The sequence below is a fragment of the Marinobacterium jannaschii DSM 6295 genome, from assembly GCF_000620085.1.
In the GTDB taxonomy this organism is placed as follows: Bacteria; Pseudomonadota; Gammaproteobacteria; order Pseudomonadales; family Balneatricaceae; genus Pontibacterium; species Pontibacterium jannaschii.
In genome coordinates this window covers 1-53,663 of sequence record NZ_JHVJ01000018.1, presented here as the reverse complement: position 1 = coordinate 53,663, position 53,663 = coordinate 1, and the positions used below count along the sequence as shown (strand labels likewise).

46 protein-coding genes, 1 tRNA gene and 1 pseudogene are annotated in these 53,663 nt (G+C 56.7%); 23 read left to right on the top strand and 25 right to left on the bottom strand.

Features of this window, described 5'->3' with window-relative positions:
• The 6 genes and pseudogenes from Q354_RS28555 to nirD form a co-directional block, all read left to right on the top strand.
• Positions 1-363: cellulose binding domain-containing protein (locus Q354_RS28555; RefSeq protein WP_211252241.1), on the top strand; the 363-nt coding region annotated here is incomplete at its 5' end.
• Positions 364-790: 427 nt separating this feature from the next.
• Entirely contained in the window at positions 791-4,027 is a 3,237-nt protein-coding gene (locus Q354_RS27365) for a cellulose binding domain-containing protein (RefSeq protein WP_169828876.1), read from the top strand.
• A gap of 85 nt (positions 4,028-4,112) precedes the next feature.
• Positions 4,113-4,712 (top strand): transglutaminase-like domain-containing protein, encoded by a 600-nt coding sequence (locus tag Q354_RS0110560; RefSeq protein ID WP_027857574.1) that lies wholly within the window; start codon positions 4,113-4,115, stop codon positions 4,710-4,712.
• 325 nt (positions 4,713-5,037) lie between these two features.
• A pseudogene (locus Q354_RS28550) lies at positions 5,038-6,180 on the top strand (NAD(P)/FAD-dependent oxidoreductase); the annotation flags it as partial.
• A gap of 270 nt (positions 6,181-6,450) precedes the next feature.
• Positions 6,451-8,943, top strand: coding sequence for a nitrite reductase large subunit NirB (gene nirB, locus Q354_RS28545; protein WP_036229469.1), 2,493 nt, complete (start codon positions 6,451-6,453; stop codon positions 8,941-8,943).
• Positions 8,944-8,974: 31 nt separating this feature from the next.
• On the top strand, positions 8,975-9,316 hold the full coding sequence (nirD, locus tag Q354_RS0110550; RefSeq protein ID WP_027857573.1) for a nitrite reductase small subunit NirD: 342 nt from the start codon (positions 8,975-8,977) through the stop codon (positions 9,314-9,316).
• 793 nt (positions 9,317-10,109) lie between these two features.
• Here nirD and Q354_RS25370 read toward each other — a convergent pair.
• Positions 10,110-11,450: a sigma-54-dependent transcriptional regulator gene (locus Q354_RS25370; RefSeq protein ID WP_169828875.1), complete on the bottom strand. Its 1,341-nt coding sequence runs from the start codon at positions 11,448-11,450 to the stop codon at positions 10,110-10,112.
• Between the two features lie 72 nt (positions 11,451-11,522).
• Positions 11,523-12,089, bottom strand: a complete 567-nt coding sequence (locus tag Q354_RS0110540) for a DUF1285 domain-containing protein (RefSeq protein ID WP_027857572.1) — start codon at positions 12,087-12,089, stop codon at positions 11,523-11,525.
• 207 nt (positions 12,090-12,296) lie between these two features.
• Here Q354_RS0110540 and Q354_RS0110535 point away from each other — a divergent pair, with 207 nt between their 5' ends.
• From Q354_RS0110535 to Q354_RS0110510, 5 genes are all read left to right on the top strand, one after another.
• Positions 12,297-13,259 carry a methylenetetrahydrofolate reductase gene (locus tag Q354_RS0110535; RefSeq protein WP_027857571.1) on the top strand — a complete coding sequence of 321 codons (963 nt, stop codon included), beginning with the start codon at positions 12,297-12,299 and terminating at the stop codon, positions 13,257-13,259.
• 167 nt (positions 13,260-13,426) lie between these two features.
• Positions 13,427-14,593, top strand: coding sequence for a chromate efflux transporter (gene chrA / locus Q354_RS0110530; protein ID WP_036229420.1), 1,167 nt, complete (start codon positions 13,427-13,429; stop codon positions 14,591-14,593).
• A gap of 2 nt (positions 14,594-14,595) precedes the next feature.
• Complete coding sequence (locus Q354_RS0110525; RefSeq protein ID WP_027857569.1) at positions 14,596-14,817, top strand: hypothetical protein; 222 nt, start codon at positions 14,596-14,598, stop codon at positions 14,815-14,817.
• A 3-nt stretch (positions 14,818-14,820) separates the two neighbouring features.
• Positions 14,821-15,477 carry a glycine-rich domain-containing protein gene (locus Q354_RS0110520; RefSeq protein ID WP_036229417.1) on the top strand — a complete coding sequence of 219 codons (657 nt, stop codon included), beginning with the start codon at positions 14,821-14,823 and terminating at the stop codon, positions 15,475-15,477.
• Between the two features lie 192 nt (positions 15,478-15,669).
• Entirely contained in the window at positions 15,670-16,458 is a 789-nt protein-coding gene (locus tag Q354_RS0110510; RefSeq protein ID WP_027857567.1) for a sulfite exporter TauE/SafE family protein, read from the top strand.
• Between the two features lie 164 nt (positions 16,459-16,622).
• Here Q354_RS0110510 and Q354_RS0110505 read toward each other — a convergent pair whose 3' ends face one another.
• The 3 genes from Q354_RS0110505 to Q354_RS0110490 form a co-directional block, all read right to left on the bottom strand.
• Positions 16,623-17,177, bottom strand: a complete 555-nt coding sequence (locus tag Q354_RS0110505) for an NnrU family protein (RefSeq protein ID WP_027857566.1) — start codon at positions 17,175-17,177, stop codon at positions 16,623-16,625.
• Positions 17,178-17,343: 166 nt separating this feature from the next.
• Positions 17,344-17,718 carry a translation initiation factor Sui1 gene (locus tag Q354_RS0110495; RefSeq protein WP_027857565.1) on the bottom strand — a complete coding sequence of 125 codons (375 nt, stop codon included), beginning with the start codon at positions 17,716-17,718 and terminating at the stop codon, positions 17,344-17,346.
• A gap of 29 nt (positions 17,719-17,747) precedes the next feature.
• On the bottom strand, positions 17,748-19,067 hold the full coding sequence (locus Q354_RS0110490) for a deoxyguanosinetriphosphate triphosphohydrolase (RefSeq protein WP_027857564.1): 1,320 nt from the start codon (positions 19,065-19,067) through the stop codon (positions 17,748-17,750).
• Between the two features lie 377 nt (positions 19,068-19,444).
• On the opposite strand from Q354_RS0110490, the gene Q354_RS0110485 reads away from it, so the two are divergent.
• Both Q354_RS0110485 and Q354_RS0110480 read left to right on the top strand, forming a co-directional pair.
• Positions 19,445-20,317, top strand: a complete 873-nt coding sequence (locus Q354_RS0110485; protein ID WP_051560050.1) for a DUF692 domain-containing protein — start codon at positions 19,445-19,447, stop codon at positions 20,315-20,317.
• The gene (locus Q354_RS0110480) at positions 20,314-21,087 is read left to right on the top strand and encodes an HvfC/BufC N-terminal domain-containing protein (RefSeq protein ID WP_027857562.1); all 774 of its coding nucleotides are present in this window, start codon (positions 20,314-20,316) and stop codon (positions 21,085-21,087) included. Before Q354_RS0110485 ends, Q354_RS0110480 begins: the two co-directional genes overlap by 4 nt.
• 2 nt (positions 21,088-21,089) lie before the next feature.
• Here the strand turns inward: Q354_RS0110480 and Q354_RS0110475 are convergent, their stop codons facing one another.
• Genes Q354_RS0110475 through Q354_RS0110465 form a run of 3 tightly spaced genes read right to left on the bottom strand, consistent with a single transcriptional unit; the run spans position 21,090 to position 24,914 of the window.
• Positions 21,090-22,274 carry an HDOD domain-containing protein gene (locus tag Q354_RS0110475; protein WP_027857561.1) on the bottom strand — a complete coding sequence of 395 codons (1,185 nt, stop codon included), beginning with the start codon at positions 22,272-22,274 and terminating at the stop codon, positions 21,090-21,092.
• A complete protein-coding gene (locus tag Q354_RS27360) occupies positions 22,271-24,286 on the bottom strand; it encodes an EAL domain-containing protein (RefSeq protein ID WP_051560049.1) in 2,016 nt (671 codons plus the stop codon). Before Q354_RS27360 ends, Q354_RS0110475 begins: the two co-directional genes overlap by 4 nt.
• A 58-nt stretch (positions 24,287-24,344) precedes the next feature.
• Complete coding sequence (locus Q354_RS0110465) at positions 24,345-24,914, bottom strand: response regulator (protein WP_027857560.1); 570 nt, start codon at positions 24,912-24,914, stop codon at positions 24,345-24,347.
• A 250-nt stretch (positions 24,915-25,164) separates the two neighbouring features.
• Between Q354_RS0110465 and Q354_RS0110460 the strand changes: the two genes are divergently transcribed.
• Positions 25,165-26,523: an HD domain-containing phosphohydrolase gene (locus tag Q354_RS0110460; protein ID WP_027857559.1), complete on the top strand. Its 1,359-nt coding sequence runs from the start codon at positions 25,165-25,167 to the stop codon at positions 26,521-26,523.
• 67 nt (positions 26,524-26,590) lie between these two features.
• On the opposite strand, the gene Q354_RS0110455 is transcribed toward Q354_RS0110460, so the two are convergent.
• Genes Q354_RS0110455 through Q354_RS0110440 form a run of 4 tightly spaced genes read right to left on the bottom strand, consistent with a single transcriptional unit; the run spans position 26,591 to position 30,233 of the window.
• Positions 26,591-27,973, bottom strand: coding sequence for a cryptochrome/photolyase family protein (locus tag Q354_RS0110455; protein WP_027857558.1), 1,383 nt, complete (start codon positions 27,971-27,973; stop codon positions 26,591-26,593).
• The gene (locus Q354_RS0110450) at positions 27,970-28,926 is read right to left on the bottom strand and encodes a YbgA family protein (protein ID WP_027857557.1); all 957 of its coding nucleotides are present in this window, start codon (positions 28,924-28,926) and stop codon (positions 27,970-27,972) included. Before Q354_RS0110450 ends, Q354_RS0110455 begins: the two co-directional genes overlap by 4 nt.
• 27 nt (positions 28,927-28,953) lie before the next feature.
• The gene (locus Q354_RS0110445; protein WP_027857556.1) at positions 28,954-29,616 is read right to left on the bottom strand and encodes a ChrR family anti-sigma-E factor; all 663 of its coding nucleotides are present in this window, start codon (positions 29,614-29,616) and stop codon (positions 28,954-28,956) included.
• Entirely contained in the window at positions 29,613-30,233 is a 621-nt protein-coding gene (locus Q354_RS0110440; RefSeq protein WP_245601027.1) for a sigma-70 family RNA polymerase sigma factor, read from the bottom strand. The genes Q354_RS0110445 and Q354_RS0110440 overlap by 4 nt, the downstream gene beginning before the upstream one ends.
• 157 nt (positions 30,234-30,390) lie before the next feature.
• Between Q354_RS0110440 and Q354_RS28720 the strand changes: the two genes are divergently transcribed.
• Genes Q354_RS28720 through Q354_RS25345 form a run of 6 tightly spaced genes read left to right on the top strand, consistent with a single transcriptional unit; the run spans position 30,391 to position 35,706 of the window.
• The gene (locus Q354_RS28720) at positions 30,391-31,065 is read left to right on the top strand and encodes an FAD-dependent oxidoreductase (protein WP_245601026.1); all 675 of its coding nucleotides are present in this window, start codon (positions 30,391-30,393) and stop codon (positions 31,063-31,065) included.
• Complete coding sequence (locus Q354_RS28715) at positions 30,947-31,750, top strand: NAD(P)/FAD-dependent oxidoreductase (protein ID WP_245601025.1); 804 nt, start codon at positions 30,947-30,949, stop codon at positions 31,748-31,750. The genes Q354_RS28720 and Q354_RS28715 overlap by 119 nt, the downstream gene beginning before the upstream one ends.
• On the top strand, positions 31,750-32,550 hold the full coding sequence (locus Q354_RS25355) for a DUF1365 domain-containing protein (RefSeq protein WP_051560048.1): 801 nt from the start codon (positions 31,750-31,752) through the stop codon (positions 32,548-32,550). Before Q354_RS28715 ends, Q354_RS25355 begins: the two co-directional genes overlap by 1 nt.
• Entirely contained in the window at positions 32,537-33,781 is a 1,245-nt protein-coding gene (locus tag Q354_RS25350; RefSeq protein WP_036229413.1) for an SAM-dependent methyltransferase, read from the top strand. The genes Q354_RS25355 and Q354_RS25350 overlap by 14 nt, the downstream gene beginning before the upstream one ends.
• Before the next feature lie 26 nt (positions 33,782-33,807).
• Positions 33,808-35,124: an MFS transporter gene (locus Q354_RS0110420; protein ID WP_084332542.1), complete on the top strand. Its 1,317-nt coding sequence runs from the start codon at positions 33,808-33,810 to the stop codon at positions 35,122-35,124.
• Positions 35,125-35,706: a DUF3833 domain-containing protein gene (locus Q354_RS25345; RefSeq protein ID WP_084332541.1), complete on the top strand. Its 582-nt coding sequence runs from the start codon at positions 35,125-35,127 to the stop codon at positions 35,704-35,706. It abuts the gene before it with no gap.
• Here Q354_RS25345 and Q354_RS0110410 read toward each other — a convergent pair.
• Both Q354_RS0110410 and Q354_RS0110405 read right to left on the bottom strand, forming a co-directional pair.
• On the bottom strand, positions 35,672-36,106 hold the full coding sequence (locus tag Q354_RS0110410; protein WP_027857553.1) for a nuclear transport factor 2 family protein: 435 nt from the start codon (positions 36,104-36,106) through the stop codon (positions 35,672-35,674). The genes Q354_RS25345 and Q354_RS0110410 overlap by 35 nt on opposite strands.
• Positions 36,103-36,882, bottom strand: coding sequence for an SDR family NAD(P)-dependent oxidoreductase (locus Q354_RS0110405; protein WP_051560047.1), 780 nt, complete (start codon positions 36,880-36,882; stop codon positions 36,103-36,105). The genes Q354_RS0110410 and Q354_RS0110405 overlap by 4 nt, the downstream gene beginning before the upstream one ends.
• A 362-nt stretch (positions 36,883-37,244) precedes the next feature.
• Here Q354_RS0110405 and Q354_RS25340 point away from each other — a divergent pair, with 362 nt between their 5' ends.
• Positions 37,245-39,458, top strand: coding sequence for a thioredoxin domain-containing protein (locus Q354_RS25340; RefSeq protein ID WP_051560046.1), 2,214 nt, complete (start codon positions 37,245-37,247; stop codon positions 39,456-39,458).
• Positions 39,459-39,526: 68 nt separating this feature from the next.
• Here Q354_RS25340 and Q354_RS0110395 read toward each other — a convergent pair whose 3' ends face one another.
• Positions 39,527-41,206, bottom strand: coding sequence for a methyl-accepting chemotaxis protein (locus tag Q354_RS0110395; RefSeq protein ID WP_245601024.1), 1,680 nt, complete (start codon positions 41,204-41,206; stop codon positions 39,527-39,529).
• Between the two features lie 78 nt (positions 41,207-41,284).
• Positions 41,285-41,698, bottom strand: a complete 414-nt coding sequence (locus Q354_RS0110390; protein ID WP_051560064.1) for a VOC family protein — start codon at positions 41,696-41,698, stop codon at positions 41,285-41,287.
• A gap of 598 nt (positions 41,699-42,296) precedes the next feature.
• Here Q354_RS0110390 and Q354_RS0110385 point away from each other — a divergent pair.
• A complete protein-coding gene (locus Q354_RS0110385) occupies positions 42,297-42,869 on the top strand; it encodes a peptidylprolyl isomerase (RefSeq protein ID WP_027857549.1) in 573 nt (190 codons plus the stop codon).
• Positions 42,870-42,950: 81 nt separating this feature from the next.
• Here Q354_RS0110385 and Q354_RS0110380 read toward each other — a convergent pair whose 3' ends face one another.
• The 6 genes from Q354_RS0110380 to Q354_RS0110355 all read right to left on the bottom strand — a co-directional run bounded on the left by Q354_RS0110380 (position 42,951) and on the right by Q354_RS0110355 (position 48,915).
• Positions 42,951-45,185 (bottom strand): heavy metal translocating P-type ATPase, encoded by a 2,235-nt coding sequence (locus Q354_RS0110380; protein ID WP_027857548.1) that lies wholly within the window; start codon positions 45,183-45,185, stop codon positions 42,951-42,953.
• Between the two features lie 162 nt (positions 45,186-45,347).
• Positions 45,348-45,809 (bottom strand): YiiD C-terminal domain-containing protein, encoded by a 462-nt coding sequence (locus Q354_RS0110375; protein ID WP_036229406.1) that lies wholly within the window; start codon positions 45,807-45,809, stop codon positions 45,348-45,350.
• Between the two features lie 2 nt (positions 45,810-45,811).
• Positions 45,812-46,372 carry a nitroreductase family protein gene (locus tag Q354_RS0110370; RefSeq protein WP_027857546.1) on the bottom strand — a complete coding sequence of 187 codons (561 nt, stop codon included), beginning with the start codon at positions 46,370-46,372 and terminating at the stop codon, positions 45,812-45,814.
• A gap of 16 nt (positions 46,373-46,388) precedes the next feature.
• Positions 46,389-47,213, bottom strand: coding sequence for an NADPH-dependent 7-cyano-7-deazaguanine reductase QueF (queF, locus tag Q354_RS0110365; RefSeq protein WP_027857545.1), 825 nt, complete (start codon positions 47,211-47,213; stop codon positions 46,389-46,391).
• Complete coding sequence (locus tag Q354_RS0110360) at positions 47,213-47,986, bottom strand: ABC transporter permease (protein WP_027857544.1); 774 nt, start codon at positions 47,984-47,986, stop codon at positions 47,213-47,215. Before Q354_RS0110360 ends, queF begins: the two co-directional genes overlap by 1 nt.
• Positions 47,983-48,915 carry an ABC transporter ATP-binding protein gene (locus tag Q354_RS0110355; RefSeq protein WP_027857543.1) on the bottom strand — a complete coding sequence of 311 codons (933 nt, stop codon included), beginning with the start codon at positions 48,913-48,915 and terminating at the stop codon, positions 47,983-47,985. The genes Q354_RS0110360 and Q354_RS0110355 overlap by 4 nt, the downstream gene beginning before the upstream one ends.
• Before the next feature lie 266 nt (positions 48,916-49,181).
• Between Q354_RS0110355 and Q354_RS0110350 the strand changes: the two genes are divergently transcribed.
• The gene (locus tag Q354_RS0110350; protein ID WP_027857542.1) at positions 49,182-49,580 is read left to right on the top strand and encodes a PA2817 family protein; all 399 of its coding nucleotides are present in this window, start codon (positions 49,182-49,184) and stop codon (positions 49,578-49,580) included.
• On the opposite strand, the gene Q354_RS0110345 is transcribed toward Q354_RS0110350, so the two are convergent.
• The 3 genes from Q354_RS0110345 to Q354_RS0110335 all read right to left on the bottom strand — a co-directional run bounded on the left by Q354_RS0110345 (position 49,572) and on the right by Q354_RS0110335 (position 53,647).
• Positions 49,572-52,376 carry a bifunctional diguanylate cyclase/phosphodiesterase gene (locus Q354_RS0110345; protein WP_169828874.1) on the bottom strand — a complete coding sequence of 935 codons (2,805 nt, stop codon included), beginning with the start codon at positions 52,374-52,376 and terminating at the stop codon, positions 49,572-49,574. The genes Q354_RS0110350 and Q354_RS0110345 overlap by 9 nt on opposite strands.
• A gap of 117 nt (positions 52,377-52,493) precedes the next feature.
• A complete protein-coding gene (locus Q354_RS25335) occupies positions 52,494-52,919 on the bottom strand; it encodes a type 2 periplasmic-binding domain-containing protein (protein WP_156948294.1) in 426 nt (141 codons plus the stop codon).
• 652 nt (positions 52,920-53,571) lie between these two features.
• Positions 53,572-53,647: transfer RNA gene (locus Q354_RS0110335), tRNA-Gly, on the bottom strand.
• Between the last annotated feature and the right edge of the window lie 16 nt (positions 53,648-53,663).

Sequence of the window (53,663 nt, the reverse complement as noted above, 5' to 3'; positions counted from 1 at the left end):
TCCGGTACTGATTCCGGTACTGATTCCGGTACTGATTCCGGTAATAGCGGCGAAGGCCTGAGTTGTTCCATGCACGTTCAGACTGACTGGAATGCCGGTTATACGCTGGAAATCACCCTGTCTAATAACGGCAGCGAAACCATCAACGGCTGGGACGTCGCGATGCAGTTTGCTGACAGCAGCCGGATCACCAATATGTGGCTGGCCCAGTGGGGTAAGGGCAACCCGGACACTGCCAGCAGCTATAGCTGGAATGGCACCATTCAACCGGGAAAGAGTAAGTACTTTGGCTTTACCGTAGAGAAAGGAAGCTTTAATCAGCCGCCGGTACTGCCAATCCTGCTGGGAGAGAGCTGCAACTGAGTTTTCTCAGCCAGGGATTTCCTTCATCACAGTCTCCTGTCGGAGAGCTCCTGTTGCCGGGTGGCGAAAGCTGCCCGGCTTTTTTCTTTCTGCACCGCCTTCGAAAACGCCCTTCCGATTTGATCGGTCGAGAAGTGTCAACGTGATTCAGGACGGGACGCTGCTTTAGCAAAAGCCTTCAATAAAAATCCCGCTAGCTGACCGTTAAAAACCGAAAGATCATTAAAGAAAAAAGAAGAATTTAGCCTTAAATAACAATTACTTAAGATGGATAAGCATGATATAAATTCCTCTCCTGCAAGTACCCAAAAAACCGGTTAAGTTGTGTAGGCATCAATCTCTACGCATGAAGTCTGACCTGAACACGAGGATTTATATCGTGAAAGGATTCATGCCTTCCGCAAGATACGTTTTTCCGCTGCTACTCATGCAACCAGCAGTTGCTCTGGCCGCGAATGCGGTCTGTACCATAACCGCTACAGAAGAGTGGCAAAGCGGTTACAACATGGATGTAACCATCACCAATAACGGCACCGCAGCTATCGAAGGCTGGCAGATCGGATTCGCTTTCAGTGATAGCTCAGCGATCAACAAACTCTGGAGTGCCACCCTTTCCGGCCCGGCCAGTGCAACCCCCGCAGCCTGGAATGGCACAATCGCTGCAGGCCAGACCATCTCATTTGGCGGCACTGTCAATAAAGGCGTTACCGGCCAGGCTCCTAACCTGCCTCAACTCACCGGAGCCCTCTGTGGTGATGGCTCAACTGGCAGTGGGGGCGATCCGGTCCCTGCAGCAAATGTCACCATTAGCCTGGCCGGTTCCACAACCGGCCTGCAGGTCGGTGATACAGTGAAGGTGGTTGCCAATGGCGATGCGATTGGTGGCAGCTTCAACGCCATGGACCTCTACGTGAATGACAACTGGATCAACTGGACCAAGGCACCGTATGAATTCGACCTGCTGCTCGATAGCGCCGGAGAAGCCAGGATTAAGGTCTGGGCAGGCCATACCTCAGGTGACGAGTACTGGTCTGATGAACTGGTGCTGCAGGTTGCGGATGCGTCTGGCACCGATACCGGTTCAGGAGACAACGGTGATAGCGGAAACAGTGATAACGGCACCAATGTCGGGCCTCTACAGGCGGAGATGCTGGATATCTTCGGTCATCAGGTACCGAAATGGCAGGCCGGTATAGAGGGAGGTATTCCTGATATTCCTGTACGCGCCAATGCACTGGATTTCGGTGCCAATCCTGACGACGGTAACGATGATGCCGCGGCTATTCAGGCTGCGATTGACAGTATCTCCGGCACCGGTGCAGTCTCTCTTCAGGAAGGTGCCTACCAGTTGAATACACCGCTGTACCTGCCCGGAGGCATCGTATTACGTGGTGCAGGCATGGATAAAACGGTCCTCAACGTAAACCACAATCAGCATGCCCTCCAACTATCGAGACAGTGTAAGCCGCAAGCTGAAAGAGCGGTTACCGCAGCCAACGGCTATCCGAAGGTATTGGAGGGTGCTACGAACGGCTCGCTGCGAATCCGCGTTAATGATCCATCTGCTTTTAGCCTGGGTTCCGGCATAGAACTGGTGCAGGGTTATGACGCTTCAGTGCATGAAACCATGCCAGGTTGGCGTCAGGAAAGCTGGGCCGGCCGTTTGATTGGGCAGTTTAATAAAGTCATCAGCATTGATGGCAACTGGATCACCCTGGCCGATCCGATCCGTATCGATATGGATCAGAATTTCGGAGTCTGGGCAACGCCAGCCAGCCTGGTCGAGAGTGCAGGATTTGAGGATTTCGCAGTTGTTCGTCAGGACATCAGTGAAAGCAATATATTCTGCCTAAACTATGCCAGCAATACCTGGATAAAAGGGATTCACTCTAAACTGGCGCGCAAGAGCCATGTGGGTGTCTGGCGCTCACGTCGGGTGGAGATACGCGACAGCTACTTTGAGGATGCTACCGATCACGGCACTGGCGGCCACGGTTACGGGGTCGAACTCACTTTCCGCAGCTCAGGTACGCTGGTGCTGAACAACGTATTCCGCCACCTGCGCCATTCCATGATGACCCATCTGGGTGCCAACGGTAACGTCTTTGCCTACAACTACTCACTTGAACCACACCAAAGCGAGGGCGGAAACTGGATACCGGCAGATGTTTCACTACACGGCCATTACTCCTATTCCAACCTGTTTGAGTCCAATATCGGCCAGTACTTTATTATCAGCGACTACTGGGGACCAACCGGGCCTGACAACACCTTCCTGCGTAACAGCGTTCGGACTAAATCAATCCTGGCCGGCGATTCCTCCGACTACCAGTACCTCAGTGGTAACCGGGTCAGTAATGGAGAGATCGGTATCGATAAAGTCTGGGGGGTACCAGGCTCCGATGGACAGGACACCATCGATGAATCCACCTGGGTGCTGCACGGCAACTACACCAGCTACTCCGGTACCACTGACCAGCAAACCGGTTATGAGGGTACCTCAATCCCGGCTTCCTACCTGTTTGATAACGCCCCGACCTTTATGCAGGGCTACAGCTGGCCCGCCCTGGGCAGTGATATCGACAGCGAAACCCTGCCCGCCTACGACTGGTTCTACAGTTACACCAGCACCACGCCCGATCCGGATACAGATTCCGGCGATACAACCGATACCAGCGACGGCCGCCCTGCGGCGGAACCGAATAAGATCACCGTCGGTATCCTCGGCGGCACCGATAACCTGAACCCGGGTGATAGCGTCACCATCGTCGCCAATGGCGATGGCTTTGCCGGCCCGTTCTACGCCATGGACCTGTACGTCAACGGCGACTACCAGGCCTGGACTAACGCTCCGTATGAGTTCAGCTACCAGTTCCCACAGGCCGGTGAATACCGCATCAAGGTCTGGGGTAACCACTCCTCCACGAACGAGTACTGGTCTGATGAATTGGTCGTTCAGGTCGGGGCTGGGACTGATACCGGAACTGATACCGGAACTGATACCGGCACCGATACCGGCACTGATACTGGCACCGACACTGGCACCGACACTGATACCGGCACCGACACTGATACCGGCACCGACACTGATACCGGCACCGATACTGGCACTGATACTGGCACTGATACTGGTACCGATACTGGCACCGATACCGGCACTGATACTGGTACCGATACCGGCACTGATACTGGTACCGATACTGGTACCGATACTGGTACCGATACTGGTACCGATACTGGTACCGATACTGGTACCGATACTGGTACCGATACTGGCACCGATACCGGCACTGGTACTGATACCGGCACCGGCACCGACACTGGCACTGGCACTGGCACCGGAACTGATAGCGGCGCCCTGAGCTGCCAGGTTAATGTGGCAGCTGAGTGGCAGGATGGTTATACCATCGAGGTGCTGATGACCAACCATGGTAGCGAAGCGGTCAGTGGCTGGAATGTCGGGCTCGATTTCGGCGACAGCACCACTATCGAAAGCATGTGGCGCGCCCAGATGACCGCCGGTAACCCGGTCACCGCCAGTAACTTCAGCTGGAATGGCAATATCGCCGCCGGTGAGACCTACTCCTTCGGCTTCACCGCCGTGAAGCCGGTCTACAACCAGCCAGCCTCTGTTCCGGTTCTGACAGGCACCAGCTGCCAGTAATGACGATTTAACCGGAACTGAGCTGTACCCCAGAAAGGCCCAGCGCTAAGCTGGGCCTTTGCTTAATTTACGGGGAAGGAGTCTGATGCAAGCTTATTTAGAGGCCAGCGAATTTATCGATTGGCAGCACCCCGATATCCGCGCCAAGGCTGCAGAACTTGCACAGGGGTCAGAGGATAAAACTGAGATCGCCCGCGCCTGCTTTCTGTTTGTCCGCGACCAGATCAAACACAGCTGGGACTACCGACTCAGCCCAACCACCTGCAAAGCCTCCGAGGTACTGCAACGCGGCCATGGCTTCTGCTATGCAAAGAGCCACCTGCTGGCGGCACTGCTGCGCGCCAACGGCATTCCAGCGGCGCTGTGCTACCAGCGCCTGAGCTGTTCCGACGATAGCCGCCAGTTCTGCCTGCACGGCCTTAATGCAGTTTATCTGGAACCCTGGGGCTGGTACCGCATCGATCCGCGCGGCAACAAGGAAGGGGTGAACAGTGCTTTCTGTCCGCCGCAGGAGAAGCTGGCATACATCGCCGAAACTGAAGGTGAAGCAGACCTGCCGCTGCGCCACCCGGCACCACTGCCAGAGGTCACCGATGCCCTGGAGCAACACAGTACCGCTGAAGAGGTTGGCCGGCACCTTCCGGATATACGCCCTGTTCTTCTTACTCGGTCGCATCTCCGATAATCCACCCAACGCCAGACAATGGACGCTACAAACCGGTGCATCCGCTTCCCCTGATGCACCAGCAGCGCTCATTGGGTGCCCCCTACAACATCAGCCACACACTTTACAGAGCAATAAATAAATTATAACCAATTGAAATATAAGTAATTATATTTATTGGCACGTACCCTGCTATAACCCTTGTACCCATTATTGGGGGACACAGCTAAAGAACAAAGGCGTTCATCTTCTACACCACCTCACCGGTGTAGCAGAGGAACGCCTTTTTTATTGGCTGCTGTCCGGTGAACTCGTCCCATCACCCACTACGGATAACGGCAGAGCAATGGCTAAAGAGCACTTAATACTGATAGGCAACGGCATGGCAACCGGTCGGCTGCTGGGAGAGATCCTCAAGCGCGATGCCGGTCGCTATCAGATATCGGTGTTTGGTGCTGAGCCTTATGGAAACTATAACCGCATCATGCTATCGCCGGTGCTGGCCGGTGAGGCGAATGCGGACGAGATTATGCTGAATCCTCTGGACTGGTACGCGGACAACGGTATCAGTCTCTACAGCGGCGACCCAGTGCAGGAGATCGACCGCAATAATAAACGAGTGATCAGCAGCTCCGGCATCGTCCTTCACTATGACAAGCTGGTCATCGCTACCGGTTCCGATCCGGCCCTGCCCGCGGCGGCAGCAGAATCAGAACTGGAGGGCATCCTCAGCTTTCGTACCCTGGATGATGTGGAGGCGATCAGCCGTGGCGCAGCTAACTGCGACCACGCGCTGGTCATTGGCGGTGGCCTGTTGGGATTGGAAGCCGCCTATGGCCTGCGTCAGGCAGGCTGCGATGTGACGGTGTTACATCGCGGTGGCTGGTTACTAAACCGTCAGCTGGATGCCCGTGCAGCAGACCTGCTTAAGCAGGCATTAGAGTCACGCGGCATCCATTTTCTGATGGATAGCGAAGCCAGCCATTTTTCCGGTCAACGACAAGTGGAGGCCGTCACACTTGCTGACGGCAGCACAATGGACGTGCAACTTGTGGTGATTGCCATCGGCATCACTCCGAATTCCGAACTCGCGGCCCGCGCCGGCCTCGAGTGCAACCGCGGCATCCTGGTCGATCAGCATCTGTGCAGCAGCGACCCGGCAATCTATGCGCTGGGCGAATGTTGCGAGTTTAACGGCGAAACCTTTGGTCTGGTGGCGCCGATCTGGGATCAGACCCGGATACTGGCCGATCAGCTTTGTGACTACAGCAACGCCCGCTATGAGGTCGAAACCGTGGCCACCAAGCTGAAGGTTTCCGGTATCGACCTGTTCTCGGCGGGTGAATACCTGGATGCCGAAGGCCTGGAATCACAGCGGTTTGAAGACCGTATCAGCGGCCACTACAAAAAACTGCTGTTCAGGAATGACCGCCTGGTCGGAGCCGTGCTTTATGGCGACGTCACTGACGGCAACTGGTATTTCGACCTGATCCGGCAGCAGCCGGATATCAGCCAGCTGCGTCCGACCCTGATGTTCGGACGTGAGATGGCACTGCACCTGTATGGCAACGATGCCCTCAGTGCTGCACCTAACTCCCCTGAAAACGCTGCGGCAGCCGCCACCCTGGCACGCCCGGCAGATAACACCCGCCCGGTCCCCGCTGACAACAATAACAATGCGGCTGAGCTAAACCCGTCACGTCCCGAACAGGCTCTGGAGAAAGAGCTGCGGGCTGAGATTTCCGACAGGAGCTACCCAATGAACAAATCTAAACTGGTCGTCATCGGTAATGGCATGGTAGGCCACCACTTTCTGGAAAACCTGGTGGAAACCGGACAGAGCGAAGCCTGGGATATCACCGTATTCTGTGAAGAGCCCCGCCTGGCCTACGACCGCGTCCACCTCAGCGCCTACTTCTCAGGCTCGACGGCGGACGACCTGGCCATGGGTAAGCCGGAACTCTATGCCCGCTGGGGGCTGAATGTCCGTCTGGGCGACAAGGCGACCGCTATTGACCGTGACAATAAGCTGATCACCGCCGCCAACGGCGAGCAGATCAGCTATGACAAGTTAGTACTCGCGACCGGCTCATTCCCTTTCGTACCACCGGTACCGGGCCATGACCGTGAGCACTGCCTGGTCTACCGCACCATCGAAGATTTGGAACAGATCACCGCTTCCGCCGCTAAGGGTAAGGTCGGCGTGGTGGTCGGCGGCGGCCTGCTTGGCCTGGAAGCCGCCAAGGCGCTGCGTGATCTGGGACTGGAAACCCATGTGGTGGAGTTTGCCCCGCGTCTGATGGCGGTGCAGCTGGATGAGGATGGCGGCGCCCTGCTACGTCGTAAGATCGAAGACCTGGGCGTAACCGTGCATACCGGCAAGAATACCCAGCTGATCGATGATGGCGAAAACCATGTTCACCGCATGAACTTTGCCGATGGCGAAGTGCTGGAGACCGATGTGATCCTGTTCTCTGCCGGTATCCGGCCGCAGGATGAGCTGGCGCGCCAGAGCGGCCTGGAGATCGGTGAGCGTGGCGGTATCGTGATCGACAGCAACTGCCAGACCTCCGATAAGGATATCTACGCCATCGGCGAATGCGCCCTCTGGAGCGGCCGTATCTTTGGCCTGGTAGCCCCGGGTTACAGCATGGCCAAGGTAGCAGGCACTCACCTCAACGGCGGTGATGATCAGTTCCTCGGTGCCGATATGAGTACCAAGCTGAAGCTGCTCGGCGTCGATGTCGGCTCGATCGGCGACGCCCAGGGCCATACCCCGGGCGCCATCAGCTATCGCTACAGCAACGATGACGAGCAGATCTACCGTCGCATCATCGTCAGTGAAGATAAGAAGACCCTGCTGGGTGCGGTACTGGTGGGCGATAACAGCCTCTACGATACCCTGCTGCAGTACGCCCTTAACGGTATCGAGCTGCCGGCCCAGCCGGAAAGCCTGATCCTGCCGCAGAGCGATGGCGCTTCTCCGGCCCTGGGTCCGGATGCGCTGCCCGATACCGCCACTATCTGCTCCTGCCTCAACGTTTCCAAGGGCCAGGTCTGCTGTTCCATCGACGAAGGGGCAACCGATGTCGCCGGCGTGAAGGCGGCAACCAAGGCCGCCTCTGGCTGCGGCGGCTGTGCCGCCCTGCTGAAGAGCGTGGTGGAATGCGAGCTGGAGAAGCGCGGCGTCGAGGTCTGCACCGATCTGTGTGAACACTTTGCCTATACCCGCGAAGAGCTGTACCACATCGTGCGCGTCGAAGGCATCCGCAGCTTTAAAGAGCTGCTGGCCAGGCACGGTAAGGGGCTGGGTTGCGATATCTGTAAGCCGACGGCCGGTTCTATCCTGGCCTCTTGCTGGAACGAACATGTGATGGATGAGAAGCATGTCGGCCTGCAGGATACCAACGATACCTTTATGGCCAACATGCAGAAGAACGGCACCTACTCCATCGTGCCGCGTATCGCCGGTGGCGAGATCACCCCAGACAAGCTGATCGTGCTGGGTGAGGTAGCGAAGAAGTACGACCTCTACACCAAGATCACCGGCGGCCAGCGTATCGACCTGTTTGGTGCCCAGCTGCATGAACTGCCTGAGATCTGGAAAGCGCTGGTGGATGCCGGTTTCGAGACCGGCCACGCCTACGGCAAATCCCTGCGTACGGTGAAATCCTGTGTCGGCAGCACCTGGTGTCGCTACGGCGTGCAGGACAGTGTCGGCATGGCACTGAACCTGGAGAACCGTTACAAGGGCCTGCGTTCACCGCACAAGATCAAGTTCGCCGTCTCCGGCTGTACCCGTGAATGTGCCGAAGCCCAGAGTAAGGATATCGGCGTTATCGCTACCGAAAACGGCTGGAACCTCTATGTCTGCGGTAACGGCGGTATGAAACCGCGCCATGCCGACCTCTTTGCCACCGACCTGGATGACGAGACGCTGATCAGGTATATCGACCGCCTGCTGATGTTCTACATCAAGACCGCTGACCGCCTGCAGCGTACCTCGGTATGGATGGACAACCTGGAAGGCGGCCTCGACTACCTGCGCGAAGTGGTGATCGACGACAAGCTGGAGATCAGCGCCGAACTGGAACAGCAGATGGCCCAGGTCGTGGGCACTTATCAGTGTGAGTGGAAAGCCACCCTGGAAGATCCGGAAAAACTGAAACGCTTCCGCACCTTCGTCAATGATGACAGCGCCGATAGCCAGATCGTCATGATTCAGGAACGCAGCCAGCCACGTCCGGCATAACTCATCGCACCTTCAGATTGGGAGAGAAAAAATGACAACCAAAGCAAAGCTTGACTGGAAACCCCTCTGCGACCTGAACGATCTGGTACCGGACTCTGGCGTTGCCGCCCTGCATAACGGCGAGCAGATCGCCCTGTTCTACCTGCCGGGGCAGGACAACGAGGTGTTCGCGGTCAGTAACCATGACCCTATCGCCAAAGCCAACGTCATCGCCCGCGGTATCGTCGGCGACCTGCAGGGTAAGTTGGTGGTCGCATCACCACTGTATAAGCAACATTACGACCTGCAGAGCGGTGAGTGCCTGGAAGAGGACATTACACTGCAGACATGGCCGGTACGCCTGAAGGATCAGCAGGTCGAAATCTGCGCCTGAACGCCGCTGAATTGCGTCAATGAAGCAAGCCCTTCCACCGCCTTCGGGCGGTTTTTTATTTTCAGCGGATTGAAACCTGAAGGCTGGAGCAGAGGAATGAAAAAGCGGTGTCACCTCCCTGTGACGACCTGGCACGAAATCCGGCAAGAAAAGAAGAATGGAGACCGTGCCCGGCTGGCCTGAGCCAGCCCAGGCGATGGGCACGGGTTAAGCAAACGACAGATTTAGGTCTGGGCACATCCCTGTGCCGGGCGTGTCCCTCGGCCCGTTATTCACTGAGAATTTCCTTTGCTTTAGCTCCCGATCACAGCATCCCTGCTGAACAGCCGCTCCCTGGCTGACGCCTCCCTGAATCCTCTCCGTAGCAGCAGCTCGTAGCCTTACCAATTCACCTCCCGGTGGCAGCTCAACGGGGCTTCTGTCCCCGGCGAGCATTGCATTCTGGCGCCCCAGACGAAAACAATAGCCGCCGTCTCAGAGGTGGGATGTGGTTGTCTGTGTCGTCCCGACGTGACGTTACGGCAACCGGTGACAGATATCAGATACTCCCGCTTTGCCCTCACTAAGGGTTGTATCCTGACTGCCAGTTTTATTTCCGACTGAGGCATATTACTTAATACAGATTACGTGCCAGTCTGATTAAGATATTAATATTCAATGAGTTACAAAAATATGACAGAAAAAGGAACAGGTGCTGTTACAGCCTTTACCTGTATCAGCTGTTACAGCTGTCACACTACTGTTACAGGTATTTAAAGAAGTGATTCAATGAGGAAACAGGCGGTCACCGGTTTCAGGAAAGCTGCAGTGCTTTCATCCGGCGCCACAGGCTCATACGGCTCACGCCCAGCGTCCGCGCCAGGGCACTGCGGTTATTTTCATGCTCGTTAAGTAACGCCTCCAGCTGTTCTGCTTCCAGCTTCTGCAGATCCAGCTGAATCTTATGTGGCAGCCCGCTGACGGCATCGGCTGCGATAACGTCCTGGCTCCAGTACTCCGGCAGCATATGCCGCTGCAGCAATTCAGAATCCGTCATAGCACAGAGGTATTGAGCCAGATTGTAGAGTTCCCGCACGTTACCGGGCCATCGGTGTTGCAGCAGACAAGCTGCCATCCCTTCGCTGAGGCGGAACTGCCGCTTTGGATCCAGCTGTTGCAGGAAGAGCATCAGTAGGCGTACCGGATCATCTCCGCGCTGACAGAGTGGCGGCAACTGCAGGGGCAAGACCCCCAGGCGATACTGCAGGTCGGAACGAAAGTTTCCCTGCGCCACCGCCTCGGCCAGTGCGGTGGACGAGGCCGAGACGATCTGGGCATCAAAGCTGACAACCCGGTTACTGCCAACCGGACGGAAGTTTCGCTCCTGCAGAACCCGTAGCAGCTTGGCCTGCAGCGGCATCGGCAAGGTTGTTACCTCATCCAGAAACAGGGTACCGCCATCGGCTTCGCTAAGCAGCCCGTCACGATCGGCAGTGGCGCTGGTAAAAGCACCTTTCTTATGGCCAAACAGCTCGGCCTCCATCAGTTGCTCACTGAAGTTGGCGCAATTGACGGCGACAAAGGGCCCTTCAGAACGGGTGCTTTCGGCATGGATCGCCCGTGCCACAAGCTCTTTACCGGTGCCGGTCTCACCGTGGATAAATACCGGGGCATTTGCCAACGCAATCCGGGGAATCTGGCAAAACAGGTTCTGCATCACCGCGTCGCCGCTCAGCATGCCGTTGAACAGCTGAGCCTCTTCCTCGCTGGACGAGGGCAGCCGCTCACTACAAAGTTTATTGAGCAGGCTTATCAGTTGCTGATCATCCCAGGGCTTTTGCAGGAACTGCTGAATGGTGCCCTGATTGAAGGCCGCGATAATCTGGTCGAAATCAGCATAGCCACTGAGGATTAAGCGGGTGCTATCAGGTTGCAGCCTGGCGATCTCCTGCAACAGTTCGGTACCCTGCATCCAGGGCATCCGCTGGTCAGACAGCACCACCTGAAACTGCTGTTGCCGGCATCGGGCCAGGGCCTCACGGGGGTCCGAGAAGCGGGTTATCCGTAATGGCAGGGCACGCAAGACACGTTCCAGCGCATTCAATACGGCAACGTCATCATCCACCAGCAACACTTCAAGCGATCGCTTCGCCATGCCCATCCATCCATAAACCGGTCTCTGCTAAGCATAGACATCAAATTTTTGAATGGGTTTTCTGCCGGCGAATTACAGTGTGCCCAGGCTAAACCACTCGCCCTGACTTTGTAGCATCAGATGGCTGACACCCTCCACTTCCCGCTCCTCAGCCATCTCCACCAGCTGATAGAACAGTGAGCGGCCGATCAGCCCCTCCATCCCAAAGCGCACCATCAGGTAAGGAGAGGGCTCACCACTGTGCGCATCGACCTCAACCCGCAGCGGATGGGCTGGCCCGGCCACCACCACATCATCGGTTTTACTGCGGAACAGCAGTTCGCGGCCCGACTCGCCCTCACGCTGCTCCACACTGATAAACAGGAATGGCGCATCCTCCACTTCGATCCCGACTTTCTCTACCGGTGTCTTAAGGAAAAACCGGCCCTCCTCCTGCCACAGCACCCGGGAGAACATCTTCACCATCGCCGGGCGGCCAATCGGGGTGCCGTTGTAGTACCAGCTGCCATCCCGGGCGATACGCATATCGATATCGCCGCAGAAGTCCGGGTTCCACTTTTCCAGTGGCGGAATGCCCTCGCCACTGCCCTGCTCTATCTGCTTGCTGGCAGCCGCCAGGTCAAAACCACGTTCGGTCACTGTCTCTCTCCCATCTCGTATTTAAAGTTACTTTAGGGCCTGCGTGAGAGCGACTCAACTATCCTGATACAGGGACTGTCGCAGAAGGCTTATTAGAATCACTCACCTTAACTGCAAAAACTTTCAACTTATAACTTAATCACATGAATAGAGTTAATTGTTAGAATGCATAGCAATTAAAACGACAAAACCACATTGCATAGAATCATGAACCAGGATCTGAGAGAAAAATTCGCTGACCCAACCCGGGGTGTTTACTTCATTGGTACTTGTCCACCGAAGAAAAGCACTGAAATGGCGCAGGTTAACGAAATCGCCGACAAGCTGCTGGCCCGCCTGGGACAGCTCGATTATGACGGCCTGATCGTCTATGACATTCAGGATGAGAGCAGCCGTATTGATTCACCACGGCCGTTTCCGTTTGCGCATACTCACGATCCACGAATGTATTCCCGACTGCTGCGTGATAAGTCCAATACGCCGGTTATCACCTATAAGAGCGTCTCACAGCGTAACCGCGAAGACTTCAACGAATGGCTGAGCGAAGCCTGGTATACCTACGGCGTGCGCGACATCGTGATGGTCGGCAGCCCGTCATCGGACGGCGATATCAAGCTGAGCCTGAATGATGCCTACGATGTGCTGGCCGAGCACCAACAGCCCTTCCACCTTGGTGGGGTGACTATCGCTGAGCGCCACGCGGTCAAAGGCGATGAGCATCAGCGCCTGTCACGTAAGGTCGAACAGGGCTGTGACTTCTTCGTTTCCCAGGCGGTATACAACCCGCAGGCGACTATCGACCTGCTGAGCAGCTACGCCCGTGAGTGCCGAGAAAAAGGTGAAGCACCGAAGCGGGTGATCCTTACCTTCACCCCTTGCGGCAGCGCCAAGACGCTGGAGTTTATGGAGTGGCTGGGGATCTCCATCCCGGTCGCCACCCGTTACCGTATCCTGGATGCGCAGGACCCGCTGGCTGAGTCGATCCGGGTCTGCCGTAACAGCCTGGACCAGATTCTGGAAGCCGTTATCTCCCTCGGCATCCCGCTGGGCCTGAACATCGAAAGCCTGACAAACCGCAAGGATGAGATAGATGCCTCTATCCGTCTTTACAAGTTACTGAAAGCGACCCTAGACCTTAAGCTAGCTGAACAGCTGGTCGAATCCGAGTAAAATCGCTGGCAGTTTTCCCTGTTCAACAGAACATTGCGCCGCACCGGGCCCGTCCTGGTGCGGCTTTTTTATAGGCGCATTCCCCGCTATACGAGCTTCATACAGATCTGGTATAAACCTGAAAGCTGATTACTTTTAAAAAGTTGTTTCAGAAGGACCTATCTGCAATGAAAGCGACACCGGCTGCACTGGTCGAAATTTTCCTGCGTTTCTTCAGCCTGGGCTTTGTCAGCTTTGGCGGACCGGCCGCCCATATCGGCTATTTCCGTAAGTACTTTGTTGAAAAACACCGCTGGCTGGACGATTCATCCTATGCCGGTCTGGTCGCCCTGAGTCAGTTCCTGCCCGGGCCCGGCTCCAGCCAGGTTGGCTTTGCCGTCGGTATGCGCCGGGCCGGTGTCCTGGGTGGCATGAGCGCCTTTATCGGCTTTACCCTGCCCTCCTTCCTGCTGATGTATCTGCTGGCCACCAGCCTGTTGCTGCAGCAGCCCTCGGCCGTTACCGACGGTATTATCCACGCCCTGAAGCTACTGGCGGTGGTGGTGGTCGCCGATGCGGCCTACGGCATGTTCAGCAATTTCTGCCAGCAGCGCTGGAGCGCCTGCGTCGCGGTGGTCACCGCCGCGGTACTGCTGCTGATCCCCGGAATCGCCAGCCAGATGATCATCCTGCTGCTGGCCGCACTGATCGGCAGTCAGGCCGGCTATGACCCGGCACCGGCGTCACCCGCCTCGGTGGTCAGGCCGCGCAAGGGCGCGGCGATACTGTTCCTGATCTGCGGCCTGGTTCCGCTGGCCTTCAGCCAGCCGCTGCTTGAGCTGTTTCAGGCCTTCTATACCAGTGGCTCTCTGGTGTTTGGTGGCGGCCATGTGGTGCTGCCCCTGTTGCAGGAACTGGTCGGCGACAGCATTGACACCGACCGCTTCCTGCTGGGCTACTCCGCCGCACAGGCCGTACCGGGGCCGATGTTTACCCTGGCCTCATTCCTGGGGGCCGAGATGTGGCAGCAATCCCCTTTCCTGGGAGCCTTGCTGGCGACACTGGCGATCTTCCTGCCCGGATTCCTGTTGCTGATCGCCTTTCATGACAGCTGGGTCAGCCTGAACCAGAAGCCCCGTATCGCGGCGGCGATTAAAGGGGTGAATGCTGCAGTGGTCGGCCTGCTGATCAGTGCGCTTTACCAGCCGGTATTTGCCACTGCCGTCAGCAGTGCTCAGGACTTCGCTATCGTGTTGCTGGGCCTGCTGTTACTGCGCGGACTGAAACTGAACATTCTTTTGCTGGTAAGCCTGTTTATCGCTTACGGTGCCGGCAACTATTTCTACGGAGTTTAAATATGAGTCAACAAGGTAGTGCCGGTAATGTCATTGCCGCTTTATGTAATGTGTTTATTCCCGGGCTTGGCCAGCTGATTCAGGGACGGCTGCTGGCGGCGATCCTGTTTTTCGTCATTACCGCCGGCGGCTATGCCATGTACTGGCTGATCTTCCCGGCGATTATCGCGGCCGTGGTGCACCTGATCAGCATTATCAGCGCCGCTCGCTATAAGCCGGACTGAGCGATGCTGGCCGAGTACTGGCTTGAGGCAGCCACCACCCTGGTCGCAACCGTTGCACTGGTGGCTGGCTGGCGCAAGCGACAAAACAAGGCACGGCAGGCATTTATTGAGGACTATGCCTTCCGTGCCCGACTGCAGCAACGACTGGCCACCACTTACCCCCACCTGACGCCGGCTCAGCAGGATCTGGTGCTACAGTCCCTGCGCGAGTATTTCCAGATCTGTCGCGAAGCCCGGGGCCGGATGATCGCTATGCCGTCTCAGGCGGTGGATCTGGTCTGGCATGAGTTTATTCTCTTTACCCGCGAATACGATCAGTTCTGCCGCAAGGGACTGGGACGCTTCCTGCACCATACCCCGGCCGAAGCGATGCAGGCCCGCACCTCAGCCCAGCAGGGCATTAAACGCGCCTGGCGCATCGCCTGCCTGAGGGAAGGGATCGATCCCCATAAACCCTCCAGCCTGCCCTTGCTGTTCGCGCTGGATGCCCTGCTGCTGATACCGGACGGCTTTCACTACTCTCTCGATTGCCTCGGCAAACGCAGCGATAACAACTACTGCGCAACCCATATTGGTTGCAGTTCCGGCTGTGGCGGGGGCTGTAGCAGCGATAGCGGCAGTGACAGCGGTTGCGGCGGCGGAGGTTGTGGCGGCGACTGAATCGATCAGCGGGCGGCGATGCCGACGATCAGTCTGAGCATCGGCCCCGGGTATCTGCCCGGCGCTTAATCACACCTGAGAAACTTCGTTCGGCTGTGCCAGCTGTGCGCCACGGATTGCAGCCAGCCGGCAGCGGGAGTAAAGTCCCATGCCCTCCTTCTACATCGTCTAATTCACTTTCAGGGAACTCTCGTGAACGAACTGCTGTGGTCACAATATGCTTTAATCGGCCTGATTTTTATCTGGAGCGGCTTCGTCCGCGCAGGCCTCGGCTTTGGCGGAGCGGTACTGTCACTGCCGTTTTTGCTGCTGATTAATAATGACCCGCTGCTGTTTCTGCCTCTGATCGGCATGCACCTGCTGGTATTTTCGCTGATTATCACCGGGCCGGAACAACTCAAAAACTGGCAGGCCCGGCGACGGAACCAGCCGGGTGTCGAGAGCAGTATCGACTGGGCGTACCTGAAGTACTCACTGGGTGTGATGATTGTCCCGAAACTGGTTGGCGTACTGGGACTGTTAACCCTGCCCGCCGAACTGATGAGCGGCATTATCTTCTGCATTGTGATGGTGTATGCCACCTCCTATATCCTCAATAAGCCGTTTCGCAGTAACAATAAATGGCTGGATACCCTGTTTTTGATGCTCGGCGGCTATGTCAGCGGAACCTCGCTGATCGGGGCGCCGCTGATTGTCGCCGTCTATGCCTCCCATGTGGCCAAGCATCAGCTACGGGATACGCTGTTTGTGCTCTGGTTTATTCTGGTGGTGATCAAGATGGCGTCATTCATCATTGCCGGGGTGGACCTGCAGCTGATCCATCACCTCTGGCTGCTGCCCTGTGCCGCAATCGGCCACCTGATCGGCATGCGCTTCCACGCCCGCATCGTGGCAGCAGAGTCGCCGCTGTTCTACCGGGTGATCGGCTCGGTTCTGGTACTGACCAGTATTATCGGACTTATTCAGAACAGCTTCGCCTGAAACCGTTGCGGTTGCGGGGCGGCCACTACGGCCGGCGATACCGGTCCGGACTGATACTAGCCGGACGGGATACTGAAAGTGTGACGGCGCTAAGGGTAACCCGCGATCAGGCCGTCATCATCGATATGGAGGCTATCGGGCTGACCGTACTATTGGGCTGATGCTCAGAGTGCCGCCACCCCGAACAGCCAGGGGTGTATCTGCAGCATCAGGTAGGTCAGCAGCAGAGCCTGCAGAGCCAGACTCAGGTCGCGCCACAACGGGGCGCGGGCAAACTTCAGCTCAGGCCAGCGTCGACGCAGAACCCACTGCTTGTAGAGGGCGAAACAGCCCAAAGTGCCGAACAGTATCAGCGAGCGCTGCGAACCGTTGCTGATCAGATGGGCCAGTGCCCAGAGGCTGATACCCCACATCATCGGGTGCAGGGTCAGGCGTTTCAGATTACAGCGCTGAAAAGCGGCCAGGATCAGCGCCAGAGAGAACGGCATCAACACCAGTGTCAGCAACGATGTCCATTGCGGTCGCTGCCAGAGCAGCTGGACTTCGGTCTGTGAATAGCCGATCCCCACCAGCATCAGCGCAATCAGGGTGAAAAAACTAAAGAACGCCAGATAGCGTTCGTTGCCGATACGCAGACGCAGCCAATAACGTAATGGCCGCACCTGTGGCAGCATATGGATCAGCAGGAACAGCCCCAGCCCGCCTAACAGTGTCTTCATTCAGCTACCCTCTACAACGGTAACTCCCTTTAACGCTGATCAGATCCTCTGACTTTAATTCAAGAATTCAAATAACCCATTGGCTACGAAAACGGCCACCACCACGCCGAACAGGGCGATAAAACGCAGTATCAGGCAGACCCGGCAGGCCTTCTTTTTAGCCATATCAGCCGCCCGCCAGTTTCACCTTGAAGCCTTCCTTTTCCAGTGCCAGCTTCAGTTTATCCCGGTGATCGCCCTGTATCTCGATCACACCCTCTTTCAGTGCGCCACCGGTACCACAGACCTTTTTCAGCTTCTTCGCCAGTGCTTTCAGTTCCGGCTCAGACAACGGGATACCACTCAGTGTAGTCACACCTTTGCCCTTGCGGCCGGATGTTTCGCGGCGAATGCGCACTATGCCGTCCAGCGTTTCCAGGCGGGCCTGATCCTGCAGCTGGTCACAGATACAGCTGTCTTCCGGTTGCTCGCACTGTGGACAGGTACGGCCATGTTCGGTTGAGTACACCAGTCCCCGTAACTGGTCTTTCATTGAAGCCATCGACTACTCCTGCGCTTAAGCTGACTAATTTATCCCAGGCCGCCGATCTGACGCGCCAGATATGAGGCGTAATTGTCGGTCATCCCGCTGATGAAATCGAGCGCCCGCATATAAGCGTTGTACAACGGCATCTCGGACGGCGGCGCATGGACGCCCATCAGGCTCTTGATCTTCTGGGTGCGATAGCTGAGATCGACACCGCCCTTAGTGTGATTTTCATGGACCGCCATACAGAACTGCTCCAGCAGGATACCCAGCGTGGTGTAAGCGCCGACTTCCAGCTCGGCCTTGCGGTTGTCCGGAAACACCCGCTGCTGCGCCAGGGTCTTGGCCTTATGCAGGCCGTCACGGACGCCCGGGTCACCGTCGGCCAGCAGTTCTCCGGCATAGATACCACGCATAATCGCATCGCGATGATCCATAAAGGCGGCAACCGCCGAGTTCACCATCGATTCCATCGCCTTGCCGCGCAAGGCCGAGATCTTACGTCGCGCCGAGACTTCGCTGCTGAGCAACTCGGCTTCATGGGCCTGATCGCCACACAGCTCCAGCAGGATAGGCCTGACCTCCTCAAACGTCAGGATGTTCAGCTCAATGGCATCTTCCAGATCAAGGATGGCGTAACAGATATCATCCGCCGCCTCCAGCAGCCAGCTGAGGGGGTGGCGGCACCAGCGGTCAGTATCCTGCGGCACCAGCCCAAGCTCGCGGGCCAGCTCATTGAGTATAGGAATTTCCGCCTGATAGCAGCTGAACTTGCCCTTGGCCGTGGCGTCCTTAACCGTCCAGGGGTATTTCAGCAGCGTGCCGAGCGTCGGATAGGTCAGGCGCAGGCCGCCATCGAAGAGGTTATTTTCGATACAGGTCACCACCCGAAATCCCTGTGCATTACCTTCAAAGGTTTGCAGGTCTTTGATTTCGATCTCACTCAGTCCCTCCAGCAGGGGGCCGTTGAGGCGATGGCGGAACCAGTCACGAATGGCGTATTCACCGGCATGACCAAACGGCGGGTTACCGATATCGTGGGCCAGGCAGGCCGACTGCACGATCATTCCCAGATCGGCGGCGGTGATCCAGCCCGGCAGTTCATCCGCCAGCAGCTCACCCACCCGGATGCCCAGGCTGCGTCCCACACTGCCAACTTCAACCGAGTGAGTCAGGCGGGTATGGATATGGTCGTTCAGTGCCAGCGGATGAACCTGGGTTTTCCTTCCCAGGCGGCGAAACGCACTGCAGAAGATGATGCGGTCATGGTCTTTATGGAAGTGGCTACGCCCCACCTCCTGGGGTGGCAGCGCCTTATGGCCGTAACGTTTGGTACTGAGAAGGGCTTCCCAGGTCATTTTCATAGATCGACTCCCTCACCATTCGTCCTGATCTTCAGGTCACCTGCGAACGTTCACTCATCAACCCGCGGCAGGTTCCTTAGGTAATTTTTATGATATATCGGCCGTGCCCGCCAGAACTGTATGCCGCGCACTTTCAGGCGCTCGTTGGCGGGAGATTATGTTCTAAGCTAAATCATATCTGCCGTATATTGCTATAGCAGTATACGAGGGGAACCTGCGAATAAGCCTCCGAAGCGCTCTGCCTGACATTCAGAGACCCGAATAGACTTATTCGCAGTGTCCCGCAGCAGTTTCCTGAGGCCAGTACAGGGAGGAGGACCAAAGCCAGTCAGACGGCACCTCACAACCGAAACAGTCAAGTCGGGGGAGGTGTTGATATGTCGGACCGGACCACGCCGATACAGAACTATAACCAGTGGACACTGGCTGGCGCAGGACTCGGCCTGCGCCAGGGGCACTACAGGGACTTTCTGCAACATAAACCCGGCCTCAGCTGGCTGGAGATTCTCAGTGACCTGCATGTGGATATGCTCGGTCCGGAGATGAGACTGCTGGAGCAGATCCGCTGCTTCAGCCCCCTCAGCCTGCACGGCAGCCGTATGTCTCTCGGATCTGCCGAACCGCTCAACTACCGCTACCTGAAGCAGCTGAAGCAGCTGGCCATCCGGCTGGAGAGCAGCTGTATCTCTGATCATATCGCCTTCAGTTCGCTGGACGGCCAGTTCAGCCAGACCCTGCTGCCACTGCCGCTGACTGAAGAAGCGCTGGATCATCTGGTACCGCGGATACAGGAAGTGCAGGACTATCTCGGCCAACAGATACTGCTGAAAAACCCGGCCTGCTACTTCCGCTATACCCACAGTACCCTGAGCGAGGGTGAGTTTATGGCCGCACTGGCGCAACGCGCCGATTGCTTGCTGATACTGGATCTCAGCAACAGCTACATCAACCAGTACAACCTCGGGCGCAATGCGCTGGACTGCTTCGACCAGCTGCCTGCCAGCCGGATAAGGCAGATTCACCTCAGTGGTTTCACCGATTGCTCGCGCTACCTCACCGCCAGCCGCGACTGTAAGCCGCAGGATGCCGTACTGGCGCTGTATGAAGCCGCGCTGGAACAGTTCGGTCCGGTCCCGGTGGCGCTGGAATGGGATTACAACCTGCCGCTGTTGCATACCCTGGTGCAGGAAGTACATATGCTGGAACAGCTGATGGTGGGCCGTCAGCGCAAGATGAGGGCAAGCCGATGACTATGTTGCAACAGATCGAACAGGCACTGCTGGACGAGATAAACGGCAAACCCCATCCCGAACTCAGCAGCGAGATCGGCAGCCTGCATATGGAACCGGCCGAGTGTCTCGGCATCTGCCGCGAGCAGAACCTGCGCCTGCAAAAAGGTGCCCTGGCGTCGCTCTATCCGGCCAGCAAGGCGTTACTGGGCGACAGCTTCTTTGATCAGCTATGTGTCACTTATTCCCAGCGCTTCGGCAGCGAGACGGACGACCTGATGCATTTCGGCGACCGCTTTCCGATGCTGATGGTACAGCTGTGCCAGGAACACCCTGAACTGGACAGTCTGAAGATGCTGCCGGAACTCAGCCTGATGGAGTGGCACCTCTACAGCTGTCGCCACTCACCGGAAGACAGGCCGCTGGATACCGAGCAACTGGCTGCGCTGCCGGAGATACTCAGCCCGATGCTGGCCTTTGATGTCTGTCGCAATCTGCGGCTGATGTACTGTATCTGGCCGGTGATGGAGTTTCTTCAGGCTGAGAACGGCGTACCGGATAAGCCCCTGGAAGCGCGCGGCTGTCAGCAGTGGGTCTGCATCTACCGCTACGAAAACGCCACCCGCATCGAACAGATCAATGATACGCTGGCGGCAGTTCTGGGTGCCCTGCTGAAAGGCTACAGTCTGGGCGAGATGGCCCAGCAGTCACTGGATATCAGCTGCCACCTGCCCGACCTGCTGGCCCGCAACTGGCTGTCCGGCTATCACCTGATTGAGGAACAGGCCTGACTTCAGGCCGGCTGGATAACGAGCTGGTCGTACCATTCGACGATATCGGCTCGCAACGCCCCGTCACTCAGTGCCGGGGATAACCAGCCTTCGCTGAACAGGCAATCAATCGGGCGCGGCTCTGGCTGGCTGAATGCAATGGCGCAATGCAGCCAGAGTGCAGGCGCATTGCGGCTCAGGTTGTCCTGCTCCAGACCCTCTCCGGTCACCAGCCGGATCAGGCCCTCCGGAAAGCTCCAGAGACGCAACAGATAGGCCGTCACATCGTTGCTGTGACATAAACCACGCTCCGTTTCGTAGATCCGCTGTGGCTGCCCTGCCAGGTTGACATAATGACGCATCTGCTCTGTATCCATTGAGGCTTCACAGAGTAGCACCAGCTTCCCGAGACAATTCAGCATTCCGGCATTAAACACCGCTTCGCGCTCTGCACGCCCTCCACCTGCAACATCGGCGACCTGCATCGCCATCGCAGCGATCTCAAGGCTGCGATTCAGAAATAACCGATGACTGCTTTCGTCAATCAGACGGTTGGATTTCAACAGACCGAGATTCAGCACCAGACCGCGAATGACATCAGTCCCCAGCGCGACCACGGCCTCTTCGGCGCTGGCAACCGGCTCCGGCAGGGCGAAAAAAGCCGAGTTTGCCAGCTGGATGATCTTCGCCAGCATCACCGGCTCACGGGTAATCAGAGCCCCCAGCTGCGCTGCGCTGAAATCCTCCTGTCCCAGCAGCAGGTCTACCTCCTGATAGATTTCCGGCAACACCGGCAGCTCGGACAGGCCTCCCAGCCGCTGCTTTTCGCTCTGCTCCAGATGCATCTCTTTCAACACCCGCGCCCGCTTCAGCAGGCTCTGAATACTCTCCTCGTCATAGGGCTTGGGCATGAAAATATGACACCACTTACTGGCCTCGATAAAGCTGTCCTGCTCGGAATAACCTGACAATATGACCCGGATACTGCCGGGTTGCAGCCGGCTCGCTTCTGCCAGCACCTTGCTGCCGTTCATGCCCGGCATCCGCATATCGCTGACGATCAGATCATAGGATTGCTGCGTAAACAACTCGACCGCCTGAAACGGGTCATTACAGAACTCGCACTCCCAGTCCTGCCGGTATCGCCTCATCAGGCGGCGCAGCGAATTGAGGATATTAATTTCGTCATCAATAAATAGAATCTTCACTGCTCTGCCTCTGCCAACGGCCTGGGTTCTGTCCTGAAGCGGACCGGATAGGTTTGCTGCTCCAGCTGTCGCCGGAAACAATCGGCCGGAACCGGCGGACTGAAGAGAAATCCCTGGCCGAGATCACAGCCCGCCTCGGCCAGGTACTGCAACTGCTGTTCATTTTCGATGCCCTCAGCCACAACCTTCATACCGAGGTCATGTCCCATCCGGATCATGCTGGAGACCAGACTGAGGCGTTCCTTATCCTGCTCTATTCCGGTTACAAAAGAGCGGTCTATTTTCAGCACATCCACCGGCAGATCCCGCAGATAGTTAAATGAAGAGTATCCGGTCCCGAAGTCATCAATCGCCAGGCTTATTCCCAGACCTTTCAGTGTCTCCAGTAACCGCTTGCAGGCCTCGACATCGCCGAGAAACACCGACTCGGTAATCTCCAGCTGCAGATACTCCGGCGGCATGCCGCTGAGGTTGAGTATGTTGGTAATGGCATCGACTATACCCGGATGCTGCAACTGCACCGAAGACAGGTTGACCGCCAGCCGGAATCCCGGCAAGCCTTCCATATGCCAGATGCGGGACTGGGATACCGAGCTTTGTAATACCCATTCACCAATAGGGTTGATCAGTCCGGAGTCCTCAGCCAACGGGATAAACACGGCCGGGGACACCACCCCCTGCTGCGAGCGATCCCAGCGCAACAGCGCTTCGGCACCTTCGATATACCCGGTTTTCAGATCGACCTTGCTCTGGTAATAGACCCTCAGCTCATCCCGCTCAAGCGCGCGGAACAGGCCGTTCTGCAGTTCCAGCATCTCTCGCCCCGGCAGGTTCATCGCGGTCTGGTAACGCGGGCAATAGTTGCGACCGCTGGCCTTGGCGCTTTTCAGGGCCAGTTGCGCATTGCGCACCAGCTCCTCCGGCGTATCGCCATCCTCCGGCGCCAGCGCATATCCGGCGTTAAAGCGCAGGTAACACTCATTGTCATCCCAGCGAATGATCGCCTCGAACGGCTGCAGTATGCGGGTGATCAGGTCCCGTCCCTGATGGCTGAGTGAGATTCCGGGCTTGAACAACAGAAATTCATCCCCGCCCATATAGGCCAGCCGGTCTTCCTGACCCAGCTGATCCATCAGCGTATCGGCCACCACCTTCAGCAGCTGATCGGCAGAGCGATAGCCAAAGCTGTGATTGATCTGGGTGAAGTTGTGAATATCCAGATAGAAGAGGGCCGCCTTGTCGACAGCACTTTCAAGCTGCTGATCGAGAAATCCCATCATCTGATCGCGGGTCATCAGATTACTGACCCCCATAGCGTTATGTACCGGTGTATTCAGCGGTGCCAGCGCCAGTGTTAGCTGGCAACCGCCCGGCATCGCGGTATAGAACGCCTGTAGCAGGGAACCATCCGGCCGCTGGAAAGAGAGCATATCGCCGTCGAGCAGGCCTTCCCGGGACAGGAGGTCGTCGGCATTAAGAAACCAGTTGCTTAGCAGATGTCCCTGCAAAGTGCGGCTATCATCACCGATCAAATCGCCAGCTGCGGGATTCGCCAGCACGATGCGGTGTTCGGCATCCAGCCGGATCATGGCATCGGTGGTGGTGTTGGCGAATTCGCGATAGGTATTGAGGCGGCTGTTCTCGGCCCAGAGGTTAAACGCCTCTTCCACGGCGGACCTTAGTTCCGCCTCGTCGAAGGGTTTGGCCAGAAACTTATACACAGCACCGCTGTTGATCGCCTGCATAATCGAATCAAGGTCGGCATAGCCGCTTAATATCATACGTACGGTGTCGGCATAGTCCCTGCGGATCTTCGACATCAGTTCAGCGCCGTTCATATTCGGCATCCGGAAGTCCGACAGGACAACGGCGACCGGTTGCGATGCCATCACTTCAAGTGCCCTGGCACCGCTTTCTGCGGTTACTACTTTGTATCCTGAACGGCGAAATACCCGTTGTAACGCTTTCAGGATCATCGGTTCATCATCCACCAGAAGCAGAACTCGTTCCATGATATCGCCCTTGCGGTGTAATTATTATCGGTTCTGCCAGCGCGGTGGCTGACAGCGCTCAGGATCTCGCCGTCAGCGCACAGACCTGATCGGCAAGCTCCTGATTATCAAATGGTTTAGGCAAGCAGGCGTCGGCGCCTGACTCGCGTGCCCGTTGCAACTGAATATCATCCAGACCGGAAATAACCAGAATGCGGATATGCCGGTAACTCTCATGGTGACGTATAAAGCGTATTACATCGAAGCCATCCAGCCCCGGCATACTCAAGTCCAGCGTGATCAGATCAGGCTGGTAGGCGCCTAGCAAGGCCCCGGTCCTGAATCCATCATCTGCAACCCTTGTATGATAGCCAATCCGCCTGAGAACGCGCTGAAGCGCCAGCGCGACGTTCTTATCATCATCCACGATCAGAACTCGCCGCTCTGCCGGCTGAAGCTCAGGCGGAAGCGGCATGCCGTTACGTTGCAGAAAGCGAAACAGTTCTTCGGAGGTAATACGGTTGTTGCCCCTGCCGGGCAGTTTGAAGCCAATTAACTCGCCCCGATCGATCCAGCGAATCACCGTACGCTGGTTAACATCACAGATTTTAGCGACGTCGCCACTGCTGTAGGTACGCGCTGATGTCATATTCGTCTCCCGAAACTGAGCGATCAGATCTATCCTCTGTAAAGCCTGTATCTGAGCAGAAAGTCAGTTCCAAGCGGCATGAAAGAGATCTGAATCCCGAAGCTTTAGGTATAGCAGTAATGACAAATAGGTCAAACGCGACAATTGTGACAATTTCAGCATCTATGCTATAGCTTTAGATACGGACGCCGCGCGAGGGCCGGTCCGGCATTCAGATGCAATTACTGATATTTAAGGATCCGGAGCCGCCATGGAAGCCACCAGCACAGCCCAGACCAGTCAGCCAACACCACAAGCCGCTATCCTCTGCGTTGATGATGAACACAGTATTCTGTCTGCCCTGCGCCGCTTACTGCGCGGCGCCGGCCATAAAGTGGTGATTGCACAGGGCGGTCATGCCGGGCTGGAAGCCCTTGCCGACAACTCCGATATCGCCGTGGTTATCTCCGATATGCGCATGCCGGAGATGTCGGGCGCCGAATTTCTGCAACAGGTTGCCGAAATGTATCCCCAGACCTGCCGCTTCCTGCTGACCGGTTATGCCGATATGGAAAGCACCGTTCAGGCGATCAATCAGGGCCGTATTGAGCACTACATCAATAAGCCATGGGACAACCAGGACCTGCTGCTGAAGGTGGATAAAGCCTTCTCGCTCATGAAACTGCGCAGTGAAAATGAGCGCCTCAATAGCCTGACCCAGAAGCAGAATGCCCAGCTTCAGGAGATGAACAAGGGACTGGAAGAGAAGGTCAGGCTGCGTACCGAACAGATCCAGCTGGCCCACAGTAAACTGAAGAGAACGGCCAGCCGGATCAATGAAAGTTATCGCGCCAGTATCCGCACCTTTTACAACCTGATCAGCCTGAACCCATACCTGGGCGGTAAACGTACGCAGATGATCGCCGATACGGCAGCGAAGCTTGCCACCCAGCTGAAACTGGACAAGGAACTGACCCAGCACTGTTATCTCACCGGGATGCTGCATGAGCTCGGCATGCTGGGCCTGCCCGAAGAGCTGTTATGCAAACAGAGGAACAGTCTCAGCGAAACCGAGCGCCAGCAGTTCTATAGCCATCCCCTGGCCGCCCGGACCGCGCTGACGCCGGTCGATACCCTGGTCCCGGTGGCCAACGCCATCGCAATGCAATATGCCCGGTTTGATGGTCAGAATGCCACCGCAGAACAGCCGCAGGGACAGAAGATCCCGGCAGCCGCCCGCATCATCAGTCCGATCAGGGATCTGGTGAACTATATGGAAGGTATTCAGCAGGAGGAGCGGCTCAGCGCGGCCGGTGCCTATGAGGTCATCGCCGCAGGGGCCGGCACGCTCTACGACCCGGCCGTGATTAATGCCCTGAAGCCGCTACTGGATAGCCTGAACAGCGAAAACAGCCTGCATGCCAACGAGAAAATGCTTGGCAGCCACCAGCTGGAACCTGGTATGCAGCTATCACGCAACCTGTTTAACCAGAATGAGATTATGCTGCTGCCTCAGGGTAGCCTTCTGAGCGAAGCGATTATCAGCCGCCTGCGGACCATCGACGAGGTCGAGGAGGAGGTGGCGATGCAGGTGTTTGTCTTTGCCGCTGAAGAGGCCGCCGCGGTCTGATCAGCGGGCACGCCTGTAGCCGGATGCGGCCGACGAAGTCCTATCGCCGGCCACAGGCGGGGCAGTATCAGGCGCCGTCCTGATACTCCTGCAACGCCCGTTTGCGCGCCGCGCTGTAATCGACCAGTGCTTCCGGGCGTAACCCTTCCGCAGCGCCCGCCCCCGGCAGATGGAGCTTTTTCGCCGGCAGCGGCTCCAGCTGAGGCAGGAAACGTTTGACAAAACGGCCTTCAGGATCAAACCGTTCAGCCTGACGCTGCGGGCTGAAGATGCGGAAATAAGGCGCGGCATCAGCACCGACTGAGGCGCTCCACTGCCAGCCACCGAGGTTTGAGGCAAAGTCGCCATCGATCAGGTTCCGCATAAAGAACCCGGCACCCAGGCGCCAGTCTACCCCCAGCAGCTTGGTAAGGAATGAGGCGGTTACCATACGTAAGCGGTTATGCATCCAGTGGGTCTGCTGTAGCTGCTTCATAGCGGCATCGACAATCGGGAAGCCGGTCTCGCCCTCGCACCAGCGCTGGAACAGCTCGGGTTCATGGCGCCAACGGATACGCTGTTCGACTTCAGGCCGAAACGGCTGCAACTTCGACATTTCAGGAAAGGCGAGCAGCAGATGGCGGTAAAACTCACGCCAGATCAGCTCGGTCAGCCACTGACTCTCCAGCCAGCTATCGCCATCGCAGCCCGCCTGCAGGGCCGCAATACACTGACGCACCGACAACACCCCGCAACTGAGATAGGGCGACAGCAGCGAAGTGCCGTTGATATCCGGATAGTCACGCTGCTCACCATAGCCCTGCACCCGCTGGGCAACAAAATTCTGTAAGCGCCGGTGGGCCACATCTTCGCTGGCAGGCCAGAGGTCTCGACGGTAATTCGCGTCATTGGCCGCTAACGGATCTGAGGTCACCGGAGAGGGTGGCACAGCCGAAGGCATTCCCAGACAGCCCGGTAACTGTTGCAGGTAACGTTGACGCCAGGCACGGCTGAACGGTGTAAATACCTTGAACATCGCACCCTGGCCGTTCAGTACCGAACCCGGCGGCATCACCAGGTCGCCATCGAAGCGCTGGCAGCCAATGCCACGTCCGGCCAGCATATCTGCCACCTGCTGGTCACGGCGCTGCTCATTAAGCGGGTACTCATTGTTGAAAAATAACGCATTGGCACCCAGTTCAGCCGCCAGACCGGCGATTGCCTCAGCGACCTGATCGAAGCGCGCCACCCGGAGTCGCTTCAACGGTATATTCAGCGCTGCCAACTGGGGTTGCAGCGCCGCCAGATTATCGCGCCAGAAGCCGATCTTCGCCGGTGCATCGTCATGCACGGCCCACTGTTCCGGCGTCTCTGCCACGACTGCCGTTACCGGCTGGCCGGTACTGCAGGCATAAAAAAGGGCCGGGTTGTCACCCAGCCGCAGGTCATTTCGCAACCAAAGCAGTTTCATATGTAGTTACGCAGCCCCAGTTGGTGAGGATGGGGATCAAGGTAGGCCTGGTTCAGAATATATTCGCTGCCGTGCCGCTTAAGGTAATGCTTCAGCATCGTCAGCGGCACCACCAGATGAACCTCGCCACGGCGGTACTGTTCGATACTCTCCAGCAGTTCCTGCTTGCACTCAGAATCCAGCGCCTTCTTCATATAGCCCATCATATGCATCAGTACATTGACATGGGTCTTTCGCTCTGCCGGCTGGCCGATATAGGCCATAAAGCGGCGGATATACTCCGCCATCGCGTCTTCCAGCGGCTGTTCATGCGCCTCTGCCAGAAAGCGGCCCAGCTGCTTGTAGCCGTCGTAGGAGTGGGCCATCAACAGGTACTTGTTACAGGCATGAAACTCCAGCAGGTTGTGGTAGCTGGGATCAGCTTCCACCGCCTGCTTCCAGCTGTAGAAGGCAAATACCCGGGTGATAAAGTTTTCCCGCAGCACCGGATCATTCAGCCGTCCCTCCTCTTCGATGGGCAGCACCGGGTTGGTCTCCATCAGGCCCTGTACAAAGAGTCCCCGGCCACCACCCGGTGCCGGATAGTTGTTCTCCTGATAGATCTTTACCCGCTCATAGCCGCAGCTGGGTGAGCCTTTAATCACCACATAGCCACAGAGTTCAGCCATCTCATTGCCGACGCGCCGGCCATGGGCCAGCAAGCCTTCGGTCACATCCAGCGACGGATCATTAGTACCCACGGCGCGCGGTGCCTTCACATCGCCCACCAGCCGGATGGGCTGGCGCGGCACTCCCAGCCCTACCGCCACCTCGGGACAAAACGGCATAAAATCAAAGCAATCACTCAGCACGTCGAGGCAATAACGGGACTGCTTGTGTCCACCATTGAAGCGCACCTTCTGACCGGTGAGGCAGGCGCTGATGCCTACCGGAATTTTATGAGTCATTTCCATGTTTAATCTCCGTTAACATTTCCATATTCAGAGGCCGATCAGCGGCTGTACCAGTCGCCCGACGATGCTGTTGAAATGCAGCGGCGCATCCGTGGCAATCAGGCAGATACAATCCTCTCCGCTGTCGGCAATCGGCTGGTGATTCACCTCGCTGTCGAGATCAGCCACGTCACCGGCGCGAAAGCGGCCAAACTCATCGCTGTAGGAACCTCGCAGGATCAGCGTCAGTTCATTGCCTTTGTGACCGTGCGGCATCACCGCCGTTCCCGGTGCGATTCGCAGTAAGCGGCAGCTGCCCTCACCCTTGATACCCAGATCATAGTGGCGGATACCGGGTGCCAGCATCTTCCAGGATAAGCGATCCAGCGGCTGGTCGATATAGTGTTCCAGCGGCCCGGGCACCGCGCTGTCCTGTGCAGCCGGATTACGCTTCAGTTCGGTCACCACCGGGGCCTTGCTGTCAGGCTGATCCAGCAACGCCATCATCTGCTCCAGTGCATCTTCGGCCATCGCCGTCTCTTCAACGGTATCCAGTAAGGCACCACCCAGCGCTTCTGCCTGATGCATTTTCTCACGACACCCCGGACACCAGGAGAGGTGGCAAGCGACCAGTAACGCCATGCCCTGAGGCAGAGCGCCGGCGGCATAGCTCAGCAGTGTTGCATCATCAAGATGGTGATGGATATTCATGCTTCATCCCCCCACAACTCCCGTAACTTATCGAATGCCAGTCGCATCCGGGATTTGACACTGCCCAGAGGCACACCCAGCCGCTCAGAAATTTCACTGTGGCTGCGGCCCTCATAAAAGGAGAGGTACACCACCTGCGCCTGCGCTTCCGGCAGGCGTGAGAGAGCCGCCGAGATGCGGTCAGCGACCAGGCTATCCGTACCGGCATGCCGCTCCGACGGGTCGGGCTCTTCTTCCGGGAGTTCACACATCGGATAGCGATCTTTGCGCATGCGGTCGATACAAAGGTTTCTCGCCAGGGTAAAGATCCAGGTGCTGGCGGCCGCTTTTTCCGGCCGGTAGAGATGCGCTTTACGCCATACAGAAAGCATCGCTTCCTGCACCACCTCCTCAGCCGCCGCATCCGGCAGACCCAGGCGGATGACATAGGACTTAAGCCGGGGCGCAAAATGGCTGAACAGCTCGGCGAAGACCGCTCTATCCTTCCGCTCGCCCAGTACCACCAGCTTAGCGCTCCATTGTTGCTGCATTTCGCCACTCTCTCTGGCCACCTTCAGGGCGCTGTTTTCGACGACTCTGTTCACATCGTCTCCTGCCTCGTTGTTATCCTTACCCATCGATACGTCCTTATGCGGCATCCGGATCACTGCAAAGTGAGTGAATTAATAATTGTGATCCTGTTGGCGTTCAGCTTCGTACAGCCATGGAAAATAAGCAAAGTATTATGCCCGCCAACATCTCAGGGGCAACGGTAATGACTCAGAGGGAGATAAGATGAACGTCGCTGCCATCCACAGGAAGAAGATCGCCATCGTCGGTTCCGGCATTTCGGGGCTCAGCTGCGCCTGGTTGCTGAACCAGGTGCACGATATCACGCTGTTTGAGAAAGATGAGCGCCTGGGCGGCCATAGCAATACGGTGCGTATCGACGACAGCAGCGGCCAGCCGGTGGATGTCGACACCGGGTTTATTGTCTATAACCCGAAGAACTACCCCAACCTGGTGCGCTTTTTCGAGCATCTCGATGTCGATAGTGCCGTCACCGATATGTCGTTTTCTGTTTCGCTTGATCAGGGAGCGCTCGAATACAGTGGTTGCGGGTTCGCCGGCCTGTTTGCCCAGCGGCGCAACCTGCTCAGGCCGGGCTTCTGGACGCTGCTGAAGGATCTCCGGCGCTTCTACCTGAATGCCGGCCGCTACAGTAGCGAGCCGGAGTTTGCCGACCTGACGCTGGGGCAGTTACTGCAAAAAAGAACGCTACAGCGATGCCTTTATCTATCAGCACCTGGTGCCGATGGGCGCTGCCATATGGTCAACGCCGGTCGACCGGATGCTCAGCTATCCGGCCCTGACCTTTCTGCGCTTCTGCCAGAACCACGGCCTGGTGCAGCTGAAAAATCGCCCCCAGTGGCGCACCGTGCCGGGAGGCAGCAAAAACTACGTCGATAAAATTGCCGCGATCCTGGGCGATAAGGTGCAGCTGAACAGCCACATCAATCGAATTGTGCGTCAGAGCGACGGCGTCTGGCTGGAAGACCGCTACGGTAAGCGGATGCACTTCGATGAAGTCGTGCTGGCCTGCCATGCCGATCAGGCATTGTCACTGCTTGACCAGCCGACCCTGCGCGAGGAGGCACTGCTTAAATGCTTCCCTTATCAACGCAACCGCGCCATTTTGCACCGGGATGAAAGCCTGATGCCATTACGACGCAGTGCCTGGGCCAGCTGGAACTATATGGGCAACTTCAGGCAGCCTGAGCCCTCGGTATCGGTGACCTACTGGATGAACCGGCTGCAGCCTCTGGCTACCGGAGACAACCTCTTTGTCAGCCTGAATCCGCTGCAGGAGCCCGCAGCAGGCAGCATCTATCGCAGCTTCCTCTACGACCATCCGGCATTCAAGCTCGACAGTGTCATGGCCCAGCAGCATCTGTGGCAATTACAGGGCGAACAGCGCACCTGGTTCTGTGGTGCCTATTTCGGCTACGGATTCCATGAAGACGGTATCCAGTCCGGACTGGCGGTAGCAGAAGCGCTCGGCGGTATTCCCCGCCCCTGGACGCTGGACAGTCCCAATTCGCGTATCCAAGTGGAAAACATACAGCGTCGCCAGTTACGCCGGGAAGCCAGCTGATGGCGCAGTTCCTGTCGAGAATCTATACCGGCAGCGTGATGCACCACCGCTACCGTCCCCGCCAGCACCGATTTATCTACCGGGTATTCAGCCTCTGTGTCGATATCGACGAGCTGCCACAGCTGCATCAGCGCTTGCGCCTGTTCGGCCATAATCGTCGTAACCTGTTCGCCTTTTACGACCGCGATTACGGTAACGGTCAGGAAGGCGGGTTACGCGACCACGCCGAAACCCTGCTGCGGAAAAACGGCCTGCAGCAGTTCAGCCAACGGATCGAACTGCTCTGCTACCCACGGATTCTGGGCTATGTCTTTAATCCGCTCAGTGTCTGGTTCTGCTACGACCAGCAGAACCGGCCCGGCGCTATCATCTATGAGGTCAGCAATACCTTTGGTGAGCGCCACAGCTATGTGTTGCCGGCCGAGCTGACTGAAACAGAGGACAATCCCCCCCTGCGCCAGCGCTGCGACAAAGCGATGTATGTTTCACCGTTTATCGGCATGCAGTGCGATTACAGCTTTCAAATCCGCCCCCCGGCAGAACAGGTAGCCATAAGGATTCATCAATCGGAACACAACCAGCCTCTGCTGCTTGCCAGCTTTAGCGGCACACAGCAGCCCCTCAGCGACCGCCAGCTGATCCGCCTGTTCCTGCGCTATCCGCTGATGACGCTGAAGGTGATTGCTGCGATTCACTGGGAAGCGCTGCGACTCTGGCTGAAGAAAACACCTTTGCAACCCCGGCCTGACGCCGATCACCCTGCCGCCCCCTCAGGAGACGCTCACGATGAAGCCCGCTGATTACTCCGCTGACTTTTCCCAAAACGCCCTGCCTGAAAGCAGCCACTGGCTGGATAAGCTGTGTCTGAACCTGTTGCGCCGGGTATTGCCACGGTTGACTGAAGGCTCACTGCGCCTGAGCTTCCCCAACGGCCAGCAATTGCAGGTGGGGGATCTGAGCCAACCGCATGCAGAGGTTCGCCTGCACAGCTACCGCGCCCTGCGCCGTTTCCTGTTCGGCGGCCTGGTCGGCTGGGCAGAAAGCTATATGGCCGACGAATGGGACTCTCCCGACATCACCGTGCTGGTGCAGTGGGCGCTGGAAAATGAACGCGCCCTCAGCGGACTGGGCAGGGCCAGCGCCCTGGGCCGGCTGCGCGACCGGCTTGTGCACCGCCTGCGCGCCAACAGTCGCCGGGGCAGTAAGCGCAACATCGCTTACCATTATGACCTGGGCAATCACTTTTACCGGCGCTGGCTCGACCAGAGTATGACCTATTCCAGTGCCCTGTTCAGCCATCCGGAACAGGACCTGCTGGCAGCACAGCAGAACAAGTTTGACCGGATCGGCGAACTGCTGGCGCTGCTGCCTGATGCCCGGCTGCTGGAGATCGGCTGCGGCTGGGGCGGTTTTGCCAGACATATACTGCAGCAGCGTCCCGATATCCGGCTGCAGGGAATCACCCTGTCAAAAGAGCAGTTACAGTGGGCAACACAGCAGCTGCAGCAGTCGGGCCTCAGCGAACGCGGCCAGCTTAAGCTGCAGGACTATCGGGACCTTCAGGGACAGTACGATGCGATCGCCTCCATCGAAATGTTCGAAGCCGTGGGGGAAAGCCACTGGCCGGGTTACTTTGAAACCCTGAAGCGCTGCCTGAAGCCGGGCGGGCGGGCCGTGCTGCAGATCATCACGATCGACGACCAGCGCTTCGATCGCTATCGCCTGCAGACCGATTTTATCCAGCGCTATATCTTCCCCGGCGGTATGCTGCCCAGCGTCAAAGTACTGCGCCAGCAGGTGGCCGATGCCGGATTTGAGCTGGAGCACCAGCAGATGTTTGGTCAGGACTATGCCCGAACGCTTGAGATCTGGCGACAGGCCTTCCTGCAACAGTGGCCGGAGATCGAGCGGCAGGGGTTCGACGAACGCTTCCGGCGTATGTGGCTGTATTACCTGGGCTACTGCGAGGGGGGCTTTCGCAGCGGTAGCATCGATGTCGGCTTCTTCGTGCTAAAAGCGCCTGACTGCTGATGGTATGAGTTTCCGGGCCACAGACTATGACTAGCCAGCGCAAGATATACCCTCTGGGACAGATGCAGATGCTGATCTATGCACTGCCGGCGCTACCTCTGACCCTGCCCACCCTGCCGCTCTACATCCTGCTGCCGACCTTCTATGTCGAACAGATGGGGCTTTCGCTGACCCTGGTGGGCATCATCCTGCTACTGAGCCGGTTGCTGGATATGCTGAGTGATCCACTGGCTGGCTATTTCGATGATCAGATGCGGGCGCCCCCGCACAAGCTGCTAATGGTAATCGGTGCCATGTTCTGCACACCGACCCTGCTGGCGCTGGTCTACCCTGATCAGATTCTGTTGCCTCCGGGAATGCTGCTGTTTCTCGCCAGCAGCCTGCTCTACCTTGGCTGGAGCCTGATTCAGGTTCCCTATATCACCTGGCTGAGCGACTTTAACCGCGACAGCTTCCAGCGCAGCCGGGCGATCACCCTGCGCGAGAGCTTCGGCCTGGCCGGGCTGCTGCTTTCAGCGGCAATTCCATTGCTGCTGATCGAGAACGGGCGCAGCAGCCAGGCTGCCCTGCAGTCACTGGTCTGGCTGACGCTGATACTGGGCGCGGTCTTTATCGGTTTGTTACTGTCCCAGCCCACGACCCGCCCACCTGCCAGGCAGCAACCCCGGAAAGACCTTAAGCTGATTCGGCAGAATAAGCTGTTTGTGCGGCTCGTCGCCTGCTGGGGCCTGAATGGTATGGCAAACGGCATTCCGGCGGTGGTGTTTCCGCTTTTTATCAGTCAGGTGCTGGACGGTGATGACCGTGCCCGCGCCCTGTTCCTGCTGCTGTACTTTGCCTCTGCCGTACTTAGCCTGCCGCTCTGGTTACATCTGTGCCAGCGCTATAACAAACATCGTCTCTGGTGTCTGGCGATGATGACTGCGATCAGCGCCTTTGTCCTGACACTCTGGGTACCGGCGTACGGCGAGCCGCTGTTTATGCTGATATGCCTGGTCACCGGCGCCATGCTCGGGGCCGACCTGACCCTGCCACCGGCCATGCAGGCGGATGTGGTGGACTGGGACCGCTACCGCTATCGCCGCGACTGGGCCGGCGTCCTCTATGGTTGCTGGAATATGGCCACCAAGCTGGCGCTGGCACTGGCGGTCGGTATCGCGCTGCCCCTGCTGGAACTGCTGCAGTATGTCTATCCGGACTCTCAGTTGCCTCTGCTGCTGATCTACGCCCTGCTGCCCTGCGTATTAAAGGCAGGATCGCTGATTATCCTGTGGCGCTTTCCGTTGGACCGGGACGCCCAGCGCGCGGTGCAATCCCGCCTTCAACACCAGCAGGAGGGGTAGATGGTCATTGTAATAGGGAAACGGGTAAGCCTATGCGTACTGCTGATTCTTTCGATATTAAGCGGGTGTACGCCCATGAACGTTGAACAGTTTTCCGGCCGCAGCCCAACCCTGCTGCCGGAAGAGTATTTTGATGGCCGGGTCATGGCCTGGGGGATTTTCGAAGACCGCTTTGGCACCCTGCGCCGGGAGTTCAGGGTGGATATCGATGGCCGCTGGGACGGTCAGACACTGCTGCTGAAGGAGTATTTCAGTTACAGCGACGGCGAGAAACAGCGCCGTATTTGGACCATCCGGCCTCAGGGCAACGGTCGGTATTCAGGCACGGCCCCGGATATCGTCGGTGCAGCGGCCGGGCTTGCGGCGGGAAATGCGCTGAACTGGCGCTACCAGATGGATCTGAAAGTGGGCGATAGGGAGTGGCGGGTCAGGTTCAATGACTGGATGTTTTTGCAGCCGGACGGCAGCCTGATCAACCGGGCCAAAGTGTCGAAATGGGGATTAGGGCTAGGAGAAGTGACGCTGTTCTTTATGCGCGAGGACAATCTCAGCGATCAGATGCGTAAGCGATTCGTGCTTTAAGCCAGCGCAGCACGGCCCCCAGCAGCGGGATACGGCTGTAAAAACCGGCGCTGTCCCAGTAGTCCAGATGCTGATCGATCAGTCCGGCCTCATTCACCCTTATGCGGCTCAGGCCGGGCTGACGCCATAAACCGATCAGGGGCGCGCGGGCCTTAAACTGCCAGATCACGTAAGCACCATCTGCCACCGCATCGATCTGCTCGACCTCAAACACCGGGCTCTCCAGCTGCTCAAACATCTCACGCATCACGCCGATAAACGCATCGCGGCCGCTGAGATGATTAAACGGGTCCCTAAACTCAATATCATCGCTGACCAGTTCTCCCAGCAGGTCGACGTTATCAAGGCTCAGATGACTAAACAGTTCACAATAGCGTACAACCGCAGGGGGTATCATCATGCTCGGGTAATCCTTGCCACAACTGAAAAGTACAGTCTGTAGGGTAACAGTCTTGCCAGCTTTAGCCAGAATACAAAGCGTCCGGGAAAGCTGATCTCGAAGCGCCGGCTCCGCAATCCCTTCAGAATCGCCTCTGCGGCCGCTTCTGCCGGAACCAGCCAGGGCATGGGAAACCTGTTACGATCGGTCAGCGGTGTCTTCACAAAACCGGGATTAATCAGCTGTAGACGGATCCCCTGTTCAGCCAGCTCCGGCTGCAGCGATTCAGTCAGATTGATCAGGGCAGCCTTAGTGGCGCCATAGACGGCAGCCCCCGGCAGTCCCCGATAACCCGCCACCGACGCCATCACTGCCAGCTGACCGGAGCCTCTGGCGGTCATCCCCGGCAGCACGGCCGCGAGACAGTTCAGCGTCCCCTGTAAGTTGATATCCACCAGCCGACGGGCCTGATGCAGCGAGAAATTCTGCGCCGAATCGGGCTGGTGTGTGCCCGCGTTCAGAATGATCAGATCAGGGAACGCCTCCGGTTGCCAACCATCTACCAGCGCCTGCACGGCAGCGGAATCGGTGATATCCAGCGGCAGGTTACAGATCCGCCCGGGCAGATCGGCGGCTTCCGCCTGCACTTTGGCCAGAGCCCCGGGGTGGCGGCCGCTGATGCTTACGCTGACTCCCTGTGAGGCCATCGCCAGTGCCAGCGCCCGGCCAATACCACTGCTGCCACCGGTTATCCAGCAATGCTTCCAGGGAAGGCGGGATCGCACAGCCTGACCCATTATTGACTCCTTTCCATGATTGACTCCTTTAGGGTTATCGAACATCTGCTGCATAGAGAAGTCACACCGTTCCGGCTATAGCTAAGACGCACCTCTGCGCGCCCCGGGCAATAATGCTCAAACCTATCGCTAAACGGCCAGCGGCAGTCGCTGTGGCTGCAATGCCATGCATGGAGGTCAGCAGTAACATGAAACTCATAACTGTTCGTCTCATAACCTCCGTATATGGTTTACGATTTAGGGAACAACACAGATCAGGTAGTGGGCTGGTGCGCATCCAGCAGGGATTGAAGAGTGCGTAATCCACCGCGTCAGGCCCCGTCAGGCTGCCTGCGGTGATGACTCTCACCCGGAGTTGCCCCATGAATCACGCAAATCCCCGCGGCGGATCAGGCGCTGTCGCCAGCGGGCGCAATACCCTCAGCTCTTCCGGTCAGGCCGGTGCTCGTCGTATGTCCCGTAATCGTCTGGCAGACAGCAGCTCACCCTATCTGCTGCAACACGCTGCCAACCCCGTGCTCTGGCATCCCTGGGATGAACAGGCCTTCCTGCTGGCACAAAACAGCCAGCGACCGATTTTTCTCTCCATCGGATATGCAACCTGCCACTGGTGCCACGTGATGGCACGGGAGAGTTTTGAAGATCCGGCGATTGCCAGCTTTCTGAACCACCACTTTGTGCCGGTGAAGGTAGACCGGGAGCAACTGCCGGATGTGGATAACTACTATATGATCGCCTGCAGCCTGCTGAGCGGACAGGGTGGCTGGCCGCTGTCGGCGTTCCTGACTCCTGAGGGCAAGCCCTTTTACGCGGCCACCTACTGGCCGCCGCAACAATTCATCCACTACCTGTCTCAGATCCACCAGCTCTGGCTCAACAGCCGGGACCAGCTGGAACGGGAGGCGGAGCAGGTTATTACGACTATCCGCGAACTGAACCAGCCGGAGAAAGCCAGCGGACACGCCTCAATCGCCCTGACCCGGGATGCGGTGGAACAACTACAGGAAAGCTTCGACAACAAGCATGGCGGCTTCAGCTCAGCGCCGAAGTTTCCCCGTGAAGCGGCGCTTCACCTGCTGCTGGACTGGGCGATACGCAAGGGAGACCGGCGTTGCTGGCAACAGGTGCAGAACAGTCTCGATAGCATGGTCAGGGGGGCATTGTTTGATCATATCGGCGGCGGCTTCCATCGCTATACCACGGACCGGCAATGGCAACTGCCCCACTTTGAAAAGATGTTGTTTAATCAGGCCCAGCTCAGCGCGCTTTATCTGCGCAGCTGGCAATTGAGTGGTAACCGGTTACACCGCCATGCCGCCGAGCTGACCCTGCAGTTTGTGTTGCAGCAGATGCGCCGGAAAGACGGACTGTTCTACTCCGCTATCGACGCCGACAGCGAAGGCAGTGAGGGTCGCTACTATAGCTGGAGTCGTAAGGAACTGGCCCGCTCGCTCAGTGGCGCGGAGTGCCAGCGAGCCACCGGAATGCTGCAACTGAATATCATCCCCGAGCTGGAAAACCGCAGCCTCTTTACCCTGCGGCGGGGGATCGCTGAGCAACTGGCAGAAGACCCGGAAGCACTCAGGTTTCTCGACGGTATCCGCCAGCGCCTGCAACAGCTGCGGCAGCAACGGATTGCGCCCCTGATTGACGATAAGATCGTCACCGCCTGGAATGCCATGATGATTTCAACCCTGGCTGAAGCTGCCTTACAGCTGGGCGAGCGCCAGTACCATCAGGCAGCTGAACGCGCGGCCACGGCTCTCTGGCACCAGCACCGGGTCAAGGATAACCAGCTGTGGCGTGATAGTCGCGATGGCCGCCACGGCGTGATTGCCAGCCAGGAGGATTACGCCTGGTTCTGCCGGGCCTGTCTGGCGGTCTATGACCTGACTGAAGACGAATGCTGGCTGCAGCGGGCTGAAGAGCTGAATCAGGAGATGCGGGAACATTTCTGGGATAACAGCAGCGGCGGCTTTTTCCTGTCAGACAACAATCCACTATTGCCCGGCCCCAGCCGCCAGCTGGACGACAACGCCTATCCCGCCGGAAATTCCGTCGCCTATGAAGTACTGCTGATGCTGAACCAGCGTACCGGAAAGCCGCATTACCTGCACCGGGCCGATCAGTTACTCAACAATATGCAGGCCAATGTACTGCGCTACCCCTCTGCCTACAGCTACCTGCTCAGGGTACTGGCACAACGGCTTGAAGGTGGACGGGAGAGCTTACAATACGGTGCCGCGGGGGCGCTGTGGTTATCACTGCGACGACGCCGCAACCGCTTCGAGCTGTCGCTGTCACTGCAGGAAGGCTGGCACCTCCAGGCCCATAACAGCCCTACCGAGCAGCGGATGGGATTGCAACTGAATATCAGCGGCGCCGATATTGATTACCCCGAGGCCAATGACTCAGAGTGTGTGGATGGAAAGGTCATTCCGCTCTACAGCGGCAGGGTTCTGGTACGGGGTAAGCTCAATGCGATTTCAACCCCGGCTCCCCTGCTGCAGGTTCGTTACCAGGCCTGTAACCAGCGTCATTGCCTGCCACCGGAAATCAGGGTGATGCAACTGTGAAGCGGCTGAAAGGAAGATGCCCGGAGCTGCGAAACCGTTTGCGGCTTCGCAGCTCCGGCGTTTGTTGATCAGATCCGGAACTGTTCCACCAGCCGGGTCAGGCGGCGTTCCAGGTCAGACATCTCTGTTGCGGTATGCGACAGGTCATTGGCATTACCGGCTGCGCTCTCGGCAATATCTGCAATGTGATGGATACTGCGGCTAACCTCCTCCGCAACCGAGGTCTGCTCCTCGGCGGCACAGGCAATCTGGGTATTCATCTCATTGATAGTACCGACAGCGCCGGTGATACTCTGCAGCGAACTGCTGGCTTCACGGGCCTGGGTGACAGTATTTTCCGTATTGCTGCGACTGTCCTCCATCACTCCTACGGCTGAGCGCGCCCCCTGTTGCAGCTTTTCAATCATGCTCTGAATCTCTTCAGTGCTCTGCTGGGTACGGTTAGCCAGGGTCCGGACCTCATCGGCCACAACGGAGAAACCACGACCGTATTCACCGGCACGCGCTGCTTCAATTGCCGCGTTCAACGCCAGCAGGTTAGTCTGATCGGCAATTTCCTTGATCACGTTCACCACGGTACCAATCTGTTCGGCATTGCGATCCAGTTCGGTAATAACATCGCCGGCGCGATTAACACCATCTGACAGGTTATGGATGGAGGTGATCGTTTCCGTAAACAGATGCTGACCGGCGACGGCGGCCTCATCGGCATTAGACGCGGAGGATGCCGCCTGGGAAGCACTTCCGGCCACCTGCTGAACAGCGGTCGCCATCTCATGAATTGCCGCCGCAACCTGCTCGGTCTCCTGTTTCTGCTTACTGACCTCAGCGTGAGTACTATCGACAACACCCTGCATCCGCTGGGTAGAAACCGACAGGTCATCAATCCCGGTTTTCAGCTCCCGTACCAGAGTATGGATCTTATCGGCAAAGTCATTAAAGCCCTTGGCTACCTGTCCAACCTCATCATTGGCAACGACATTCAGGCGGCGGGTCAGATCCCCTTCTCCCTGTCCGAGATCCTGCAGGGCATCAGCCACCTCTGTCAGCGGCTGCATCAGCTTCTTGGCAGACATCATCGAAAGGAATGCAAAGAGCACGATCAGCACGACACCGATAAGAAAAATAAACCACATGGTTTCGGTGATTTTGCTGTTCAGTTCGGCCCGGGTCGCCGCGACCCGGTCTTCTATGTCATCGATATAGAAACCGGTACCCAGCATCCAGTTCCACTTGGGGAAACCAACGGCATAGCTGAGTTTTTCCACTGCCATTCCCTTAGAGGGTTTATCCCAGATGTAGGTAACGAAACCGCCACCCTGCCGCGCCTCTGAGATAAGTTCAGCAATCAGCCTGACGCCGTTCTTATCGGTAAGGTTGAGCATGTTCTTACCCTCAAGCGAGCGCTTTGCCCGCATTGCCAGCGCCGTACCGTCGTAATCGTAGACGAAAACATAGCCGTCTTTCTTCTCTCCATAGCTCAGGTTTCGCAGGGTATTCAACACAGTTTCGCGCGCCTGCATATCATCCGAGGCGGCATCATCATAGATAGGAGCGACGGCCGATACAGCCATATCCATGAAGTTTTTCAGAGTTTCCTGCTTGTCCTGCATCATATCCTGGCGGATCTGTGCGATTTCATTTTCGCCAAGCTGTTGTAACTGAAGCCGGGTCACCATCATGATAATGGCTGTAGCCACTAATAATGGTATTACCGTCAGCAACAGTATTTTGGTTTTTAACGACATGTTCCCCATCTGCAAGCGACTCCACTTTAATACGTGGTTTATAGTAGTTTTTGCTCGTCCGGTGACATTGTTACTGAATCAGGTCATGTGATGACGCTGACCCTGTCCTTCTTTGAGCTCAACTTTGTTACCTTCCGGATCACGGATATATAACGATAAGCCAAAGCCCTGTGCACCAAAACGTGTCTCGACTTCACCCTCCAGGCAGTCGTGGAAGGCTTCCATCAGGGCCGGTACTTCAAACGGTGTGATCTGAATACAGAGATGATCCATATTGCTGTACCTTTCCCCTGCCACTCTGGCGGTGGCTGCGGGTAGCAGGTCAATCAGTGAAGACCCGGCTTTCAGCTGCACCAGTCCGATCTCTTCCACACGCCTTACCACCTGACAGCCCAAACGTCGGGTGTAAAACAGTTCCATCCCGGGAAGATCTGTTGCGACCAATACAACATGGTCCAGTGCGACAATACTGAACAGATTATTTATCGGCATATCCTGAAATTCCATTAGACATAAAACTAAGTAAATATTTTTAAGCCACATAATAGAAAGGCTTTTTGCCGCGACTCAAGAAGATCTGTTCATTTAATAACCGGAAGCGGTCATAAAACAGACAAATAGCATTTACACCCTAGTAAATATCTGGATAAAAAACAGGCCGATAAACAAAGTAATCACCCTGCCTGCCGCAAAAAAATATAAAAAAGTTATTTGTTTAATACGAAAAGAAATAAGAATTTCAGAAAGCTAATTCAGCAACTCAGACCGTCCCGGCAATCAATTCGCGGCATTGCTGCTACTGAAATCACACCGTATTTCAGGCAGCAGCATCTGCAACTCTGAAGTACCCCGGACTCCCGACGAACGCCGGATTAAGGCCGCAGACCGATCCAAAGCAGCGCTTCATAACAGACGGGCCGACAATGTCGGACTATTCGCGGATTATGAATAGTCACTCAGGACACGGCCTGACCAGGCATCTTTGTTTGGTTTTGTGTACATCAGCGGGATGTATCCGGGTTAAACCTTCCCAAGGCTGCCGATTTTTGGCAGCCTAGAGCGATTACCTTACAGAAAGGATTTAATTGATATGTTTAAAGGCAAAGTATCTGCCCTGCTGGGCGGTCTGGTAATAGCACTGGCATCCGCTACCGCACAGGCCGATTCAGCGGTGGTAATCTTTGAAACGAATCAGGGCAATATCGAGCTGGAGCTGAACGCAGAAAAAGCCCCGATATCTGTCGAAAACTTTCTCGGCTATGTCGACAGCGGTTACTACAACAACACCATTTTTCACCGGGTGATCGCCGGTTTTATGATTCAGGGCGGCGGCTTTACGCAGGCCATGGAAAAGAAAGACACCAAGGCACCGATTAAGAACGAGTCAGATAACGGCCTGAAAAACGAACCCGGCACTATTGCCATGGCCCGCACCCGTGCCCCACACAGTGCTACCGCCCAGTTCTTTATCAATACGGTCAACAACCGCAACCTGAATGGCAGCAGCCAGCGTCCGGGTTATGCGGTGTTTGGCAAAGTGACCAAGGGGATGGATGTGGTCATGCAGATCAGCCGCGTGCCAACCACCACGGTGGACCACTACCGTGATGTTCCGAAGTCACCGGTGATTATCGAGAAAGCCTACCGCGCCGACGCAGAATAAGTCGCCGTCAGAATCTCGGGCCGCAAACCAAAGGGGAAAGGCTGATGGGCCTCTCCCCCGGTTTCGTCCTGATGCTTGCTGTCAGTGCAGTTTTTGCCAGCGCAGACGGTTGGCATTGCTGACCACGGTGACTGACGACATAGCCATGGCGGCACCGGCAATCATCGGGTTCAGCAGCAGCCCGAATGCCGGAAACAGTATGCCCGCCGCCAGCGGGATCGCCAGTGTGTTATAGATAAAAGCGCCAAACAGGTTCTGGCGTATATTCCGCACTGTCGCGGCTGAGATATCGATCGCCGCCGCAACCGATGTCAGTGAGCCTGACATCAGGGTGATATCAGCGCTGGCAATCGCCACATCAGTGCCCGAGCCGATCGCCATCCCCACATCAGCCTGGGCCAGCGCTGGCGCATCGTTAACGCCATCCCCCACCATTGCCACGACCTCACCCCTGGCCTGCAGCGCCTGTATCTGTTTCAGCTTATCCTCAGGCTTAACCTCGGCAATCACCTGGTCAATTCCCACCTGTGTAGCCACCGCCTCCGCGGTACGCTGATTATCCCCGGAGAGCAGAACCAGCTTTACTCCCCGTCGACGCAGCTCCGCCAGCGCAGCAGCCGAATCCTCTTTTAACGGATCGGCGACCGCAAACAGGGCCACCAACTGCTGATCAAGCGCGACATAAACCAGAGAGCAGGCCTGCTGGCTGTAGCTGAGCGCATCGTCTTCCGCAACGGCAATATCGACAGACGCCTGGTTCATCATCCCGGCGTTTCCCAGCACGAGCTGATGACCCTCGACGATGGCGGACAGGCCACTACCGGCATGCGCCTGAAAATCCTCAATCCGGACCTCTGCTGCCGGGCCCAGGTGCTCTGTCAGCGCGGCCGCCAGCGGATGTTCAGAGCGGGCCTCAAGCGCACTGATCCAGCCGTTCAGTGTCGTCTGCGGTAACGGTTCGTCGAAGTAACTGACCGCAGTTACCGCTGGCTTTCCCCGAGTCACGGTACCGGTTTTATCCAGTACGACGGTGGTTATTTCGCGCGCCCGCTGCAGTGCATCACCATTACGAATCAGCACGCCCGTCGCGGCTGCCCGCCCGACCGCCACCATCACCGACATCGGCGTTGCCAGCCCAAGGGCGCAGGGACAGGCTACGATCAGTACGGTCATCATGGTAACGATGGCATAGGTTAACTGCGGCTCCGGTCCCAACCACCACCAGGCCAGTGCTGTAATCAGGGCAACAACCATAACAGCCGGAACAAAGACGGCCGCGATATCATCCGCCAGCTTGCCGATCGCGGGCTTGCTGTTTTGGGCCTGGCGCACAGTTTCAACGATTTTTGCCAGCACCGTGTTGTGCCCCACCTCTGAGACCGTCATCAGCAGGCTGCCGCTGCCGTTGATCGTCCCGCCAACCAGTGCATCACCGGCAGCTTTGGACACCGGGCGGGATTCTCCGGTCAGCATCGACTCGTCAAGGTAGCTGTGACCGTCAGCCACAATTCCGTCCACCGGGACGCTCTCCCCCGGGCGGATACGCACCTGATCCCCCGGTTGCAGCAGCGCTACCGGTACCTCTTTCTCCTCTCCCGCTTTTAAGCGCAGTGCGGTTTCGGGCTGCAGCTTAACCAGCTTACGCAGCGCTTCGGCCGTTTTGCCCCGGGCCCGGGTTTCCAGCATCTGCCCCAGCAGGATAAAGCCCAGAATCATCACCGCCGCTTCATAGTACAGATGGGTCGCTGCCTGCGGCAGCACCGTGTCGCTTATCGCGGCCACCAGCAGCAGTCCGCTGGAATAGAGCCAGGCGGCCCCGGTACCCAGGCCGATCAGCGTGTCCATATTGAAGCGCAGCTGACGCGCGCTGCTCCAGGCGCCACGATAAATCTCTGCACCACTTACCAACATCACCAACAGACTGGCCAGCCCCATCGCGGCCCCCAGCCAGCGGCCCGCCGTGGTAGTGATATCCGGCATCCAGCCCAGCAACGCCATCAACATCATCAGAGCCCCGGTTGCCAGGGCGATCAGACTGTGCTTTTTCTTCTGCTGATAGTGAGCTTGTTCTGCCGCTTCCACCCGTGCCTGGTCCTGCTCGTTCTCCAGCACCTCCGCACCATAACCCGCCGCAGAGATCACACTGATCACCTGTGCCGGGTCGGAGTCACTCTGGATTGAGGCGGTACGGTCGGCAAAGTTAACCGAGAAATCACTGATCTGCTCGGCACTGCCCAAGGCACGTTCCAGCGAGCGCACACAGCCCGCGCATTTAATTCCCTGTAAAGCGTAGTGATGGACCTGCAGCTGGGACATTAGATAAATCTCCTGAATCAGAAACCGGATGATGCAATTAAGTCCAGTTTAAACCCTGAAGCAAGCTTTAGAGTCAACAGTCACAGTGATAACTGCCATTCAGGGAAAGGATTGAGAGCGGAAAGGGAAAAATCCGGCGGAGGACGGCGCCTCCGCGGCAGGTCAGCGTTTTTTCTCCAGCGCCACATAGCTACCGGAGAGACGCAGGGCCACTTTATCATCCTGGCGGATCTCGATAACCAGATCCATCCGGGCGCGGCCTTTTCTGTCCATCCGCTGGTTAAAAGCACTCAGGGCTTCCGCATCGGGCAGCGTCGCTACAGCTGCGAAATCTTCGGTGACCGGCAGGAAGTATTCCAGATGGCTATCGCGGATAACCACATCGTCATCCCGTCCCAGGCTGCGAAGGTGCAGGGTAATCAGGCTCCAGCCACACAAAGTGGCCACCGTGGCTAGAGATCCGCCAAAGCCGGTTCCCTTGTCATTCACATTTGGCGCCAGCTCGGCTGACATGGTGAGGCTGTTACCGTCAAACTGCAGAGGTTTAAATCCCATATAATTGATCAGCGGAATCTGGCCTCGCAGCCATTCGAGGAATTCATCGGTATTCTGTTGCCGGGACATCTTTAGCTTCTCTGCCAGGTCTGTACATAATCGTCTTGCTCCAGCTGCGGCACCTTACGGATTCGCGCCGGTGTTCCCAGATAGATATACCCGACAATCTCTTCGCTGTCTGTTAGGCCAAGGCCGCTCTTGACGTGAGCATCATAGGCCAGCTCACCGGTACGCCACATTGCACCAATCCCCTGTGCATGTGCCGCATGCAGGATGTTCTGCGCAGCACAGCCGGCAGAGATCAGCATTTCAGACTGAGGTACTTTGGGATGTTCGCACAGCCGGGCAATCACCACGACCATGGTCGGCGCCCGTAGCGGCATCCTGCGGGTTTTCTCCTGGCGCTCGACAGACAGCTCTGGATTACCTCTCAGCGCGGCTTCCAGATACAGCTCTCCGAGCTGCTCACGCTGCTCCCCGCTGACCAGCAGGAAACGCCAGGGGTGCAGGCCGGCATGGTCCGGCGAGCGTAGCGCCGCCTGAAACATATTATCCAGTTGTTGCTGAGTCGGACCTGGCTCTTCCAGCAACGGACAGGAGACCCGGTTATGCAGGGCTTCAATAGCATTCATTTTTTCTCTCCCTGAATCACTGCCGGCTGAGGCGCAGATTGCCTACATCCGGATCTTCGGAGCTGCGGTATGGGTTGATATCCAGGCCACCACGACGCACGTAGCGGGCATAGACACTAAGCGATTCCGGCTGGCAACGGTTCCAGATATCCATAAAGATATTCTCGACACACTGCTCGTGGAAGTCGCCATGCTCACGATAGGAGATCAGGTACTTCAGCAGGCCTTCGCGATCGATCTCGCGGCCTTTGTAGCTGATGCCCACGGAAGCCCAGTCAGGCTGACCGGTCACCGGGCAGTTGGATTTCAGCAGATGACTGTAGAGCACCTCTTCGACGACGTCGTGATCGGCCCTGAGCAGCTCAGGCTGAGGCTCGTAGTGCTCAACTTCGACATCCATATCGTCGAGGCAGAAGCCGGTGAACTGACCAAAAGCCGGGGCGCGATCCGGGTGATAGAGAATCACCTCCACCTCACCACCGGCCGCCGCGCTCAGGTCTTTTGCCATCAGCCCGCGCACCTGCTCCTCGCTGTCGAAGCGACTCAGGTTGAAGGAGTTGAGATAGAGCTTGAATGACTTGGATTCTATTATGCAGCGGGAGCTGGCCGGAATGCGGAATTCAGCCAGGCATACGATCGGTTTGCCTTTGCTGTTCAGCCATGAAATCTCGTAGGCGTTCCAGATATCAACGCCATCGAACGGCAGCTCAGCACGATCGATACTTTTCTCGGCCCATTTAATATGGCGCTCGATGGGAAACAGCTGCGACGGGTCATAGCTGTTCACATACTGAGTATCCTGTCCCAGCGGTGCGTCTTGGAGGATCTGATCCTGTTTCATCAGTTTCGAATACCTTTACCACAGTTCAGCAGATGCAGCGCGTAGGTAAACAACGCCGCGATAAAGATCAGTATCATAGCGAATGCAAAACCAATACTGATATCACTTACCCCGAGGATGCCAAAGCGGAAGGTGTTGACCATATACAAAATCGGGTTAAGCAAGGATACATTCTGCCAGAATTCCGGCAACAACTGGATCGAATAAAACACACCGCCCAGATAGGTCAGCGGCGTCAGGACAAAGGTCGGAATGATCGCAATATCGTCAAAGGAGTTGGCGTAGGCCGCATTGATAAAGCCGCCCAGGGAAAACAGCACCGCGGTCAGGAACACCACCGATACTGTCACCATCAGGTTCTGTACCTGCAGGTCGGTGAAGAACAGCGACAGCATGGTAACGATCAGGCCAACGGCCAGCCCCCGGGCCACACCGCCAACAACATAGCCGCTGAGGATAATCCAGTTGGGTATCGGTGAGACCAGCAGCTCTTCAATATTACGCTGGAACTTGGTGCCGAAGAAGGAGGACACAACATTGCCGTAGGAGTTCGTGATCACCGACATCATGATCAGCCCCGGCACTATGTACTCCATATAATCAAAGCCGCCCATATCGCCGATACGGCTGCCAATCAGGTTACCGAAGATCACAAAATAGAGCGTCATGGTGATCGCCGGTGGCAGCATGGTCTGCGCCCAGATACGGGTGAAACGGCGGATCTCTTTGGTAACAATGGTCCAGAAAGCGATGAACAGTTCCTGTGAATTCATGCGGGTTGCTGCTCCAGATTTTTATCCACTAACGAGACAAACAGTTCTTCCAGCCGGTTAGCCTTGTTACGCATACTGGTCACTTCGAAGCCGCGTTCGCGCAGCTGCACAAAGACCGGAGTCAGGCCCTGACTTTTCTCCACTTCGACCTGCACCGTATGCCCGTCCACCAGTTCAACCTCATAGCCATCAAGCGCAAAGGATTCGGCGGGCGTCGGTGACAGGTCGAGCAGGAAGGTTTCGGTATTGAGTTGCTGCAGCAGACTGCGAATACTGGTGTTTTTCACAATAGCGCCCTGATCAATGATGGCGATATTGCGGCACAGGCTTTCTGCCTCTTCCAGGTAATGGGTGGTCAGGATAATGGTGGTTCCGGCGGCATTGATCTCCTGCAGAAACTCCCACATAGAACGGCGCAGCTCTATATCCACACCCGCTGTCGGCTCATCCAGAATCAGAAGTTTAGGACTGTGGACCAGGGCACGGGCAATCATCAGCCGGCGCTTCATACCGCCGGACAACATACGCGAAGTCTGGTTACGCTTTTCCCATAGCCCCAGTTTGCCGAGATAGAACTCAGCCCGCTGCAGCGCATCCTTACGCGCTATACCGTAATACCCTGCCTGATTTACAACGATATCCAGCACTTTTTCAAACTGGTTAAAGTTGAACTCCTGAGGTACAACCCCCAGGCATTTCTTTGCTTGCGACAGATGGGTTTCAAGATCGTAACCAAAAACAGAAACCGATCCGGAGGTTTTATTCACCAGCGATGAAACAATACCCAGCGTGGTTGATTTACCAGCCCCATTAGGGCCAAGCAGAGCGAAAAAATCCCCCTGCTGTACGTCGAGGCTGATGCCCTTCAACGCTTCAAAACCATTACCATAGACCTTACGCAGGTCACGAATTGATAAGGCGGTTGTCATTTACAGATCCTGTTGGATTAAGAAAGCGATGACTGAGTGGCAGGCAGCAATTTGGAAGATACGCCCGGGGCCGCTACGGCGGACGCTCAACGGAAGCATCCAAAGCCCTACTCAGATATAATGCTGTTTTGAATGGCGCTATTATCGCAGCTTTTCAAGTCTCCTTCCGCACAGCTGGTGCAACAATCTGTTGTCCGTCGTTGTGGCGGTAACCTCAGTTACGCTATTTTCAGCTGTACAGACCAATTCGAGCAACGGAGTACCCGGTGACCCCCTACCACGTCTTCCACCTTAATTTCCTGAAACTGACCTATAACAATCTGATCAAGCAGGAGCCTTTCAACTTCGAAGCGCCGAATTCGGCCGATATGGAGTTTCTGGAGCGCTACCGCACGCTGGTAGAGGACGTTGCCCGTCAGGAAGAGCATATCTATGAAGATGGCCAGCACCTGATGTTGCACCTGGTACGTGCCTATCCTCATCTGGTTCCCCTGATCCCACGCGACCTGCTGTGGTATTTTGGCGGTGATTGTCTGCACTACATGCCGGACGAAGAGATCGCTATCTACCAGAGGCTGGACGAGATGCGCCATGATGCCGAGCAGCGTGGTGACGAAAGCTTCCGCTATGAGGAAGCCCGCGCTAACCTGCTCGGTTTAAACTGACTCTGCGACGGCGTTTTTTTCCAGGAGGTACGGCAGTACCTCCTCCGCTTCCAGAGGTTTACTGTAATAGTAGCCCTGAATCAGATGGCAGCCCTGCATCCGCAGGAATGCCAGTTGCTCGGCAGTTTCGACACCTTCCGCCAGTACCTCAAGTCCCAGGCTCTGACATAACGCAATAATGGCGCGCACGATCGATTCATCATCGGCATCCCGTCCAATGTCGCGGACAAAGCTCTGATCGATCTTAAGCCGGTCCATCGGTAATTTCTTCAGATAACTGAGGGAGGAGTATCCGGTACCGAAGTCATCCATCGACAGGGTTACCCCCATCTCCCGTAACTGGTAAAGCTTGCTGATCGTTGACTCAGTGTGGCGTAACAGGAAGCTCTCTGTCACCTCCAGATCAAGCGCGGTCGCATCCAGTCCGGCTTTTTGCAGCGATCTTTCGACGGAGCCAAGAATACCCTCATGCATCAACTGCTGCCCTGCCAGGTTAACACCGACCTGAACATCGCAGACACCGTCAGCCTGCCACCGCTGTAACTGCAGACACGCCTGTTCCAATACCCAATCGCCAATGGGCACAATCAAGCCCTGCTCTTCAGCCACCGGAATAAACTTACCCGGAGGAATCATTCCGGCTACCGGGTGATTCCACCTCAACAGCGCTTCCAGTCCCACGACCTTGCCGGTGATCGCATTGATCTGCGGCTGGTAGTGAAGCAGCAACTGCTTATTCTCAATCGCTTTATGCAGATCATTGACCAGCGAGAAGCGCTCATCACGCTCGACACCCAGGGAGGAATTAAAGAAACGCACCCGGTTACGGCCGTCATCTTTAGCCTGGAAAATCGCCATATCGGCACTTTTCACCAGAGTCGTGGCATCTTCACCATGCTCAGGGTAGCGGGCGATACCAATACTTAGGGTGACAAAAATCTCGTAACCATCCAGCAGGAAAGGCTTCTGAAACGCCTGCAGAAGTGCTGCCGGACAGGTCTCGGTCAGCGCACTGCCCCGCGGCAGGTTGAGCGTCACCATAAACTCGTCACTGCCCATGCGCGCCACCATGGTTCCGGCAGGCATGGTAGTCAGTATGCGCTGAGCAGCCTGACGCAGCAGGTCATCTCCCAGTACATAGCCCAGCGCTTCATTCACCGCCTTGAAGCCATCCAGGTCACAGGCCAGTATAACGATATCCCGTTCGGCGACTCTGACCTTGCGCAGCTGCTCCGAGAGGTGTTCGTTGAAAAGCATTCTGTTGGGCAAGGAGGTAAGCGGGTCATGGTTGACCAGCCAGAACAGACGGCGCTCAGCGGACTTACGCTCGGTAATATCCATACCTATGGTAAGAATTCGGCTGCCATCGCCCCCCGGATGATTTAAGCGGGAATGAAGCCATGTGAGATCACGCTGAAAGCCGTCGCTGGATTCCAGACGTCCCTCAAACTGTACCTGCAGCTCCAGCCCCTTGCTTAACCGGTCAAGTTGTTGAAAATGCTCCTGCAGATGCTGCTCATCATGGTTCAGATCCTGAAACCGGACTTTGTTCAGTATCTCTTCCTCGACTCCCAGCGCCCGCAGACCGAAGCTGTTGATCGATGTAATGTAGCCGTTGTAGTCCAGCGTCAGAATCACCGCCTGTGCGGTATCCAGCAGGCTGGTCACAAAGTCCCGCTCGCGCTCCAGCTCCTCGCTGCGTTGCAGGGCGCTTTGTGTTCGCTCCAGAACTGACAGTTCCAGACCACGAAGCTGATCAGTCAGCTCCAGACTGCTATCCCTCAGCACATCCAGCTCGTCATGAAAACCAAGCAGTGGCTTGCGCTTGACGTCCAGTGCCTCTTTAACCTTGTCATAGGAGCTGTCCGCCAGCAGCGGCAGATGACGTGCAATATGGGATAGCTGAACAAAAGGCTTTCGCAACGCGGAGAGCTGTAATACCGCAGCAACAAACAGACCAGCGGCAGCCAGAGCCAGGCTGGAAAACAGTTCACGCCGAAGCTCACTCTGCTTCTGGGTCAGGTCTTCCATCAGCACCCAGTACACTTTCTCGCCCGGCAATGCGGCAGGCGGGCGCAACAGTACTTCATAGTGGCGCCCCTGAGAATCAACCGAAAAGCGTCCGCCTTCCAATGGCAGCCCGGAACTCAGCACCGCCCCCTGCAGGACCTCAAGGCTGGCAACTTTATGGGTCAGAAACTTGAGATTCAGCCCCCAGTCCGGCAGTTCGCTACTCTGGCCGTCGACCCGCAGCGCCAAGCCAACATCCCGGCTGTTTTGCTGGTTAAAGGCGAGAATAATATCAACCAGTGCGCGGCCCACCACCAGAACACCGGTGCGTTGTGCTGATAAGCGTAAAGGTAACGCGACATAACGCAGGCAATCATAGGAACACTCCAGGCTGCGCACCGGCTTTTCCGTGCGCAGCACATTCCGCACCACCGACAGTGGTAAGCCGATCGGCTTACCCCAGGCACCAACCAGTTGGGCCCTCTCGTTATAGAGATAAAGCGCGTCTAACGATCCATTGAGGGTGAAACGGTTAAAGTTGAGGTTCAGCTCCTGGCTCATCAACAGCAGTTCATCAACATCATGCCCGGCCTGGTTCTCGACGATCAGCGGCAGCATCTCACCGACCTCCAGCAGACGCTGGTAGGATGACGAGATCATGCCTTCCAGCACGGCAAGATCGCGCTGGTTAATTCGCTCCCGTTCCTGCTCAAAACGCTGTTCCAGTTGATAGTAAGCAATAAACGAATAGCTGCCGTGAACAACCAGCAGTATCAATACCAACAATAAAAACGTTTTCCAGCGCAGGCTGAGAAATGATGTTCCTTTTATGCCCTGATTTCCCTGCATATAACCTGTCTTAGAATGTTGCCGCGATGACGACAATGATATGACCGCAGTAAATTAGTATACGTCCAGCTTGTTAACGCGGGACAGTGATCCGAGTGGTTGATCATACAGATACCCGACAGCTCCCGGGGTACTCTGTACCCGACGCATCATTTCAGCGGGGCTCACCACCTGCTCAGGGGTTATTCCGGCGCCGGCATCAATAACTCTGTCCCAGATGTTCCGCAACTGATAGGGAAAGACGCCCAGGGTCCCTTTGGCAAACTCAACATGCAGTGGGTGCTCATCAGGTAAAACAAATACCTGGATCGGCAAGCCATTGCTCCAGAATTTATTCTGAGTTGCGAACACAGAGAGGAGGAACTGCTTACTCACAGCCTCCAGTGGGACTTTCGGATGGGTGATAACCATGCTTTCTGCAACTGCCCTATACGAGAAAGCAGACAATAAAATGAATAATGTGAATCCGGCTCTTGTCACAGCGCCTCCTCCAATCCTATCTGCGTACCAGAGCATCCCTGAAAATCATAACGACCTGGAACGGAGACCGGTACTGACAGCCCCGTAACGATAAATAGATACGCAAAGGTAACTGAAACTCCTGTTTCAGGAAAGAACGGCGGCTCAAATTGCTATAACCGGTCCGACAACAGCCTCCCTGCTTAAGCTGATACGCATCTCCCCGAAAGCCTGCTTCAATAAGTCCCTTAAGACCACATATCCGGCTCAAGGGAAACAGTAACAACATGCACAGCAGTATAGGTGGTAATTCAGCACTGAAAAGCTGAAATCAGATACAGGGCAATCGCAGCAAGCCAGATAAAAGGAAGCTGGTTCCAGACCGGTATATGGCTGGCTGATATCGTTCTGGTCTGAATAATTGGAACAGTAAAAGACTGAAGCAGGCTATGCAGGCTCTCAGCTGATGCTTTGTTTCGCAGGGTTTCGATACAGGAATAATGGGATGGGAGATAAAACTCAACCGGGCCACGCTGGCTCGCGACTGATGTTCTTTTTTTGTGGGTGCGACTGATACATGAAGATATTGGAGCGGGAAACGAAACTCAACCGGGCCACGCTGGCTCGCGACTGATGTTCTTTTCTTGTGGGTGCGACTGATACATGAAGATATTGGAGCGGGAAACGAGACTCGAACTCGCGACCCCAACCTTGGCAAGGTTGTGCTCTACCAACTGAGCTATTCCCGCGGATGGCGTCCCATAG

Coding starts and splice junctions, on each gene's coding strand:
- Q354_RS27365 (WP_169828876.1), top strand. CDS start 791: ATGCAACCAGCAGTTGCTCTGGCCGCGAATGCGGTCTGTACCATAACC.
- Q354_RS0110560 (WP_027857574.1), top strand. CDS start 4,113: ATGCAAGCTTATTTAGAGGCCAGCGAATTTATCGATTGGCAGCACCCC.
- nirB (WP_036229469.1), top strand. CDS start 6,451: ATGAACAAATCTAAACTGGTCGTCATCGGTAATGGCATGGTAGGCCAC.
- nirD (WP_027857573.1), top strand. CDS start 8,975: ATGACAACCAAAGCAAAGCTTGACTGGAAACCCCTCTGCGACCTGAAC.
- Q354_RS25370 (WP_169828875.1), bottom strand. CDS start 11,450: ATGGCGAAGCGATCGCTTGAAGTGTTGCTGGTGGATGATGACGTTGCC.
- Q354_RS0110535 (WP_027857571.1), top strand. CDS start 12,297: ATGAACCAGGATCTGAGAGAAAAATTCGCTGACCCAACCCGGGGTGTT.
- chrA (WP_036229420.1), top strand. CDS start 13,427: ATGAAAGCGACACCGGCTGCACTGGTCGAAATTTTCCTGCGTTTCTTC.
- Q354_RS0110525 (WP_027857569.1), top strand. CDS start 14,596: ATGAGTCAACAAGGTAGTGCCGGTAATGTCATTGCCGCTTTATGTAAT.
- Q354_RS0110520 (WP_036229417.1), top strand. CDS start 14,821: ATGCTGGCCGAGTACTGGCTTGAGGCAGCCACCACCCTGGTCGCAACC.
- Q354_RS0110505 (WP_027857566.1), bottom strand. CDS start 17,177: ATGAAGACACTGTTAGGCGGGCTGGGGCTGTTCCTGCTGATCCATATG.
- Q354_RS0110495 (WP_027857565.1), bottom strand. CDS start 17,718: ATGGCTTCAATGAAAGACCAGTTACGGGGACTGGTGTACTCAACCGAA.
- Q354_RS0110490 (WP_027857564.1), bottom strand. CDS start 19,067: ATGAAAATGACCTGGGAAGCCCTTCTCAGTACCAAACGTTACGGCCAT.
- Q354_RS0110485 (WP_051560050.1), top strand. CDS start 19,445: ATGTCGGACCGGACCACGCCGATACAGAACTATAACCAGTGGACACTG.
- Q354_RS0110480 (WP_027857562.1), top strand. CDS start 20,314: ATGACTATGTTGCAACAGATCGAACAGGCACTGCTGGACGAGATAAAC.
- Q354_RS27360 (WP_051560049.1), bottom strand. CDS start 24,286: ATGGAACGAGTTCTGCTTCTGGTGGATGATGAACCGATGATCCTGAAA.
- Q354_RS0110465 (WP_027857560.1), bottom strand. CDS start 24,914: ATGACATCAGCGCGTACCTACAGCAGTGGCGACGTCGCTAAAATCTGT.
- Q354_RS0110460 (WP_027857559.1), top strand. CDS start 25,165: ATGGAAGCCACCAGCACAGCCCAGACCAGTCAGCCAACACCACAAGCC.
- Q354_RS0110455 (WP_027857558.1), bottom strand. CDS start 27,973: ATGAAACTGCTTTGGTTGCGAAATGACCTGCGGCTGGGTGACAACCCG.
- Q354_RS0110450 (WP_027857557.1), bottom strand. CDS start 28,926: ATGGAAATGACTCATAAAATTCCGGTAGGCATCAGCGCCTGCCTCACC.
- Q354_RS0110445 (WP_027857556.1), bottom strand. CDS start 29,616: ATGAATATCCATCACCATCTTGATGATGCAACACTGCTGAGCTATGCC.
- Q354_RS0110440 (WP_245601027.1), bottom strand. CDS start 30,233: ATGGGTAAGGATAACAACGAGGCAGGAGACGATGTGAACAGAGTCGTC.
- Q354_RS28720 (WP_245601026.1), top strand. CDS start 30,391: ATGAACGTCGCTGCCATCCACAGGAAGAAGATCGCCATCGTCGGTTCC.
- Q354_RS28715 (WP_245601025.1), top strand. CDS start 30,947: ATGCTCAGCTATCCGGCCCTGACCTTTCTGCGCTTCTGCCAGAACCAC.
- Q354_RS25355 (WP_051560048.1), top strand. CDS start 31,750: ATGGCGCAGTTCCTGTCGAGAATCTATACCGGCAGCGTGATGCACCAC.
- Q354_RS25350 (WP_036229413.1), top strand. CDS start 32,537: ATGAAGCCCGCTGATTACTCCGCTGACTTTTCCCAAAACGCCCTGCCT.
- Q354_RS0110420 (WP_084332542.1), top strand. CDS start 33,808: ATGACTAGCCAGCGCAAGATATACCCTCTGGGACAGATGCAGATGCTG.
- Q354_RS25345 (WP_084332541.1), top strand. CDS start 35,125: ATGGTCATTGTAATAGGGAAACGGGTAAGCCTATGCGTACTGCTGATT.
- Q354_RS0110410 (WP_027857553.1), bottom strand. CDS start 36,106: ATGATGATACCCCCTGCGGTTGTACGCTATTGTGAACTGTTTAGTCAT.
- Q354_RS0110405 (WP_051560047.1), bottom strand. CDS start 36,882: ATGGGTCAGGCTGTGCGATCCCGCCTTCCCTGGAAGCATTGCTGGATA.
- Q354_RS25340 (WP_051560046.1), top strand. CDS start 37,245: ATGAATCACGCAAATCCCCGCGGCGGATCAGGCGCTGTCGCCAGCGGG.
- Q354_RS0110395 (WP_245601024.1), bottom strand. CDS start 41,206: ATGTCGTTAAAAACCAAAATACTGTTGCTGACGGTAATACCATTATTA.
- Q354_RS0110390 (WP_051560064.1), bottom strand. CDS start 41,698: ATGCCGATAAATAATCTGTTCAGTATTGTCGCACTGGACCATGTTGTA.
- Q354_RS0110385 (WP_027857549.1), top strand. CDS start 42,297: ATGTTTAAAGGCAAAGTATCTGCCCTGCTGGGCGGTCTGGTAATAGCA.
- Q354_RS0110380 (WP_027857548.1), bottom strand. CDS start 45,185: ATGTCCCAGCTGCAGGTCCATCACTACGCTTTACAGGGAATTAAATGC.
- Q354_RS0110375 (WP_036229406.1), bottom strand. CDS start 45,809: ATGTCCCGGCAACAGAATACCGATGAATTCCTCGAATGGCTGCGAGGC.
- Q354_RS0110370 (WP_027857546.1), bottom strand. CDS start 46,372: ATGAATGCTATTGAAGCCCTGCATAACCGGGTCTCCTGTCCGTTGCTG.
- queF (WP_027857545.1), bottom strand. CDS start 47,213: ATGAAACAGGATCAGATCCTCCAAGACGCACCGCTGGGACAGGATACT.
- Q354_RS0110360 (WP_027857544.1), bottom strand. CDS start 47,986: ATGAATTCACAGGAACTGTTCATCGCTTTCTGGACCATTGTTACCAAA.
- Q354_RS0110355 (WP_027857543.1), bottom strand. CDS start 48,915: ATGACAACCGCCTTATCAATTCGTGACCTGCGTAAGGTCTATGGTAAT.